Consider the following 57671-nt stretch of genomic DNA (forward strand, 5'->3'; position numbering starts at 1 on the left):
CCCCTATTCACGGCATACGGAAACGAGCCGTCGGCAGGATCAGAGAATATATGGCCATTGTTTGTCCTGCAATCCCGCGGACTTGCCCAAATAAACTGTAACGGATGGACAGACTTCACCGCCGCACAAAATGAGAAAGGTGTCAACACCGTTTATTGCTCGGAATATGCAGCAGATGGAATCGTTTGTGAGGAAGACTGGCTGAAGGATCATGAATGGCATCTTTACACAGCCGTTCTCACGTCTACCACCTGTAAAATCTACATTGACGGAGAAGTCGCCAACTCATGGACAGTATCGGGCAGCGGTGACGGCAATACCATCTCCGGAATATTCACCAACGGTGCAGACTTGAAATACATCTCATTGGGCGGAAACCAGGCATGGACATGGGCTGACCCTGATCCCGGATTTATGTTCGACGACATCGCTATCTACAACAAAGCACTGACAATCGATGAGATACAGGCTATTATGAAAAAGAAAAAGAATTAAACCTTAAAGTTTAGTATACATGAAAAATTTTATACTGATACTCTGCCTCGCCACATTCAGCCAATGGGTGTATGCGCAGAACAAGCAGATCACCGGACGGGTAGTTGATACCAAAGGCGAAGCCGCCATTGGTGCAAGCATACTTGAAAAAGGAACTACAAACGGAACCATTACCGACTTTGACGGTAATTTCAAACTGACGGTCGGACCGAAAGCCGTGTTACAAATCAGTTATATCGGTTATAAGACACAGGAAATACCAGTAGCCAACAAGACGAAACTGAATATCACTATGGAGGAAGACACGGAAGTGCTGGATGAAGTCGTAGTGGTCGGATACGGTGCGCAGAAGAAAGAAAGTGTGGTAGGTGCCATCTCGCAGGTTTCTTCCAAAGAACTGTTGAAATCTCCGGCAGCCAATATTTCACAAGCGATTGCCGGTAAGATTTCGGGTGTAATCACTTCTCAGACTTCCGGTGCGCCGGGGGCTGATGATATGAAGATTTATATCCGTGGCCGTGCTTCTTTCGCAGGAGACAACCAACCATTGATTCTGGTAGACGGCGTAGAACGTGAGTTCTCACAGATTGCTCCGGATGATATCGAATCGATCTCTACGTTGAAAGATGCTTCCGCTACTGCCGTATATGGTGTACGTGGTGCAAACGGTGTGATGCTGATTACAACGAAGCGTGGTAAAGAACAGAAACCGACCGTCAGCCTGACCGCCAACTGGCAAATACAGTCCCCTACCCGCCAGGATACTTATCTGGATTCTTACAATTCAGTTGTATTGCTGGAAGAAGCGCTGGCTAACGACGGACTGCCTTCTCAATATTCGGCATCCGACATCGAAATGTATAAAAGAGCCTCAGCAGGACAACTCAGCGGAATCGATGCCCTCCTCTACCCGAATGTAGACTGGTATGACACCGTTTTGCGAAACAGTGCACCGGCACAACGCTACAATGTCAATATACAGGGCGGTACCAAACGTATGCGTTACTTTACTTCTGCCGAATATTATAACCAACAGGGATTGTTCAAGGAATTCAGCCAGGACGAATACGGAAACAAGTCGAACTCCAGCTTCAAGCGTTTCGCTTTCCGTGCCAATCTCGACTTCCTGATGACCAAAGACCTGACTCTTTCCGTCAACTTCGGGACACGTTTCGAAGAACGCAGAGGACCGAACTCGAATGAATCGAGAGACGGAACTTACAGTCAGGCATTTTATGAAATGAATCATACACCGGGATGGTTGTTTCCGGTATCCTATACCGTAGGTGAAGGTGAAGACCAGAAGACATTGTACAGCGGCAGCTCACAATACCAGAATAATATCGTGGCACGTTTTGCCAAAGCCGGTTTCTACCGCTCCACCAATACGATCAATGAAACAAATTTCATTGTGGATTATAAGATGGACTGGCTCACCAAAGGGCTGGCAGCAAAAGGAATGGTATCTTTCGACTACGACGCTTACTATATGCGTGCTTTCAATGCCGACTTTGCCACTTATGAGCTGAATGACCGTACTAATTATAATTCAATAGACGCTTATACCCAGTTCAATACGGATACGGAACTTGCTTATCTGGGCAATAACCAGACTACTACTTATAAACTTTATATGGAATTCCAGCTGAACTGGGCACGCAAATTCGGGAAACATGATATCACCGCTATGGCACTGTACAACCAGAATGACTACCGTTATCAGGCAGACCTTGCCGAACGCTACCAAGGACTGGTAGGGCGTGCCACATACGGCTACGACGACCGTTACCTGGCAGAAGTCAACTTCGGCTATAACGGTTCGGAAAACTTCATGCGAGGCAGACGCTTCGGTTTCTTCCCTTCTTTCTCCGTAGGATGGAGAATCAGCAACGAAGCTTTCATGAAAGGAACGGAAGACTGGCTGAACAATCTGAAAATCCGTGCATCCTATGGTGAAGTAGGTAACGATGTATACAAAGTGAATGGCGTAAAACAACGTTTCCTGTATCAGGCAGTGTGGACACAGATAACCAACGACTATCACTTCGGAACAACCGGATATACCGGTATCTATGAAAGCCAGTACCCTAACTATGCAGTGACTTGGGAACGTGCTCACAAATACAACCTGGGACTGGAATTTGGTTTATGGAACGGACTGCTGAACGGTAATATCGACGTATTCTACGAAAAGAGAAACGATATCCTGACTCCTTATCTCACCCGTCCGCAATGGGTTGGCGTCAATATGGCTGCCGGCAATCTGGGAGAAACCAACAACAAGGGTTTCGAAATCGAACTGAAACATGCGAACCATATCGGAAAGGACTTTACCTATAATGCAAGTCTGACTTTCTCACACGCCCGCAATGAAATCCGGAACATGGACGAACCCGCCACAAAGACAGCTTATCGCAAACAGGAAGGTCATCCGATCAACCAATACTTCGGTCTGGTGTGCGATGGTTTTGTAACCCAAGCCGACTTGAACAATCCCGATTTTCCGGTTTCTACTTTCGGCAATGTACAGGTAGGCGACCTGAAATACCGTGATATGAACGGAGACGGATTTATCGATAGCCGTGATGAAACATTTATCGGCTATAGCGATGTTCCCGAAAACACTTACGCCTTGTCTCTGGGATGCGAATACAAAGGCATCGGATTCAGCATCATGTTTCAGGGAGTAGATCATGTTTCCAGATATTATGATGCGGAAGCAATGTACGCTTTCGTGAATGGCGGTAAGGTAAAAGAACATCATCTGAACCGCTGGAATCCCAACCAGTCGGAAGCATACAACCTTACCCATGCCAGTTATCCGCTGCTCCATTATGACAGCTACGGCGACCATAACCAGCGTAAAAACTCGTTCTTCCTAAAAAACGGTAACTTCCTTCGTCTGAAGAATATCGAACTAAGCTACTCGCTTCCGGCCCGATGGATCAGAAAAGTAGCCATGAACGAATGCCGCGTCTATGTAAATGCAAACAATCTCATCACGTGGGATAAACTGGATGGTCTTTGCGATCCGGAAAGTGAAGGTTCCAACCGTTACCCGATTATGAAGACAGTGAACTTTGGTGTAAACATTAAATTCTAACAGATATAAGACATGAAAAAGACAATCATATATACCGCCTTTTGGTTGGCAACCGCCGGAATCGCCCTGACTTCCTGTGAAGATATATTCGGTGGTTTTCTGGACAAACAGCCCAGCAACGAACTGACAGAAGAAGAGGTATTCAGCCAATGGACTACTACCCGTGAGTTCCATTTCGATACTTACAACTTCCTGCGCCACGGTGCCTGCCGCATCAACAACTCATGGATGGATGCAGCTACCGACTTAGCCGAAACCAGCTACGCCAGCGGCGGCACGCGTACAAGTTTCAACATCGGCAACTATTATGCCAGCGGTGCCGCCACTGAACTCACCGGCACATGGGAACACTATTACCGGGGTATCCGCAAATGCAATATGCTGTTAAAGAACATCGACGACGTGCCCAAAGCTACGGATGACTCGGAAGAAGCACACGCTACCTATGTGAAACAATACAAGGCGGAAGCTCATTTCCTCCGTGCTTATTTCTACTGGGAAATGTTTCTCCGCTACGGTCCCGTCCCTCTGGTTACAGATGTACTCGATCCGGACGGAGACTTGCTCAGCAACTATACCACCCGCCCTTCCTTGAAAGAATATGTAGTTGACTTCATTCTGAAAGAACTGAAAGATTGCGAAGAAGGATTGATGGATAAAGCTACTTCTGCCGAATCGGGCAACCCCGGACGTATCAGCCAGCCAATGGCACGTGCACTGTATTCACGTGTCATGCTCTACATGGCAAGCGACCGTTTCAGAAGTGAATCGGGTATCAGCTGGCAGCAAGCCGCCGATGCAGCGCAAAGCTTCATGACGGATTACGGAACACTCTACGGACTCTACACGACTGATACCGATCCGAAGACATGCTATACCAACGCCATCCTGAAGAACGCACATGACGAGAAAAATAATGAAACGATCTTCTGGCGTAATGATGTAGCTGTAGGATGGGGAGCGATCTATAACGATACGCCGGTAGGCGAAGGCGGCAACGGAGGTTTGTGCCCGTCACAGAATTTAGTGGATATGTACGATATGGCGAACGGACAGTCTCCTTTCAGCAATTATGATGAAACCGGCGCCCCTGTTTATAATGGAACAGCCACTCCAGCCATCAACAATGCCAGCGGATACAAGAGCAATGATCCTTACAGCAACCGTGACCCGCGTCTGGCGGCTACCGTACTCTACAACGGTGTGAATTGGGGTAATGGTATAATTAATGTACTCAAAGGACAACGGGATAACCCGCAAGGAAATGCAAATGCAACGCCGACCGGATACTATACCCGCAAGTATATTCCGGAAGTGATCCTGAACAATAACCATACCGGCAGCAACTACCGTAACTGGATTATCATCCGCTATGCGGAAATCTTATTGAACTATGCAGAAGCCTTGAATGAAGCCGGCGGGTCACGTGCCGACGTACTGAATGCCATCCAGCCTCTCCGCGACCGTGTAGGGATGACTGCCAAACTCACAGACCGCAGCGATCTTCAGACCATTGCCGACCGCCGTAACTTCATCCGCAAGGAACGTACCGTCGAACTCGCTTTTGAAGATCATCGCGCATGGGACGTACGTCGCTGGAATGTAGCGGAAAAAGCATTGGCACGTCCTATCTACGGAATGGAGGTTACCAAGGAAAACGGAAAGTTTGTCTATACACGTAAAGTTGCCCAGAACCGGGTATTTACGGAGAAAATGTATCTCTACCCGATACCGGAAGGAGAAGTATGGAAAACGAATATCGAAAACAACCCGGGTTGGAACAATTAACTGAATGAATATGCAACCGATGAAATTAAATAACATACAGACAGGATTCAAAAGAATCCTACTCACCGTAGCCACAGCTTTCATGCTGGGCAACGGATGGGCGCAAGATGCTAAAGTCCTGAAAGGACGAATCGTAAATGCAGAGGGTGAACCTATCGCAGGTGCGGTGGTCAACGTAGCGGAAGCAAGCCGCATCGCACTCTCGGACAAGGACGGTTTCTTCACTTTGAAGAATGTAAAACCTGCCGACGAGCTTTATGTAAGCAGCGTAGGCTATCTGCCGGCAACAGCCATTGCCGACTTTGATGAGAACTTCAAGATTGTTATGGATGCCGACCTGGATGAATATGCTCATACGACTCCGCTTCCTTTCAACCGCAAACCCAAGAAGTTTGTGACAGAGTCCACTTCCATCGTCACCGGAGAAGAACTGGAAAAACATCCGGTAACCGTTTTGCAGAATGCGTTTACCTCCACTGTCACCGGTGTAGAGACGTATGAGGCGCAATCCGAACCGGGATGGAGTGAAACGGCTATGTATATCCGTGGCATCCGTACCATGAATGCCAGCGCACGCAGTCCGCTGATCATCGTTGACAATGTGGAACGTGACCTCTCATTCCTCGATGCCTACCCTATTGAATCGATTACGATATTGAAGGATGCCGCCGCCACCGCTATCTATGGAATGCGTGGAGCCAACGGCGCAGTACTCGTAACGACCAAACGCGGAGAAACCGGTAAGACTAAAATCAACTTCACACAAGAAGTCGGCTTCCAGACTATTGCCGGAATTCCCGAAAGCCAGAATTCTTATAACTATGCGCTGAGCCGTAATCAGGCACGATACCTGGACGGATTAAGTCCCGAATATTCCGATGAAGACCTGGAATACTACCGTCGTGTCTGCAACGGTGAGCAGTTGGAAGGAATGGCCAAATACAAATACTTCAATACGAACTGGCACGACACCATGCTGCGGGATGCAGCTCCGCAATACCGTACCAACCTGTCTGTCAGCGGTGGTAATGCACGTGCACGCTACTATGTCTCCTTCTCTTATCTCCGCCAGGAAGGTTTGTTCGACACCAAATGGACGGAATGGAACGAAGGATACAGCACACAGGAAGTATTGAACCGTTACAACCTGCGTTCGAACATCGACATCGATGTAAACAAGTTTCTGAATGTATCGATGGACTTGGGCGGACGTATCGACAATATCTCCCAACCGGGCATTGACGTATGGAACCTCTTTACCTGGGGAGCCGGCGAAAATCTTCCGGTGTATCCCGTATTCTGCCCAAACGGTGAATTCTTTATGCCGACCAGCAGCGACAGTAAAAACGGTGCCGCACAAATCGCCGGACGTGGTGTGGAACAGAACCGCCGCCGTAACCTCTATACAACCGTAACGGCTACCGGAAACCTGGATGCCCTCGTTCCCGGACTGAAAGCCAAGATGACGTTCAGTTTCGACTCTTACGAAACATTCCAGAAGGTGCAGCAAGCCGATGTCAATGTCTACTACTATAACTATATGGCTGATGTCAACGACCCGTCGGAATATACATACCAACGCATGAGAACGTACAAAGCATTGCCCAATGCCACCACTTCTCCACGTGACTATTACTATAATCTCAATATGAACGGCGGACTGGCATACGAACATACATTCGGCAAACATGCCGTCAATGCCCAGGCTTTTATCCGTACTTATCAGAATGTAGTACGCGGACAGGAATCATCCAATCGCTACCTCTCTTATAATGCACAGGCTACCTATGTATATAACAACCGGTATATCCTTTCCGGTAATATCTCCCGCATGGGCAGTGATAATTATGCCGACGGCGAACGCTTCGGAACATTCCCCGGCGGTTCCGTGGGATGGGTACTTTCCGAAGAATCATGGCTGAAGAACTCGTTCGTGAATCTCCTGAAACTCCGTGCTTCTTACGGACGGGCGGGACAAGCTGTGACAGGCGTCAGCCGCTACCCGTACCAAGGTACATTCACCGAAGGAGGCGGATATAATTTCGGTACTTCCCAATCTTACACGGAAGGTGTATATGAATCGACAGCCGGCAACAAGAATATCAAATGGGAAATCTCGGATATGGCAAACTTCGGCGTTGACTTCGACTTGTGGAACAAGAAAATCTACGGTTCTGTGGACTTCTTCAAGGAATGGCGTTCCAATATTCTGGTATCCCGTTCCACCGTGCCCAGCTTATTCGGTGTAAACGCTCCGCAAGACTCTTACGGCAAGGCCGAAACGAAAGGTTTTGAGATCACTTTAGGACATAGCAACCGGATCGGTGATTTCGAATACTATATCGACGGTATGCTGACTTTCAACACCAACAAAATCACCGAAATGGATGAACTGACTCCCGATTACGCTTATCAGGCAAGAACCGGCAACCGTATCGACCAAAGCCAGCTCCTGATCTGGAAACAATGGGCCAGTAATCCCGACCTGATTCCGGAGTCGTATGAAGATGCCGTTGCCAATCCTCAGAAATATCCGTGGAACGCTACCGGTAAATACAAGCTCGGCAATGCCGTATTCCAGGATACGAACGGCGACCGTAAAATAGACAGCTACGACAAAGTACCGACCGGATACACGAATATTCCGGAATTAATCCCGACCATCCGTTTAGGTTTCAGTTGGAAAGGGTTCGATGCACGTGCCGTACTGACTGCCTATCTGAACCGTACCGTGCCCTGCCGTGAGAATATGGACTATGGTTTCGGCTGGGGAGGTACTTCCACTCACGAAATCACCAATACATGGGGATATTATACCGATGATCCGACAGACCCGCGCAATATCAACGCCAAATATCCGCGTTTGTCTACTTCCTTCAGTGACCTCGACCGGAACTATCCATACAATGAGTCTACCATCTGGGTAGTCAACGGAGACTTCCTTTCATTGCGCAATGTGGAAGTCGGCTACTCGCTTCCTGCACGATTGATTTCTAAAGTCAATATGACGAAATGCCGTCTTTACTTCAGCGGCTACAACCTGTGCAACTGGAGCCATCTGCCTAAAGGCTTTGATCCGGAAAACCCGACCAACTATATCTGGGCATATCCCAAGACACGTTCATTTACGTTCGGTGTGAATATCGGATTCTAATCATTCAATAAAACAGCAAAGAATTATGAAAAGAATATCAACTTATATAGCTACTCTGGTCCTCGCACTCGCAGGCAGTTCGTGCAGCGACTACCTCGACAAAGAGTACGATGCCTCCTTGTCTGAAAAGAAAGTGTTCAATAACCAGAACCTGACACGCGAGTTCCTCGCCAACATCTACACGAATCTGCCGGACGGACTGGCGCCACTGTCGGACGACCAGTTCACAGGTGCTTCACGTGACTGTATGACGGATAATGCAGTGACCTGCTGGGGACTTCATTATTATACAAAGATCGGCAGCGACGGATACACCGCCGGCGACCATCCCCTGCTGGGCTTCTGGAACACCGACTTATACGGGATTCGGAAATGTAATATGTTTCTGAAGAACGCCAAGGCATCCGTAGTAGGAAATACGGAGAAAGACGGCGATGACAACCGCCTTTACGACCGTTACTGTGCAGAAGCCAGACTGCTTCGCGCTATCTTCCATTTCGACTTAATCTGCTGGTTCGGCGCTGCCCCTGTCATTGCGGAAGATGAATCCGGCGAACCGATCATCTTCGACTTGTCTGATCCTTCGGCAATGAACATGTTCCGTACTCCCGCTGCCGAAGCACTTGAATGGGTAGCCGACCAATGCGACCAGATCAAAAACCAGCTCCCTTTCCGCTACAGCGATGAAGCATCCAACTGGGGACGTGTCAACGGAGCCGCCGCTTATGCTTTAAAGGCAAGAGCCCTGCTCTACCGTGCTTCCAAACTGAACAATCCGGACGGCAACACCGCATACTGGGCGAATGCAGCGCAGGCAGCAGCCGATTTCATCACTCAGAATAACAAGCAAAGTTCCCCTTACCGACTGTACAATACGGGAAATCCGGAGAATGACTATTACGAATGTTTCACGACCAATCCGGTATACAACAATGAAATTATCCTTGCACGCTCCGTATGGAATACCAATCAGGTAGAAAAAGTATTCCTGCCGGTAGGCTTTACCGGTTCCTTCTCCGGAAACGGACGTACCAACCCGACACAGAATCTGGTGGACGCTTACGAAATGAGCAACGGCAAACGGATCGATGAGAACGGCAGTACCTACGATGCCGCCAATCCGTATAAAGACCGTGACCCGCGTCTGGCACAAACCATCTTCTATCAGGGAATGATGTGGGGACGTGCCGACAAAGAAGAAAGACGCGCCATCGATGTACGCTACAACTCGGATGCGGACAAAGGAGTGGATTACACTTCAGCCATGGGAGGCACCTACACCGGATACTATCTGAAAAAGTTCGTGAATAACATATCCTGCAAAGAACCGGCCACCTATCCTCACGCATGGATGATTTTCCGTTATGGCGAAATTCTGCTGAATGCCGCCGAAGCCTATAATGAAGCGGAAGGTCCTGCCAAGGCATACAGTTACATCAATGAGGTACGCGCCCGTGCCGGTATGCCGGCCTACGCAGATATGTCGCAAAGTGAACTCCGCGAACGTATCCGCAACGAAAGACGCATCGAACTGGCTTTCGAAGATCATCGTTTCTTCGATGTACGCCGCTGGAAACTATATGACAATGTAACCTCTACGGGAGAAACCGGAAAGCCCCGTTACAACCAGTTGCTGAATCTTTATGGAGTGAAGGTCACCGGCAACGCAGATACTCCCTCCTATACCTTCGGACTGGCAGAAACGGTCAATTCACGCACGTTTGTCAATCCCAAGAGTTACTATTTCCCGATACCTGCCAACGAAGTGAAACGGGCACCCAATCTGGGACAGAATCCGGGATGGGACACCGGAAGCGCTTCTAACGAATAAACATCAAAACAATCTAAAAAAGAAAGACTGAGATATGAAATACTTAAAAACCATCTATCTTCTACTCTGTTGCACGCTCGCCCTGGCAGCGTGCAGCGACGACGATGAAAACTCCGCATCCGGAGCTTTAAGCATCACAACGCCGGCATATACGAATGTGGGGTACAACAAAGCAACCTTATCCGCCAATATCAGCGGAACGGAAGGTGTGAATATCGTCAAACGGGGATTCTGCTACGCCACGGCATCCCATCCGGACATTTATGACACGACCTCCGAAGTCAGAGGATCGGAAATCAGTACGACCCTGACCGGCCTGACTCCACAAACGACGTATTACGTAAGAGCCTTTGTCACCCTTTACAACGAAGAGCCCAGATACTCGGAGGAAACTTCTTTCACGACTCCCGCCGAGACACTGAGCGATGAACTGGCAGCGTACGAAGCACCCACGTATGTAGACGACTACACAAGTTTCTCAGCCTGGAGCAACCGTTATGACTGGAACCTTGCCAACGTACACGACCCTACGGTAATGAAAGCCGATGACGGATATTACTATATGTATCAGACAGACGCTTCTTACGGCAACGCGCACAGCGGAAACGGACACTTCCACGCACGGCGTTCCAAAGACCTCGTAAACTGGGAGTATCTGGGAGCAACCATGAGTGAAACGCCCCCGACATGGATCAAAGAAAAGCTGAATGCCTACCGTCAGGAGATGGGACTGGAACCGATTGACAATCCGTCTTACGGATACTGGGCACCTGTTGCACGAAAAGTATCGAACGGAAAATACCGTATGTATTATTCCATCGTAATCACGAACTACATCCAAACCGGAAAACCGGAAATTGAGAACAACGGCAACTTTGACGGTTCATGGACCGAACGCGCGTTTATCGGACTGATGGAAACTTCCGATCCGGCAAGTAATATATGGGAAGACAAAGGATTCGTTGTCTGCTCTGCCAGCGATAAGGGAAAGACGGATTATGGGCGCAGCAGCATCAATGACTGGGAAGGGTATTTTAAAATCAATGCGATCGACCCTACTTATATAATAACGGAAAATGGCGAACACTGGCTGATCTATGGTTCATGGCACAGCGGTATCGCTGCCCTACAGGTAAATCCGGAAGACGGCAAGCCGCTGAATACTTTGGGAAATCCCTGGGACATCACAGGAGAAGACAATTCGGGTTATGGAAAGATAATCGCCACACGTGGCACCAGCCGCTGGCAGGCATCCGAAGGTCCCGAAGTGATCTATCGTGACGGTTATTACTATCTGTTCCTGGCTTACGGTTCACTGTCGGTAGAATACAATACACGTGTCTGCCGTTCCAGAAACATTGACGGCCCTTATGTAGACATACACGGAAATTCCGCTATGGGAAGCGCGCAACTATATCCGATACTGACTGCTCCTTACCGGTTCGACAACAGCTACGGCTGGGTAGGAATTTCCCATTGCGGCATCTTCGATGACGGAGCCGGCAACTGGTTCTATACTTCACAAGGACGTTTCCCTGTGAACGTAGGCGGCAATGAATACTCCAACGCCATCATGATGGGACATGTACGCAGCATCCGCTGGGATGCCAACGGCTGGCCTCTCGTTATGCCCGAACGTTACGGAGCCGTTCCGCAAGCGCCTATCACGGAAAATGAAATAGCCGGAGACTGGGAACATCTGGCATTGACCACCAGTACGGGCACCCAACGAACGTCCGAAACGATGACTTATGATCTCGGTACGCATAAGATAACTTCCGGCAGCTGGAAAAATGCTACATGGACATTTGATGCAGCGACTCAAACCATCACGACAAGCGCCGGAGTAGTACTCTATCTGCAACGTGAAGTCGACTGGGAAGCCAGTCCGCGGACACATACGATTGTGTATGCGGCCCAGGGTAATCAAAAGACATATTGGGGGAAGAAACTCCAATAACCCTCTATAGAAAAATAAATATGTGTTTTGCTGTCACCGTCACAAAGCAGAGCATAACTCGCTTATAATGAAGAAGTAAAGCAGTGACAGCAACTAGTGACAGCACTGTGATGGCAATTTTTGCTGTCACAGTGCTCTATATCTACCGGACTTTGCCGACAGGTCATGCGTAGGTCCATTCGTTTCCATATGCCGGAACCAACAGTTCCAAGCGGATGAAACTCTAGTTTCAAGCAGAGGAAACTTTAGTTTCAAACTGAAGAAACTTTAGTTTCAAGCTGGTGAAACTCTGGTTCCAAGCCCCAGAAACTATCCAGCTCTATATAGAAAGAGAAAATGCAATATAACGATCCCGCTCCGAAGACAGGAACATGCGATAGTTTTATACGTAACAGTAAAGTTCTTATCCTTTTATGTTGCACAACATATAAGAGTGTATTTGATACACCAAACAAAAGTGTTACTTTTACACCCAAAATAAGATAAGCATCTCATTTACATTAAAAATAAAACCATGAAAAAACATTTTCTAATTGCAGGAATTGCCGCGCTGATGCTTGCCGCGTGCAATAACAAGCCGGCTTCCGAGCTGACTTTATCCGGTCTTGACCCGGCAAAATTTCAAACAGAAGTGAACAATGCCCAAACAGCTCTTTATACCTTAAAGAATAAGGCGGGTATGGAAGTATGCATCACTAACTTCGGCGGACGCATCGTGTCCATCATGGTGCCCGACAAGAACGGCAAGATGCAGGATGTAGTTTTAGGTTTTGACAGCATTGCTGATTATATTAATGTACCCAGTGATTTCGGTGCTTCTATCGGCCGTTACGCCAACCGCATCAACCAAGGGCGTTTTGTACTGGACGGAGATACCATCCAACTGCCGCAAAACAACTTCGGCCACTGCCTGCACGGAGGCCCGAAAGGATGGCAATACCAAGTATACGAAGCCAATCTTATCGATCCGACAACACTGGAACTGACTCTTATCTCTTCGGACGGTGACGCGAATTTCCCCGGAAATGTGACTGCTAAAGTAACCTATCAACTGACAGATGACAACGCCATCGACATCAAGTACAGCGCTACTACCGACAAAAAGACAATCATCAACATGACCAACCACTCTTACTTCAATCTGGCTGGTGATCCATCAAAAACATCGACAGACAACATCATGTATGTAAATGCAGATTACTATACTCCGGTAGACAGCACCTTCATGACAACCGGCGAAATCGCTCCGGTCAAAGATACTCCGATGGACTTCACTACTCCGAAAGCGGTAGGCAAAGATATCAACAACTACGACTTCGTCCAACTCAAGAACGGCAACGGATATGATCACAACTGGGTGCTCAACACCAAAGGTGACATCTCGCAGGTAGCTGCCAGACTGACGTCTCCCGAAACCGGAATCACATTGGAAGTATATACCAACGAACCGGGTATTCAGGTATACACAGGTAACTTCCTCGACGGAACCGTAAGCGGAAAGAAAGGCATCGTTTACAACCAACGTGCTTCTGTCTGCCTCGAAACACAACACTACCCCGACAGCCCCAACAAAGCCGACTGGCCGTCCGTTGTGCTGGAACCGGGACAAACGTACAACAGCGAATGTATCTTTAAATTCTCGACAGAGAAATAATATTAACTTATAAATCAAATTTATTGTGGAAGCATTAGATTGGCTAGTAATTGGAGTCTTCTTTTTGGCTCTGATAGGTATTATTGTTTGGGTAGTCAGACAAAAACAAAATGACTCGGCAGATTATTTCTTAGGCGGACGTGACGCAACATGGCTTGCGATCGGTGCCTCTATCTTCGCATCAAACATCGGTTCGGAACACTTGATCGGACTGGCGGGAGCAGGAGCTTCAAGCGGTATGGCGATGGCTCACTGGGAAATTCAGGGATGGATGATCCTGATTCTGGGATGGGTATTCGTACCTTTCTATTCACGAAGCATGGTATACACGATGCCGGAATTTCTGGAACGCCGTTACAATCCTCAGTCACGTACCATCTTATCGGTCATCTCACTGGTAAGTTATGTATTGACCAAGGTAGCAGTGACAGTATATGCCGGCGGACTGGTATTCCAGCAAGTATTCGGCATCAAGGAACTCTGGGGAATCGACTTCTTCTGGATTGCCGCCATCGGACTGGTTGTTCTCACTGCACTATATACGATCTTCGGTGGTATGAAATCGGTACTTTATACTTCTGTACTTCAGACTCCGATTCTTCTGTTAGGCTCGTTGATTATCCTTGTGCTCGGTTTCAAAGAACTGGGAGGCTGGGACGAAATGATGAGAGTGTGCGGTGCTGTGACGGTAAACGATTATGGTGACACCATGACCAATCTGATCCGCAGCAACGATGATGCGAACTTCCCTTGGCTGGGTGCACTTATCGGTTCTGCCATTATCGGTTTCTGGTACTGGTGTACTGACCAGTTCATCGTACAACGTGTACTTTCCGGAAAGAATGAAAAAGAGGCTCGTCGCGGTACTATCTTCGGCGCTTACCTGAAGCTGTTGCCTGTATTCCTGTTCCTGATTCCGGGTATGATTGCTTTCGCATTACATCAGAAATATATCGGTGCCGGTGGCGAAGGTTTCCTCCCAATGCTTGCCAATGGTACTGCCAACGCTGACGCCGCCTTCCCTACTCTGGTAGCTAAATTGCTTCCTGCCGGTGTGAAAGGTCTGGTAGTATGCGGTATCCTCGCTGCCTTGATGAGTTCGCTGGCTTCACTGTTCAACTCATCTGCCATGTTGTTTACAATCGATTTCTACAAACGCTTCCGTCCGGAGACTCCGGAAAAGAAACTGGTGGGTATTGGTCAGATAGCAACTGTAGTGATCGTAATCCTCGGTATTCTCTGGATTCCTATCATGCGTAGCGTAGGTGATGTACTTTATACTTATTTGCAGGACGTTCAGTCTGTATTGGCTCCGGGTATTGCCGCTGCCTTCCTGCTGGGTATCTGCTGGAAACGTACTTCCGCACAAGGTGGTATGTGGGGATTGATCGCCGGTATGATCATCGGTCTGACTCGTCTGGGTGCCAAAGTATATTACAGCAACGCAGGTGAAGTGGCAGATTCTACCTTCAAATATTTGTTCTACGATATGAACTGGCTGTTCTTCTGCGGATGGATGTTCCTGTTCTGTATCATCGTAGTCATCGTAGTCAGCCTTGCCACGGAAGCTCCGACAGCTGAAAAGATTCAGGGACTGGTATTCGGTACGGCAACGAAAGAACAAAAAGCGGCTACCCGCGCAAGCTGGGATCACTGGGATATCATTCATACAGTAATCATCCTTGCTATCACAGGTGCCTTCTACTGGTATTTCTGGTAATTAAATAAATTCATTCAAACGATGAAAAACTATTATAGTTCGAATCCTACCTTCTATCTCGGTATCGACTGCATCATCTTCGGTTTTAATGAAGGCGAAATAAGCCTGCTGCTGCTGAAGAGAAACTTCGAACCGGCAATGGGCGAATGGTCACTGATGGGAGGATTCGTGCAAAAAGACGAAAGCGTGGACGACGCTGCCAAACGTGTACTGGCTGAACTTACAGGTTTGGAAAACGTATACATGGAACAGGTGGGAGCCTTCGGCGCCATCGACCGCGATCCGGGCGAAAGGGTAGTTTCGATTGCCTACTATGCGCTGATCAACATCAATGAGTACGACCGCGAACTGGTTCAGAAGCACAATGCTTACTGGGTAAACATCAACGAACTCCCCGCACTGATTTTCGACCATCCGGAGATGGTCGATAAAGCACGGGAGATGATGAAACAGAAAGCATCTGTCGAGCCTATCGGATTCAATCTGTTGCCGAAACTGTTCACACTGTCCCAACTGCAAAGTCTCTACGAAGCTATTTACGGCGAACCGATGGACAAACGGAATTTCCGCAAGCGTGTCGCAGAAATGGACTTTATCGAAAAGACGGATAAAATCGATAAACTGGGTTCCAAACGGGGTGCAGCCTTGTATAAATTCAACGGCAAAGCCTACCGCAAGGACCCGAAATTTAAATTATAATCAATATGCTGGAAGAACTGAAAGAAAAAGTATTTCATGCCAATCTCGAATTGGTAAAGCATGGATTAGTCATCTTTACATGGGGAAATGTTTCTGCCATCGACCGTGAAACGGAACTGGTAGTCATCAAACCCAGTGGAGTCAGTTATGATGATATGAAAGCGGAAGATATGGTAGTAGTGGACCTGGATGGCAAAGTCGTCGAAGGACGGCTGAAGCCATCCTCAGATACTCCTACTCACGTGGTACTCTACAAAGCATTCCCCGAAATCGGCGGAGTGGTGCATACCCACTCTACTTATGCTACCGCATGGGCGCAGGCCGGTTGTGATATTCCCAATATCGGGACAACTCACGCTGACTATTTCCATGATGCAATCCCCTGCACAGCGGATATGACGGAAGCTGAAGTAAAAGGTGCCTATGAACTGGAAACCGGAAACGTGATCGTAAAACGTTTCGAAGGCCTGAACCCTGTACATACACCGGGAGTATTGGTCAAGAATCATGGTCCTTTCTCTTGGGGAAAAGACGCACACGATGCCGTACACAATGCAGTAGTGATGGAACAAGTTGCCAAAATGGCAAGCATTGCTTATGCCGTGAATCCCAATTTAACAATGAACCCGCTGCTGGTAGAGAAACACTTCAGCCGCAAGCATGGTCCGAACGCTTACTACGGACAATAAAATAATTGACAATTGACAGTTGACAATTGACAATTAATGCGAGAGGACATGAAGGATAATGTAGTAAAAGATAAAAGTTTGGAGTTCGCTGTTCGGATTGTGAATTTATATAAGTTTTTAGTAAATGAACAAAAGGAGTTTGTGATGAGTAAGCAAATATTGCGATCCGGGACCAGTATTGGTGCCAATATTCGTGAGGCTGAGCAAGCACAAAGTCGGGCTGATTTTATTAATAAGCTGAATATAGCACTTAAGGAAGCGAACGAAACAGAGTATTGGCTGGAATTATTGATTAGAACAGAGTATATCACTCGGGAACAATATGAGAGCATCAATAATGACAGCACAGAAATAAACAAATTATTAATATCTATAATTAAAACAACAAAAAACAATTAATAATAACCCGCAATTGCCATTTGACTTTCGACATTCTCTCATTGTCAATTGTCAATTGTCAATTGTCAATTCAATAAATTATGAATAACGTATTTGATCAGTATGAAGTATGGTTCGTAACAGGAGCACAGCTCTTGTACGGAGGTGATGCAGTAATCGCAGTAGACGCACACTCTAACGAAATGGTTAACGGTCTGAATGAATCGGGCAAACTTCCTGTTAAAGTAGTATACAAAGGAACGGCCAACTCTTCTAAAGAGGTGGAAGCTGTATTCAAAGCAGCCAACAACGATGACAAATGTGTAGGCGTCATCACTTGGATGCATACTTTCTCTCCTGCTAAAATGTGGATTCATGGTCTGCAACAATTAAAGAAACCATTGCTGCACCTGCATACTCAATTCAACAAGGAAATTCCTTGGGATACAATGGATATGGACTTTATGAATCTGAACCAGTCAGCTCACGGCGACCGCGAGTTCGGACATATCTGTACCCGTATGCGCATCCGTCGCAAAGTAGTGGTAGGCTACTGGAAAGAAGAAGAAACATTGCATAAGATTGCTGTCTGGATGCGTGTTTGCGCAGGTTGGGCTGACTCTCAGGATATGCTGATCATCCGTTTCGGCGATCAGATGAATAATGTAGCCGTAACCGATGGTGACAAGGTAGAAGCAGAACAACGCATGGGCTATCATGTAGATTATTGCCCGGCAAGCGAGCTGATGGAATATCACAAAGATATCAAAAATGCTGATGTAGATGCTTTGGTAGCTACTTACTTCAATGATTACGATCACGACGCTTCTCTGGAAGACAAATCAACCGAAGCTTATCAGAAAGTATGGAATGCTGCCAAAGCCGAGCTTGCTCTCCGTGCTATCCTCAAAGCGAAAGGCGCCAAAGGATTCACTACCAACTTTGACGATCTGGGTCAGACTGACGGTAGCTATTTCGATCAGATTCCGGGACTGGCTTCTCAACGCCTGATGGCAGAAGGCTACGGATTCGGTGCTGAAGGTGACTGGAAATCGGCTGCTCTTTATCGTACTGTATGGGTAATGAATCAAGGACTTCCGAAAGGCTGTTCATTCCTCGAAGACTATACACTGAACTTTGATGGTGCCAACAGTTCTATCCTACAGTCACATATGTTGGAGATCTGTCCGCTTATCGCAGCTAACAAGCCTCGTCTGGAAGTACACTTCCTCGGCATAGGTATCCGTAAGAGCCAGACTGCCCGTCTTGTGTTCACTTCAAAGACAGGAACAGGCTGCACCGCAACTGTAGTGGATATGGGTAACCGTTTCCGTCTGATCGTAAACGATGTAGAATGTATCGAACCGAAACCACTTCCGAAATTGCCGGTTGCTTCCGCACTCTGGATTCCGATGCCTAACCTCGAAGTAGGCGCAGGCGCATGGATTCTGGCCGGTGGAACTCACCACTCTTGCTTCTCATACGACTTGACAGCAGAATACTGGGAAGATTATGCAGAAATCGCAGGCATCGAAATGGTACATATCAATAAAGATACGACTATCAGCTGCTTCAAGAAAGAACTGCGCATGAATGAAGTATATTATATGCTGAACAAAGCGCTTTGCTAAAAACCAATCACTGAGTCCACTTAAAAAAATCGGTACCATCTCCATTGGTACCGACTTTTTAGTCACACACAATATGGATACTGGCGACTTTTAATTCAACCCGAATTAAAGACACTTCCGCCTTTTGAAAGCAGACTCAGTTTTTGTTCTCCACACTTATTGTTATACCTTAAAATATCGGTTTCCAACATGAAATTAGATGCAAAATCAACCATCGAGACAGGTAAAGCTATCCTTGGCATAGAACTCGGTTCTACACGAATAAAAGCTGTTCTGATTGACCAGGAAAACAAACCTATCGCTCAAGGCAGCCACACATGGGAAAATCAACTGGTCAACGGACTTTGGACTTACAGCATTGATGCCATCTGGTCCGGACTGCAAGATTGCTACGCCGACCTCCGCTCCAACGTGAAGAAATTATACGACACAGAGCTCGAAACACTGGCAGCCATCGGTGTCAGCGCCATGATGCATGGTTACATGCCTTTCAATGAAAAAGAAGAAATCCTCGTGCCTTTCCGCACTTGGAGAAATACCAATACAGGCCGTGCTGCGGCAGAATTATCCGAATTATTTGTCTATAACATCCCTTTGAGATGGAGCATTTCTCATTTGTACCAGGCTATTCTGGACAACGAAGCGCACGTCAAAGACATCAAGTTCCTGACAACTCTTGCAGGTTATGTACATTGGCAGATAACAGGCGAAAAGGTGTTGGGCATTGGTGACGCATCGGGTATGCTCCCCATAGATCCGACTACCAACAACTATTCCGCCGAAATGGTGGCCAAATTCAACAATCTGATTGCTTCGAAAGAATACAGTTGGAAACTGGAAGACATTCTGCCCAAAGTATTGTCGGCTGGTGAAAATGCCGGTGTCCTCACACCGGAAGGCTGTAAAAAACTCGATGCATCCGGTCATCTGAAGGCAGGAATACCGGTCTGCCCACCGGAAGGAGACGCAGGCACCGGCATGGTAGCAACCAACGCCGTCAAACAACGCACCGGCAACGTATCGGCAGGTACTTCTTCTTTCTCTATGATCGTATTGGAAAAAGAGTTGTCAAAGCCATACGAAATGATCGACATGGTCACCACTCCCGACGGAAGCCTCGTAGCCATGGTACATTGCAACAACTGTACTTCGGATCTTAACGCATGGGTCAACCTGTTCAAAGAATACCAGGAACTTCTGGGTATACCTGTAGATATGGATGAACTCTATGGCAAACTTTATAACATTGCCCTTACCGGTGATGCCGATTGCGGTGGCCTCCTCTCCTACAACTACATATCAGGCGAACCCGTTACGGGACTTGCCGAGGGAAGACCTTTGTTCGTACGTTCGGCCAATGACAAGTTCAACCTTGCAAACTTTATGCGGGCTCATTTGTACGCTTCAGTCGGAGTTCTCAAGATTGGCAACGACATCCTGTTCAACGAAGAAAAGATCAAAGTCGACAGAATCACAGGTCACGGAGGATTGTTCAGAACCAAAGGAGTCGGTCAAAGAGTACTTGCAGCAGCCATCAACTCGCCCATATCTGTTATGGAAACAGCCGGTGAAGGCGGTGCATGGGGAATTGCCCTGCTGGGTTCTTACCTGGTAAACAATAAAAAGAGACAATCTCTTGCCGATTTCCTGGATGAAAGTGTATTTGTAAGCGATGCTGGTGTCGAGGTATCACCCACACCCGAAGATGTAGCCGGCTTCAACACATACATCGAAAACTACAAGGCAGGTTTGCCTATAGAAGAAGCTGCTGTCAAACTTAAATAATTGACAAATGACAGTTGACAATTGACAATTGGCTGCGCTATTATAACCTGCACAGTAATTGTCATTTGTCAATTGTCAATTGTCAATTCTATTTTATCCTATTATCATGAAAACCACCTCGTTCATACTTGCCCTTATTATATCCATCTCCATCGGAAAAGCCCAGACGAACCATCAGGTCTCTTACTTTTCCCTTCAAGATGTGAAGTTATTAAGCAGTCCTTTTCTGCAAGCTCAACAGACTGATTTACATTATATCTTAGCTCTCGACCCGGACAGATTATCAGCTCCTTTCCTTCGCGAAGCCGGACTGACACCCAAAGCCCCAAGCTATACCAACTGGGAGAATACAGGACTGGACGGTCACATCGGCGGACATTACCTTTCCGCACTTTCCATGATGTATGCCGCCACCGGAGATACGGCGATATACCACCGTCTCAACTATATGCTCAACGAACTACACCGTGCACAGCAAGCTGTCGGCACAGGATTTATCGGAGGAACACCCGGTAGCCTCCAACTTTGGAAAGAAATCAAAGCAGGTGACATTCGTGCCGGAGGCTTCAGCTTAAACGGCAAATGGGTACCCCTCTATAATATACACAAAACGTATGCCGGACTGCGGGACGCTTACCTGTATGTCCACAGCGATCTGGCACGTCAGATGCTGATTGATCTCACCGACTGGATGATTGATATTACTTCCGGTCTTAGCGACAACCAAATGCAGGATATGCTCCGCAGTGAACACGGCGGCTTAAATGAAACGTTTGCGGATGTAGCGGAAATAACAGGCGATAAGAAATACCTGAAACTGGCACGCCGTTTCTCTCATAAAGTCATTCTCGACCCGCTTATCAAAAACGAAGACAGGTTAAACGGAATGCATGCCAACACACAAATTCCTAAAGTAATCGGATACAAACGGGTAGCCGAAGTTTCAAAGAATGACAAAGACTGGAATCATGCAGCAGAATGGGATCATGCAGCCCGTTTTTTCTGGAATACCGTAGTCAATCACCGTTCCGTGTGTATCGGCGGGAACAGCGTACGCGAACATTTTCATCCATCGGACAACTTTACGTCTATGCTGAATGACGTTCAGGGACCGGAGACTTGCAATACTTACAACATGCTCCGGCTGACCAAAATGCTTTATCAGAACTCCGGAGACGTTGACAACTCCAACAAACCGGACCCACGTTATGTAGATTATTATGAACGTGCACTCTACAATCATATCCTGTCATCACAAGAACCGGATAAAGGCGGATTCGTCTACTTTACTCCGATGCGTCCCGGACATTATCGGGTATACTCGCAACCGGAAACATCGATGTGGTGCTGTGTCGGTTCAGGCTTGGAAAATCATACCAAGTATGGTGAATTTATTTATGCGCATCAACAAGATACGCTTTACGTCAATCTTTTTATTCCTTCACAACTGAACTGGAAAGAACAAGGCGTTACATTAACGCAGGAAACTCTCTTCCCCGATGATGAAAAAGTTACCTTACGAATAGACAAAGCCGCTAAGAAGAACCTGACATTAATGATTCGTATACCGGAATGGGCAGGAAACTCAGAAGGGTATGAAATCACCATCAACGGCAAGAAGCACCTTTCTGACATACAGGCGGGAACCAGTACATACCTTCCCCTCCGGCGTAAATGGAAGAAAGGAGATGTTATCACCTTCCATCTGCCTATGAAGGTCAGCCTGGAGCAGATTCCCGACAAGAAAGATTACTATGCTTTCTTATACGGTCCCATCGTTCTTGCAACTTCTACAGGAACAGAAAACCTTGACGGAATCTATGCAGACGACAGCCGCGGCGGTCACATTGCCCACGGCCGGCAAACACCTTTGCAGGAGGTCCCGATGCTGATCGGGAATCCCGATTCTATCCGCCATTCTCTTCACAAACTGAGCGGAAGCAAACTAGCTTTTAGTTATGATGGAAACGTTTATCCGGCACAAAAGAGTAAATCACTGGAGCTTATTCCGTTTTTCCGCCTGCATAATTCCCGTTATGCCGTTTACTTCCGCCAAGCCAGTGAAGAACAGTTCAAAACGATTCAGGAAGAAATGGCTACAGCCGAACGGAAAGCGACCGAACTGGCGAACCGGACAGTTGACCTGATCTTCCCCGGTGAACAGCAACCGGAATCTGATCATAGCATTCAATATGAAGCTTCCGAAACCGGAACCCACAAAGACCGTCATTTCCGCCGGGCTAAAGGTTGGTTCAGCTATAACCTGAAAATAAAAGAAGAAGCAAGCCAGCTTATGATCACCGTACGGCAAGAAGACCGTAACAAAGCAGTGATCCTGCTGAATAACGAAAAACTGACCGTTCATCCCACTGTGAGCAAAGCCGACAAAGACGGTTTTATCAGACTCTGTTATCTCCTGCCCCGTAAATTAAAAGTAGGAAGCTGCGAGATTCTTTTTAAGCCGGACGGAACAGAATGGACCTCTGCCGTTTATGAAGTACGCTTACTGAAGTAACCGTAAGAACAAGAGAATGATCATCGTAAAAATCAAACTTCTATATAATCATTTAAACAAATTCCATTTATGAAAGCAAAACTATTAGTCAGCACGGCCTTTCTGGCAGCCTCGGTATCTCTTTCTGCACAAAAGAGTGCTACCATCACTGTACATGCCGACCAAGGCAAAGAAATTATCCCGAAGGAAATCTACGGTCAATTTGCCGAACACCTGGGTTCATGTATCTACGGTGGTCTTTGGGTAGGCGAAAATTCGGATATTCCTAATATCAAAGGATACCGCACGGACGTATTTAATGCATTAAAAGACTTGTCTGTTCCTGTTCTCCGCTGGCCGGGCGGCTGCTTTGCAGACGAATATCACTGGATGGACGGTATCGGTCCCAAAGAAAACCGCCCGAAGATGGTGAACAACAACTGGGGAGGAACGATTGAAGACAACAGTTTCGGAACACACGAATTTCTGAACCTTTGCGAAATGCTGGGCTGCGAACCATATATAAGTGGAAACGTAGGCAGCGGCACGGTAGAAGAACTCGCCAAATGGGTGGAGTACATGACTTCCGACGGTGATTCTCCAATGGCAAATCTGCGTCGCAAGAATGGCCGAGACAAGGCATGGAAAGTAAAATATCTCGGTGTAGGAAATGAAAGCTGGGGATGCGGCGGCAGCATGCGTCCTGAATATTATGCCGATCTGTATCGCCGTTATTCTACTTATTGCCGTAACTATGACGGTAATCATCTGTTTAAGATAGCCAGTGGTGCCAGTGATTACGACTATAACTGGACGGATGTACTGATGAATCGTGTCGGTCACCGGATGCAAGGTCTATCCTTACACTACTATACAGTTACAGGATGGAGCGGCAGCAAAGGTGCGGCAACCAAATTCAACAAAGATGATTTTTACTGGACGATGGGCAAATGTCTTGAAGTGGAAGATGTCATCAAAAAACATTGCGCCATCATGGACAAATATGATAAAGACAAGAAGATTGCCCTTTTGCTTGACGAATGGGGCACTTGGTGGGACGAAGAACCAGGAACGGTCAGAGGTCATCTGTATCAGCAAAACACATTGCGTGATGCCTTCGTTGCTTCTTTAAGCCTCGATGTATTCCACAAATATACCGACCGTCTGAAAATGGCGAACATTGCTCAGATAGTCAACGTTCTGCAATCTATGATCCTGACTAAAGACAAAGATATGGTACTTACTCCTACTTATTATATATTTAAGATGTACAAAGTGCATCAGGATGCAACCTATCTTCCACTCGACCTGACTTGCGAGAAAATGAACGTACGCGATAACCGTACAGTTCCCATGGTCAGCGCAACAGCTTCTAAGAACAAGAACGGAGTGATCCATATTTCTCTCTCCAACGTAGATGCAAACAACGCACAGGAAATCACAGTCAATCTTCCGGACGTAAATGCCAAAAAGGCGATTGGAGAAATCCTGACTTCTGCTAATCTGACTGATTACAACTCTTTCGAAAAACCTAATATTGTAAAACCGGCTTCCTTCAAAGAGGTAAAAATCAATAAAGGAATTATGAAGGTAAAACTACCGGCTAAGTCAATTGTTACTTTAGAGTTACAGTAATCTAATAGTAAATACTTACTGTATTATAAACAAGAAGGCTGTTAAAAAGCCTACAAAAAAGATAGCTCTTTTGGATGGTTAATTACACATAAAGAGCTATCTTTGCCAACATTATGAGAAATATGCCAAGTAATTGGCACATTGACAGACTAGCAAATCTATTAATTATTAAAGATATGAACGATAATAAACTTATGAATCGTGCAGCGGATAACATCCGTATTCTTGCTGCTTCAATGGTTGAGAAAGCCAATTCCGGTCACCCGGGTGGCGCCATGGGTGGTGCTGACTTTGTAAATGTACTCTTCTCTGAGTTTCTAGTATACGATCCTGAAAATCCGCGTTGGGAAGGTCGTGACCGTTTCTTCCTTGATCCGGGTCATATGTCTCCGATGCTCTATTCTACATTGGCATTGACAGGTAAGTTCACTTTGGACGAACTAAAAGAATTTCGCCAATGGGGAAGCCCTACTCCGGGACATCCGGAAGTAGACATCATGCGTGGTATCGAAAATACTTCCGGTCCGCTGGGACAGGGACATACTTTCGCTGTAGGTGCCGCTATCGCAGCTAAATTCCTGAAAGCACGCTTCAATGAAGTAATGAATCAGACTATTTACGCATACATTTCCGATGGTGGTATTCAGGAAGAAATCTCTCAGGGTGCCGGACGCATTGCCGGTGCATTGGGACTGGACAACCTGATCATGTTCTACGACTCCAACGATATTCAGCTTTCTACAGAAACGAAAGATGTAACCGTTGAAGACACTGCCATGAAATATGAAGCATGGGGATGGAACGTACTCAGCATCAATGGTAATGATCCTGACGAAATCCGTGCAGCTATCAAAGAAGCTCAGACAGAAAAAGAGCGCCCGACTCTGATTATCGGTAAAACCGTTATGGGTAAAGGCGCACGCAAAGCAGACGGTAGCAGCTACGAAGCCAACTGTGCTACACACGGCGCTCCACTCGGTGGCGACGCCTATGTAAATACAATCAAGAATTTGGGTGGCGATCCTGTCAATCCGTTCGTGATTTTCCCGGAAGTAGCCGAACTGTATGCAAAGAGAGCAGCAGAATTAAAGAAAATCGTAGCTGAAAGATATGCAAAGAAGGCCAAATGGACCAAAGCCAATCCGGAACTGGCAGCTAAACTGGAAGCATTCTTCTCCGGCAAAGCTCCTAAAGTAGACTGGGCTGCCATCGAACAAAAAGCAGGTACTGCCACTCGTGCCGCTTCTGCAACTGTTCTGGGTGCTCTTGCAATGCAGGTAGAAAATATGATCGTTGCTTCTGCCGACCTTTCTAACTCTGACAAGACTGACGGTTTCCTGAAGAAAACTCATTCTTTCAAGAAGGGCGATTTCAGCGGTGCATTCTTCCAGGCCGGTGTATCTGAATTATCAATGGCTTGTATCTGTATCGGTATGTCACTTCACGGTGGTGTGATCGCTGCTTGCGGTACCTTCTTCGTATTCTCCGACTATATGAAACCTGCCGTACGTATGGCTGCTCTGATGGAACAGCCTGTGAAGTTCATCTGGACTCATGATGCATTCCGCGTAGGTGAAGACGGTCCTACTCATGAACCGGTAGAACAGGAAGCTCAAATCCGCCTGATGGAGAAACTGAAAAACCACAAGGGACACAACTCTATGTTGGTACTTCGTCCGGCTGATGCGGAAGAAACGACTATCGCATGGAAACTTGCCATGGAAAATATGTCTACTCCGACAGGTCTGATCTTCTCCCGTCAGAATATCGCTAACCTGCCTGCCGGAACTGATTACGAACAAGCAGCCAAGGGTGCTTATATCGTAGCCGGTTCAGACGAAAATCCGGATGTAATCCTGGTAGCTTCAGGTTCCGAAGTGTCTACTTTGGTAGCCGGTACAGAGTTGCTTCGCAAGGATGGCGTAAAAGTTCGTATCGTATCTGCACCATCAGAAGGTCTGTTCCGCAGCCAGTCTAAGGAATATCAGGAATCAGTTCTTCCGGCTGATGCCAAGATATTCGGTCTTACTGCCGGTTTGCCTGTCACTCTTCAAGGTCTGGTAGGTTGCCACGGCAAAGTATGGGGATTGGAATCTTTCGGTTTCTCTGCTCCTTACACAGTATTGGATGAAAAACTTGGATTTACTGCCGAGAACGTATATAATCAGGTAAAAGCAATGATTTAATGAAAACAATTGGATTAGCATGCGACCACGCCGGTTTTGAACTAAAAGAATATGTTCGCGGCTGGCTGGAAGTAAAAGGCTGGGCTTACAAAGATTTCGGAACCAACTCTGCCGCAAGCGTAGATTATCCGGACTATGCCCATCCGCTGGCCCTAGCAGTAGAATCGGGTGAATGTTATCCCGGTATTGCGATCTGCGGCAGCGGAAACGGAATCAACATGACTCTGAACAAGCATCAGGGAATACGTGCTGCTCTTTGCTGGAATGCAGAGATCGCACATCTGGCCCGTCAACATAATGACGCTAATATTCTCGTGATGCCGGGACGCTTCATCAGCACTGAGGAGGCGGACATGATATTGACAGAGTTCTTCTCAACACAGTTTGAGGGGGGACGCCATCAAAATCGTATTGATAAGATTCCGGTAAAATAATGCCTGAAAATCTATAAAAATAAGGTGGAATATTTAATAAATATCCCACCTTATTTTTAAAACATGAGGCTCAAGGAATATATAACCATAGTCTTTGTCTTCATTTTCCTTCTATATCTTTCTCAAGTTAAAGCCATCTACTATAACACATCTGTTGAAGAAGATTGCTATATACACTTATGACTAAGTTTACCATTGAACAATGTAATAAGACAATCCTATTTCCAAAGAGGGAACAATTAAATGAAATTTTTCACGAGGGCGTATAGACAATTCACCTATACTGGTATTTTTGTGAAGTCCTTTAATTTTAGCATACAAACAATTCACACCCAACCTAATTCCCAAGCGGGAGTCAAAAGCATATTCATAAGCAATCCCCATATTGCCTCCCACTGTCGAACATGTTGTATTATAATTCTCCAACTGCGATATTGTTCCCTTACTTCTATAATTAACATATCCAATACCAGCACTCACATACATAATCCCATCCAAAAATCCAGCCTGCCGTTTAATAAAAGAAATCTGCGGAGCTACATAATAGAACGATTTTTTTTCATTGATTCCCGATGATAGCACTCCATCATGTTTCTTTGTACCATTACTATAGTCATAATAAAACAATCCACATCCTATATTACTGTAAGGGGTATAAGTCATCAATTGTATTGAAGAAACAAAAGGAACATCATTTTTATTATTTCCTATATACCAAGAGCTGCTTCCATTTTTTTGTATACCAGTAAAACCAATCCCTAACCCGACATCCAAGATATATACTCGTTTATATGACTCGTTATTAGTTGAAACATTCAGTGAATCTTTCTGAGCATACAAAGAGTTGATACTGAACATCAAAGATATTAATCCCACTAGCAGGCATTTGTTTTGTTTCATAATAAGTGTGTTTAATAAAAAGAGAAAAAACGAAAGCTCCCTTAATCAATCATCATTTTGTTTCAACCCACAAAAATTTGCTATTTTCAGCAATAGCTATCATAGTTTTTAATCGAGAAACAGCTGATACATCTAAAGATGAAGCATCAATTTGGGCATATACTTGTTTAGTATAATCACGAACAGTTGATTTATCATCCATATTCACTAAACCATTAATATAACTCTCTACAAGCTGAAATTCAGATACTCGCTGAGGAAATTCTTGCTTCATTAAATTCATCAGTTGATCAACAGAAGTACTTTTCTTAACCAGATCCATTATTTCCAGCAATCTTGTCTGAAGCAACAGGGGCATTTCTTCTGTATATCCATAACTTTTCAATTTTTTGTTAGTAGAATTATATAAATAATAATTAGAAAAAGTACCATTAGCTATTACGGGATCTTCCCTCATCATATTATATATTGTCTTATTATGATCATTTCCAATTATTTCATAAGGTCTTAACGGAGCATCGTATACCTTCCAATTTGAACTCAAATGCCACCAATTTCTAGGAAGATCATCATCTGAAGCCGCACAAATAAGTGAGAATACAACAGCCGTAATCAAGCCACCTCTAGGTGTTAAACCTTTATTTACTCCCCAACCATAACCCCAAGCATCTCCTACAAGAAAACGCTTTATTCGATTCCAAAAGGGACCACGAGTCTGTATTTTATTAGCATTCAAGGTTTCTATAAAGTCTATTAACTCTTGAATTTCAACATCTTGTGTTTTTTCTTGATTTTGTTGTGTATTTATAACAACATCATTTGAGTTTGAACAAGAATAAAAACAATTCATTACAAGTAGTAATGAGACACAAAATACAATTTGCTTAATCGTCTTCATAATTTCAATTTTTAAAGTAGGTACTATTAAAGAATTACATTGCATCATTTTTCTATTTGCCATTATACCAAAAGAGAACTATATGATACTAATTTAACACCAAATATATTCGTTATTTTTGTAACGTCCAACTTATTATCGCATAAAGTGTAATAATTTCATCCTCTCCAGTACATTATCCGCCGAGATATTTTATATAATATGCCATTAAGATCAATGAAATGTTCAGTCTAAAATCCTTCACTTACGTTGATTCTAGTGCGTAAAATATCATAGATACAATTATGACACATAGTTTTTTATAATAATCATCTATTTTTTATGCAAACTTCAAGATTACAAAAGAACAATAATATCGTCTTACTATATGACGAAGTTAAAAAACAGAAGTTATGGGTAAACTGAATATGAAAGACTGGATCGGTCAGACGATCCTAAATAAAAAGGTCATTTCCATTCCTATCATGACACATCCGGGCATCGAGCTTATCGGAAAGACGGTTCATGATGCAGTAACGAACGGACAGGTGCATTATGAAGCAATCAAAGCGCTCTGCGACAAATATCCTGCTGCTGCCGCAACGGTTATCATGGATTTAACGGTAGAGGCGGAAGCATTCGGAGCCGAAATTATATTTCCGGAGAATGAAGTACCAAGCGTATCCGGTCGTTTGCTTGCAGACGAAGCTGCCATTGATGCCTTGGAAATACCAGCACTGAATAAAGGAAGGATCGCGCAATATCTCAAAGCGAATATGCTGACTGCAAAGAATATCACAGACCGTCCGGTGCTGGCTGGTTGTATCGGTCCTTATTCATTAGCGGGACGCTTGTATGATATGTCCGAAATCATGATGCTGATTTATATCAATCCCGAAGCAGCCAACACTTTGCTCCACAAATGTACCGATTTCATTATTCGATACTGCATGGCCCTGAAAGCGACCGGAGTGAATGGAGTGGTAATGGCGGAACCTGCTGCCGGATTATTATCCAATGAAGATTGCCTGCAGTATTCTTCTGTATTCGTAAAAGAAATAGTTGAGAAGGTTCAGGATGATCATTTCACCGTTGTACTTCATAATTGCGGGAATACAGGAAATTGCACCCAGGCTATGGTATATACGGGTGCGGCAGCCTATCATTTCGGAAATAAAATCAACATGGAAGAAGCATTGAAAGAAGTTCCTGCCGATGCTCTTGCGATGGGTAATCTTGATCCGGTCAGTCTTTTCAAGATGTCGAGTCCGGAGGAAATGAAAAAAGCGACTCTACAGTTATTGGAAGCCACTGCCGCATATCCGAACTTCGTTCTGTCGAGCGGTTGCGATATACCGCCATATACGCCATTAGCTAATATAAATGCTTTTTATACAGCATTGGAAGAGTTCAATGAAACTCGAAATTAGGCTGTCATTCAGATAATGTCAATTAATAATGATTGAGCAAGAACTCACTTATCAAGACTTACGAATCCCATCGTCCGAAATTTATGAAGCAATGGGATACAAAGATTCTATACCGGATCAGATGGTAATAGATGAGACTAATACGTTGCTAAAACGGGTTATTCCCCTGCTTCGCCCTCGGTTCGCATTCTTCTTTATGGAAGGTACACTTGATATCGAAAAAGAGACTCTTAGCGTACAAAGCATCCATCCACCCACTGTCAATCCTATACAAGACACCATTCCCACACGGAGCCCTGAGCAAAACACTTTTTCTACACAAAGTAAAAGTACCGTTTTCTCTGTTGGTAAAACCATCGCCCGTCAATTAAGAGGATCGGAAGCGTTTGCCTTTTTTGCAGCTACTGCCGGAACTGAGTTTGAGGTATTTCAGCATACGTTGCAACAAGAAGGAGATATGGTCAAAATATACATAGCAGACTCGTTAGGGAGTATTATTGCAGAAAAGACGGCTGATTGCATGGAAGTCGCTTTGGCTGAATATATACGGGAGAAGAACTGGAAACATACCAACCGATACAGTCCAGGATACTGTGGATGGCACGTTTCGGAACAACAAAAACTGTTCCCATTGTTCCCCATAGCTGCTCCCGGTGGCATCCGGTTGACAGATTCCAGCCTCATGGTCCCCATCAAATCAGTTAGTGGTGTTATCGGAACAGGCACTAATGTCCGCAAGCTTGAATACACTTGCGGACTGTGCACCTATGAAAACTGTTATCGCAAAAGAAAACACAGATAAATTTGCGATTGGGGGCTGACTAAAAGTCGGTAGTACCACCATTCTCCTCCTTCGGGAAGGAGGAGACTTAAGATACTATCGACTTTTTAGTCAGCTTTATATCTTCTTTAATGGCCATTAAAGAAGATATAAAGCCCTATCATAGTTACGATAAGCAACCCCCATAAGATAAGTACAATGCGGGCAGGCTTTTCTTCGATCTTCTCCATATTCAATATTGCCGTCTGAGGAGTCTTATCCAATAGACCGACAACTACCATCCCTATCCCGATAATAACGAACAGATAGAAGGATAATAACATAAAATGAGGCCATGCAGAATATTGATCCGCAGGAAATACCCATAGATACAATACACCTACTCCTATACTGAATACCGTCCCCACTGTCAGGGCAGCGTTAGCAGCCAACGTAGTCGTACGCTTCCAGAAAACGCCAAAAAGGAAAACTGCCGCCATAGGAGGTGCAATGAATCCCAATACAGACTGGAAAACATTGAATAAATTCAGTCCGTGAATGCTGTCAATGGCAATCGTTATGATTACCGATATCAGAGCACCGGCTACCGTCACCACTTGTCCGACCCGGATGATCTCCTTCTGCTTCGCCTGCGGGCGAATCTTCTTCACATAAATATCCATTGTAAACACGGTACTCAAAGCATTCAATGCCGATCCGATAGTACTGACAAGCGCGGCAGTCAACACAGCCAACACCAGCCCCACCATCCCGACAGGAAACAAATGGGTTACCATCGTCATATACGCCTCATCGGGATTCTCCAACTGCGGAAACAAGGCCAGACAGATGATACCCGGAAGAATATAAAGAGGAACATCCAGTATTTTGAGCCATCCGGTAAAGTTCGTTCCCAACTGTCCTTCTTTCAGACTTTTGGCTGCCAACACAGGCTGTACCATCGACTGATCCGTACACCAGAACCATACTCCCATCACAGGATATCCCAAAATAATCGGCAACCAAGGGAAAGCGGTATCATCATTCGGTCTGAACAGATTCCAGAAGTCTGCCGGAACGGCATCTGTCAGAGCCGATATACCACCAACTTTATAGATTCCTACAATAGCCAACGCAGCCGAAACAAGAATCAACAGGATCATCTGATAAACATTCGTGTAGGCAACCGCTTTCAATCCTCCGAGCATCGTAAAGAATGCGGATATGATCAGCAATATCAAAGCGGACTGCCACATCGGTATATCGAATACCTGACGAATCAGAACGCCACCCGCAAACAATGTCAATGCTAGCCAGGAAATCAAGATTGTAACAATCGTATACCATGCCAAGATATTACGGGTAGACTGTCCGAACCGCTTTCCCATAAACTCCGGCAAGGTGGAAACACGAGAACCCAAGTAACGGGGAGCGAAAACAAAAGCAAGCAGGCATATAAAAACGAAGGCATACCAGGCATAATTGCCCGAAACGATGCCGGTAGTAAATCCGGCGCTGGCAGAAGCTATCAACATAGACGGCCCCACATTAGTCCCCCACATGGAGAATCCGATGTGGTGCCATCTCAAAGAATGTTCCGCCAAAAAGAGACTGCTCCCCTTCTTTCGTTTGGAACTTGCCCATATACCAATGGCGATAAGAATCAGAAAATAGGCAATCAGAATGCCCCAATCCAGTGTGTCTAAGAATTTCGCGTGCATAATTCAAGTATTAACAATTAAAATATTCTTAATCTCTTTTCCCCATCAGCACTTTGGCGACCGCCACGGCAGTATTAGCATTATCACTATACCCGTCAGCACCGATTTCATCGGCAAATCCCTGACTCACGGGTGCTCCTCCGATCATCACTTTCACCTGATCGCGGATCCCCGCCTCTTCCAATGCCCGGATCACATCCTGCATATAAGTCATAGTGGTAGTCAGCAAGGCACTCATACATAAAATGTCCGCTTTGTTTTCCTTCACCGCTTCAACAAACTTGTCGCAAGTAACATCAATACCGATATTAATCACTTCGAAGCCACAACCTTCCAGCATGGAAGCCACGAGGTTCTTTCCAATGTCATGCAAATCTCCTTTTACAGTACCGATCACAATTTTCCCGATAGTAGCAGATGCATTCCCCGCCAGTAAAGGTTTCAAAAGTTCCAAAGCTCCTTTCATTGCACGCCCCGCCATGAGGAGCTGGGGGACAAAGGCCTTGCCGTCCTGAAAGCGCTGGCCGACTTCGCCCATAGCCGTAATCATATAGCCGTTGATAATATCCTGCGGAAGCACTCCGGCAGCAATGGCATCCTTTGTAACTTCAACAGCCGGTTCCAGTTTTCCGGCTACAATGGCATCATACAAAGGTTTCATCCGATCCTCTTCCTGAGACTTTTCTTCTCTGATCCGAATACTTTCCTGTGCATTATCCTGTTCTCCAACGGGTTGATTCGTGTGAACATCTGCAGACACAGACGAAGAAGAGCCGGTATATTCCTCAATGATTCTCATTGCCTGCTCCACTTCCCTCTCATTGTGGAAATCCATTTCCAGATGCACTCCGTCTGCCCCGATATGGTCCAACAAAGGTTTCAGTTCCTCCAGAGTCACCCAGCAAGCCATTACGCTCTTGCCTCCTGCCAATATCTTCTTATATAAATCGTACCACTTCGGAGAACCTCCCTGCGGCTCGCCGACACCGGGCGTCCATTGGATGGCATTCAGTTCTTCAATCTCCAGCAAGGCGGGAAGATGATGCATCGCTCCCACTCCATCAAGATGATAGAGCGTATAATCGATTTTCTGACATTGCTCACGAATAAACGGCTGCACAAAACGACGATAATCATCCTGACTGATCATGGTAGAAATATCGCTCTGCAACTTACTCATCTTGCCCGGAGCCCATGAAGAGAAATAGCAGAATGCCATTTCATCCCCTTCACGGATAATGTCGTAGAGTTCATCAAAGACTTTAAAATAGATGTCATTGATCTGCTGCATCTGTTGCTCCAGCACTTCGGGTTGCATCACCGTATCCAGCAATACCATATCCGTACCTTTCAAAGCTGCCAATACATCCAGTCCTTCCATCAGGTCGGGCATACCAACAAAGTAGTTTCCGTTGGCTTTAGCCTTACAGGCTTTCAGAAGTTCTTTATGCAAGAGCCAGTTCGGATGTTCGGGATTGAATACGATCTCATCATTAAAGTTCGGATCGGGATGTATCCAGATCGTATCTTCGCCTCCTTCAAATACTCCGCCCAGAATAGCAGCCAGCGAGCCGGGACCCAACTGAGTATTTGCAACAGGCAGCATATCCGCCATCAGACTACTGTGAGCGACATACCAATCCAGATATTCCGCCCGCCATTGAGGGTCGAACCACTTCTGCGACAAATCCCTTGCCGGAGCAGGTGGAGCAATGTCGGCGTGCGGTTTCACGCCTTCCTGAAAGTGTTCCCACATAGAAAGAATAATTCCTTTATGATTCCACCAATTTATATAACGCTGTTTCGTTTCTTCTAAGTTTGTTTTCCAAGTTTTCATCGCTATTCTTTATTTAGTCCAAAATCCTTTGTAATTATGATCTATGCGCAAGGCAATACTTTTGCTTAAATCCATCTCGTCCGTACAATTCACTTCCTCCGGATAAATCGGGATAACGGCATTCTCACGCACATAAACAGGCATCTCTTCCAAGGGCACATACACCTCTTTCAGCCAGCGTCCGCCTTGCAACCGTTCGCCGGTAAAGAAATTCACCCACTGTCCTTCGGGGAGATAAATGTCGCGACGGTTTTCGCTATTCATCACCGGAGCTACCAGGAAATCATTGCCGAAGTAATATTCGTCATCGATATGCCAGCAGAGTTTATCTTCCGGATGATGCAGGATGAGTGCCTGTAACAATGGCCAGCCACTTTCTACTGCCAGTTTACTTTGCTCTATGATGTAGGGAATCAACGAGTAACGCAGTTTCCACCACTTCTTCACCAGCGGGGCGATAGCCGGATAATGCCAGGGTTCCCGCTTATTGGTTCCATGATAACGGATATGTGAGGTGAACACTCCAAACTGGGTCCAGCGCATATAGACGTCATCCGCTACGATTGAGTTCATAAAATTGGGCAAGGTATGGAATCCGGGGACATCATGGCTCCAGAAGGCAAAGCCCGATAAACCGAAGTGCAGGCCTCCTTTGAGTGAACCGGCCATGCCATCCCATGAACTGCAGGAGTCACCTCCCCAGTGCAACGGATAACGCTGGCAACCCGCCCAAGCGGCACGTGCCCAGACAATGCCGTCCCCTGTTACCTCCTTTGTTATTTCGTAAGCTGCTTTCTGATAGAGCAAGGCATACAGGTTATTCAACAGTTCCGGTTTCATGCCCTTGTAGACAGCATCCATGTGGATATTTTCTCCGAAATCGGTTTTAATACAGGTGACTCCCATATCCAGAAGTTGCTTTAATAGCCCCTTGTACCATTCGGTTGCCTTCGGATAAGTAAAGTCGATAGTACCCGCATAATCCAGAGCCGAGAAGTTGGAACCGTCCGTGTCCTGCTGCTTCGTCAGAGGAGCTATATACTCATTCGCCTTTGCCTCTTCGATCTGTTCCGCATCTTCAGCAACATAAGGTAACTGCCATAAGGACACACGATAACCGTTCTTCTTCAATCTCTGAATGAATCCTTTCGGGTCGGGAAAACGTTCCTCGTTAAACTTCCATTCACACAGCCAGTCGGTTCTGAACCATCCGGTATCCAGATGGATGACATCGCAGGGATAATGTTCGGCACGCATACGGTCGCAGATCTCATTTACTTCGTCGGCACTGAAATAAGTCATCCGGCTCATCCACACTCCGAAACTCCAGAGAGGAGGCATCGAAGGATATCCGGTCAGGTCACGGTAGCCGCGAAGTATCTCTTCCATCGTATCGCCGGCAATGACAAATGCATCCAGCATAGCCTGATCGCTCAGGAACTGTACGGAGCGGGTGGAATGTCCCGCCAGCGAAAGTTTGCTGTGGGCGCAGGTATGGTAAAAAGTCCCGTACATCCGGCTGGAGAGATAGAAAGGTATATTCTTATAGGTACGCCGGTTGTTTACTCCCTGCCCGTCCTGGTTCTTGAGGAAAAGCGTCTGTCCGCTCAAGTCCATTTTGAAGAAACGCTCTCCGGTTCCTGCAAAGCATTCATCCGGCCGGCTCTCGAAAGAAAGGGTGGCACGTTCCTTTTTGCCCGTCCGTTTGCAGAAGGCAATGGGCAGTCCGTCATAGCGGGGAGGCGAGAAATGATCGTATGCTGCCAGGCGGATTTCCCGTTTGCCGTCAGGATACAGAGTGATGTCCAGTGTTTCCTGAGGATCGGGCAGTAACTCGCTCCATCGGTCCAAAGCCGGCTCTTCTACATTGATAGCGGCACGCTTCGTCCCGTCTTGGGTGAAAAGAATCCATTTGCCTCCCTGCTTCTCTACAGACAAAGGTACTCTGCGAATCCGTTCGCTGAATTGCAGCATTTCCGACTGATCTGTCAGTTCATATTCACCAAATCCAAGAAACAGACGGGTAATGCCGATATTATACTGGCGTATGATCAACGTATATTCTTCTCGGGGGACAGCCGTATCCGCAACCATATCATTAGCTAACAGCTGTTTTTGAAAGGGGACCGTGACACAGATATCCCCATCCTTTTCGTAAACGGCTGTCGGTTTACAGGCTTTCCAAAGTGACTCATCCCTTAATAACTCTGTATCGAAATCAAGGAAATCGAACAAATGGTAATTAGTAGGTTTCATTTATGATCTATTATTATTAGTTTTATCTTTATTTATCTATACTCATGCAGACTTCACAAGTCTCTATGGCCCCACTTTTTGCACAGCCCGACACTGCGATAGGCTCAGTGTCGGACTGTACTTACTCCGGTTTTATCCTTCCGGCCTTATTCTTAATGCTTTCTGTCACTTGTGGTCCGTTATTTTTCCATACATTCCGATTGCCGGGACGATTCGAGTCGAAACGTTCAGTCGGACACCAGTTGTTTTCAATCGTATATCCGTCCGTAGCTTCATCCAAATAAATATAAAAGGCCCTGTCATTGGTGGCGTAAGGTGCTTCTTCGAGATGTTCGATCCGATTATTCCGCATCACGGAGCCCGGTTGGTTGGAAAGCGTATAAAGTCCTCCGGCATCATACAGACGACGGGCAAAGTGATGTACGTAGTTGGCTTCTATCCGGTTGTTTTTCATTCCGCTTTCCAGCGATGTCCACCCCCAGCCGACACAAATACCCGAATAATTCAAGTGACAGACTTCATTATGGGAAATGTCGATACCGCTGACGTATCCCGCACCGATCCCCACGCACCCCCAGTCTTCATTGGTCACATCGGTGATCAGATTATTTTTAATGGTAATGTCCGTGCATAGGTTACGTTCTTCCGGAGGGATGAAAGGCACATGCGTCTCAAAACCTCCGTCGGGGAATGCACCAATCAGTATGCCTGTACCGCCGATATCCGAAAAGACACAATTCTCTATGCCGGAAGATGAAACAGCCCATTCATAATCCAGTCCGGTAGATGCCAGATGCCGGAACCTGCAGCGACTGAACGTAAGATGCTCAGTACCCCGTACACGTATTGCCGTTTCGGGGCGTGCAATCCACGCCTGGTTCTCCAGTTCCGCTTTCTCCGGAAGTCCCGGTTCATGCAGTTTATAAGCATCCAGCAGAGGAAAACCTCCTTGCAAAGTGACATGTCCCTGATAGGAAGGACGCATCCATGAAGTATGGGCAAAGGTGATTCCTTCCACTCGAATATGCCGCACCGGGCGTTCCAATGTGCCGTCTACAATCATCAATGTTTCCAGAGCAGGAACGATCACTTCGGCAGTCTCCATATCTTCTTCCGAGCGGGGATAATAGTAGATTGTCCCCGACGGATATTCCTGAAACCACTCTCCGGGTTGGTCCAGCAGTTCCAGAGCATTCGTCAGGCAAAAGGAAGAGTTGCCTTTCTCTCCCCCGATGACGGGCTGAGGCCACGGATGGGCAAACTCCAGATGACTCTCCGGTTCGTGAAAGCGAATGACGGCCTGTTCTCCCCTAACGTCTATACTCTTCACACGCAGAATGGCAATCGCCCAACGTTGATGAACTATCATTTCCAGTCGACGGGCATTGAGGAGGTTTCCGATCTGAGAAGCAGGGATTATTATCGTCTGTTCTTCCGGATTGAAATCAATCATCCGTTCCATCACTCCATCAGGAAACTGTGCCGCTCGCTGGGCCTTGTTGCCGTCTACCCACATCTGGCGGGTTTCTACGATTCTATTTCCAAAGGATGGCGCCTTTGCCACCCATATTTTTGATCTTAATTCCTTTGTAATCCGAGGATCATCACATCCCTTCTTCCATCCGGTCACTGCCACTCCGCCACTGATGACAGGATGCGCATTCTCCACCGCACGGATGAGTGTCGGAGAATCGGGCGTGCCGCTATCCTCCGGTCGGATAAACAAAGGAGCGGACTGTGCATAAACCCCGTCTTCCAAACAGATACAAATTCCTCCGGCCGCCTCGGGACGATTCAGCCTTCTCCATTCACGAGCCTGCTTGATGGCGCGATTCAAGGTAAGATAAGGAGCTTCTTTGGTACCTGCATTCCTGTCACTCCCATGCGGAGAAACATAAACCTCGCCTGCGACGAGAACTGAAAATAAACCTAAAGAAGCCATAAAAAGAAGAACAGTAAAAGTCTTTTTCATGGTACAATCTCAATGTGCTATTGTAGTTAGGACGGGTACACATCAATTTAGTACTCTATCTGGCTTACAAAAAATAAGTTAGTACAAGAATTATCCATCGCTTTCTGCATAAATAAAGTTACTAACGGCTAAAATTTTGTTCAAACCTGTTTAAAAATGAATCAAACAGTAGTATCTCCATTGGGGATGACCCAAAAGTCGGTAGTATCTCCATTCTCCTCCTTCGGGAAGGAGGAGTAGTCGAAGACCGAGGTGGTAGGAGAAATAATGTTTGTTCCTTTTTTATTGAAAATGATAGAGTAATGTATTCACCTACCACCTCCCCCTATGGGTACTCCTCCTTCCCGAAGGAGGAGATTTAAGATACTATTGACTTTTTAGTCAGCCCCATTCAAGATACTATTGACTATCATTTAATTCAAAACATACATAGAAATGAAGTAAATGATAATCTACGTCATCACTATTGGTATCTTATGCCATGATTTACCGCTACTTTACGCGTAGACTATTAATAAGAAAGTTTCTCTTCATTATAGATAAACTTGCATTCAGTTAACAATAAAGTTATTTTCGGCCTATTTCAATCTACAAATGAAAGCTTCGTTTTTATAAATGCAACTTTTGTTTTTATAAATACAAGTTCTATTTTTATAAACAAAACTTGCATTTATAGATTATAATTGACAGAAGATAAGTTTATCTACTGAATAACAGAAGTTTACCATTAATAAACCAACTTCTATCTATTAATAGCTAATCGGTTGAAAACGATGAAATCCGGGTGAAAGATGAAAGATCAGGTGAAAGATGATTTTATGATCTATCACCCTCTGAAACACCGATGGATAAAAAGATTGGGAGATGCTGGTGATAGGTGAAAGATGATTTTGCGTTTTTCTTTATATAGTTGTAATCACAACAGCTAAACAACTTCTAATAAAGTATAGAACACCGATGATCTGAAAATAATCACCGAATAAACCCCATTATGAACTGGTAGCAGAAATAACCGCAAACGACAAACTTCAGCAAAGTGCCCAACATAAAGCCGACTAATGAACCGACTCCCGACTTCAGAGCCTGGGAAAATTCTTTATTTCCGATCAGTTCGCCGATCACTGCCCCTAGAAAAGGACCGAAAATAACTCCCCAAGGCAAGAAAAGAAGTCCGACGAGAGTTCCAATAATGCAACCCCAGTTTCCCCATTTACTGCCACCACTATATTTACTGCCAAGCATCGGAGTAAAATAATCTAAGATCTGTATGACAATAACAATCAGTAGCCAAACGATCAACTGCGTGGTAGAATATTGTGCCTTATCTGTAAAATGAAGAAGAACCAATCCCAAATAAGCAACGGGAGGACCGGGTAGAAATGGAAGGACACATCCCATCAATCCGGTAATGAGGCACAACACACCTAGTATAATCAAAATAATATCCAACATAGTTTATTCAAATTAAAAATAATAAGTACCCTTGCTTTATTAGTTCATACTACTTTTATCCAATAAATAACAAAGATACCTATTCCGGTGGCAATTTAAGCAAATAAACCGAATCCTCCAAAAAACAATCAGTAACGTCGGGAAGGAGTATAATCAATTCTATAAATACGGTCGAAGAAAGGACTCCATTCATTCTCCGCAATCCCAAGTTGCAGACCGTAGAAATGCGTATCCACTTTTCTATATTCCAGCATCTTGTCAGTCAGTTCCGGCACGGATAAAGGTATCTTAAAATCACTGATCCATAACACATCCGCATTCATATACTCCTTTTTTGATTGAAGCAACCGGAAGATAGCTTGCAGCATTCGGGTAGCATCCGTATCTCCACAAGAGGTGGTGGAGAAAAATTCAAGCAGCCGCGCCCTCTCTCTCCGCACATCAATCGGATTGATGGATACAGAAAAGGCAATCAGGAAACAGTCCCGACGTTGCCTGTCAGCTATTTCCAATATTTTAATCAGCAGCGAATATGCAATCTTTTCCGGTTTCCCGACCATGCTTCCGGAAGTGTCCAGACAGACTATCATCGGTCCTTTCTGCGTAGCAGGCTTTATTTCCAGTCGCCGTGCCGGTTGCATGATCTCGGATTTATAGCGGAAGGTCTGAAGTTTTCGGGTAACATATTTATAGACAAACAAGTCTTCCAGCTCATCATCGGCACAATGCGCCAGTTCTGTAGGAAGCAATGCGTTCAGGTCATTCCCTACTGTGATACCCAAAATGTCACTTTTAGAAGAATGCTCCATCTTATATACATTCCCCTGCGCGACATGTAGCTGCTCCTGTCCTTCATCGTCAGCCATACGCCCCATCTTATTGGCAACCTTGACCACTTCCGGATATTCTTTCTGAATGCGGACAATTTTGCGTATCCGCTCAAAATCCACCGTATTCCACATACCGCTCATCAAGCCCCAAGCCTGATAGAACTCGTCTTTCTCTATGTTATTTTGCCGGATATATCCGGGGATATTCCTGAGATTGGCATGAAGTCTGCGTTCGAAATCATCTTTGCGCTGTTCTATCTCCTTTTCCTTTTGCTCCTGCAAATCCCGTTGGAAAGCCTCTTTCCAGTCGTCCACCATCCTCTCCCAGACTTCCTCATCCGCATATTTCCCTTCATTGCCGAACTGCCCCTGATAAAATGCCTTGTCGAAACCATTACCCTCATGTTTGTCGGCAACCTCCTGTAGTAAAGCCTGCCACCCGTCTTTCCGCTTGGTCTCGGACCATTCCAGCACAAGTTCCATTCCTTGCTGTTCCGACTGGCTTTTCTGCATATTGTACTTTTGCTTTTCCAGATTCAGACGGATAAACTGGCTCATTGCATCGTAAAAGATTCGGGCACAAAGTTCATCACTCAGGACTTGTATCTTTATCATCGGATCGTTCATGACGGAAAGCAGGTAAGCGTACAGCGGTTCGTTATCCGCCTCCGCACACTCTCCGGTCGCTACATACTTATCCAGCACCTGCACATAAAATGCAGCATCATATCTAAGACTCATCGCCGTATCTCAGTTTACGGACATCCACACGTGCCCATGCAATCTCTTTACGAAGGGTCGCCACATATTGTGCCACCCCTTTTTTATCTTCTTCGGAAATAAAAATATTCTCAGACAAGTCTTTTACTAATTTCTCAATCCGGTCATGGGCTGTCTCCAACTCCGTCTCATAATCCCGGTCGGTGAGAGTCATATTGCCCAGCCACAACTGCTGTTGCTCTCCCCTCTTCAGCCGACGCATCGGAAAGCGGACACCATTGATATAAAGATTCTTCTCATCCCTGTAAAGTGTCACCCTTTCGGCACCTTGTTCCTTCATTTTGGTGGCATCCGAAAAAGTACGTATAATCGTTCGCTTCGGATTCAGCGGATCGGCATACATGACTCCTGTTGCAGGAACATCCTTCGGACTGTATTCTTTCAGATTCTTATAATCCACAATAAATATGTAGGTATTTCCCGTACCATGATTCTCTATCTGATAGTAGAAATGATCGATGATCATCAAATCATCGTCCCTGCGGTCACCTTTCTGACGGGCTTTCTCCAATGCTTCACGCACGCGGCTCACTTTCAGGTCCGACTTTAATGATAAGTTGATAGCGGCTATCTCCTTCACATAAGGAACAAACAGCGCACGGACAACGATCTGCCGGATATCCGCACACTCTTCCGGTTCATTCCACAAGCAGTGGTAAACAGGTAATAAATCTGTCAGGCAGACTTCCTTCCGACCATGAATGAAAGCAGAAGCTTTCAGCAGCTTCACGATATTCTTCCAGCGACGGTCGCTCACATAGACATTCCGATGTACTTCCGAGCCTTGAATCTCGACTTTCTCCAGGTTCTTACGGATTTCTGTGATGCAGGACAGGACTTCGGCAGATACCTTGATCTGCCGTATCTCTTTCTGCCATCCGGCATATTCCTCATCCGAAATCTGCCACCGACATGCTTCCTGTTCTTCTTCGTCACCATCGTCCAGCAACATTTGATAGAACGCTTCCTCCTGTTTCACGCAAGTGCTGATAATGCGAATCAAGAAACGGTCCCACAAGGCTTCCAGTCCTTCGCCCTGCGTAGGCAGTTCATTACTGGCAGCCACCAGCAGCTTCAACGGAAGTTTCAGTTCCGTATCTCCATTCCGAAACAGCTTTTCATTGATGACCGTCAGCAACGTATTCTGAATAGCCGGACCGGCTTTCCATATTTCATCCAGAAACACGACATCCGCTGTAGGCAGATACCCGTCCACAGCACGCTCGTATTTATCCGATTCCTTCAGACGGCTGATGCTCACCGGACCAAAGATCTCATCAGGTGTGGAGAAACGAGACATCAGGTATTCAAATGCCCTTGCATCTACAAAAGCTCTCTTCAACCGACGGGCCACCATCGACTTTGCCACCCCAGGAGGTCCCAGCAACAAAATACTTTCGCCAGCCAAAGCAGCCAGCAAAGACAAACCGATTTCAGCCTCTTTCTCATATACCCCCCTGTTCATTTCGGACAGCAGCAACTGTATACGTTCTTTTATTTCCATATTATTCTTTGATTCAGCACATAAATAAAGATGTTATTCACCTTACCGCCTATGCATTGTTTGCAGATAAACGGCTTGCAAATATACGGTTTTACCTGTCATTAACATAAATACATCTTCTCTAATTCTGTCTTTTATACTCAAGAATTATCTTAAGGCATATTTAATATTGATTATTTATTCACCCAATATGCAATAAAAACAAAAGGAGGTAAATTTCCTTTCTCATTTTCCCCCATTTACATAAATAAAAACTATCTTTGCGATTCAGAATCCCGAAAGACGAAAGAAAATGGAGCAAATAGACAACCTAAAAGAGCTTATCAATCAAGGGGATGTGGACATAGCAATCAAGCAACTGGACCAACTTCTCCAAGACGATTTTGTCGAGAAAGATAAAGATATGCTCTACTATTTACGGGGAAATGCCTACCGAAAAAAAGGAGATTGGAAGCAGGCGCTGGATAACTACCAGTATGCTATCGATCTTAATCCCGACAGCCCCGCTGTTCAAGCCAGAACAATGGCGATAGATATCCTGAATTTCTACCACAAAGATATGTATAATCAATAACCGAATTCAAAGATAACGTAATAAAATAGAGATTATGGCAAAAATTAAAGGAGCAATCGTAGTCGACACGGAGCGTTGCAAAGGATGCAACCTATGTGTAGTAGCGTGTCCACTCGATGTAATCGCCCTCAACAAAGAGGTGAATATGAAAGGCTATAACTATGCCTGGCAAGTAAAAGAAGATACCTGCAACGGATGCAGTTCGTGTGCAATGGTTTGTCCCGACGGATGTATCTCAGTGTATAAAGTAAAAGTAGAATAAAAGAAAAAGAATATGGCAGAAGAAGTTGTATTAATGAAAGGAAACGAAGCCATCGCCCACGCAGCTATCCGTTGCGGTGCGGACGGATACTTCGGATATCCTATTACTCCCCAATCGGAAGTACTGGAAACGCTTGCCGAACTGAAACCGTGGGAAACAACCGGCATGGTAGTTCTCCAGGCAGAAAGTGAAGTGGCAGCTATCAATATGGTATATGGAGGCGCAGGTAGTGGAAAGATGGTATTGACCTCTTCCTCAAGTCCCGGCGTGAGTCTGAAACAAGAAGGTATCTCCTACATCGCAGGTGCCGAACTTCCTTGTCTGATTGTAAATGTAATGCGCGGCGGCCCCGGATTGGGAACCATCCAGCCGAGTCAGGCGGACTACTTCCAGACAGTGAAAGGAGGCGGTCACGGTGACTACAGACTGATTGCCCTTGCTCCGGCATCCGTACAGGAAATGGCGGATTTCGTTGCACTCGGATTCGAACTTGCTTTCAAATACCGTAATCCGGCTATTATCCTTGCCGACGGTGTAATCGGACAGATGATGGAAAAAGTAGTTCTTCCTGCACAGAAGCCACGCCGCACCGATGCAGAAGTTATCGAACAATGTCCGTGGGCTGCTACCGGAAAAGCGAAAGGTCGTAAACCGAATATTATTACTTCACTCGAACTGAAGCCGGAAGCAATGGAAATCAACAACATCCGTTTCCAGGCTAAATACAAACAGATTGAGAAAAACGAAGTACGCTTCGAAGAAATCAACTGCGAAGATGCAGAATATCTGATCATAGCTTTCGGTTCCATGGCACGTATCGGTCAGAAAGCAATGGAACTCGCCCGCGAAAAAGGAATCAAAGTAGGTATTCTTCGCCCCATCACTTTGTGGCCGTTCCCGACCAAAGCCATTGCCGCTTACGCTGACAAAGTGAAAGGTATGCTCGTTACAGAATTGAATGCCGGACAGATGATTGAAGATGTCCGCCTGGCTGTCAATGGTAAAGTAAAAGTAGAACATTTCGGACGTCTCGGCGGTATTGTTCCCGATCCGGATGAAATTGTAACTGCTCTGGAAGAAAAAATAATCAAATAACGAAACGACGATGAATCCCGATAAAATAAGAAACGTATTGAACATCCTTTTCATGATATTGGCACTTGCCGCTATCATTGTCTACTTTGTAGTAGGAAAGGAAGATTTTAAAATGTTTATCTACGTATGCGGCGCGGCAATCTTTGTCAAGCTGATGGAGTTTTTTATACGGTTCACCAACAGATAAGGAGAAGAAGTTATGACTAAAGAAGAAATAATCAAACCTGAGAATCTGGTTTATAAAAAACCGACTCTGATGAATGATAATGCCATGCACTACTGCCCGGGTTGCAGTCACGGCGTGGTACACAAGCTCGTTGCCGAAGTCATTGAGGAAATGGGCATGGAAGAAAAAACGGTGGGAGTCTCTCCGGTAGGATGTGCAGTTTTCGCCTACAACTATCTGGATATAGACTGGCAGGAAGCCGCTCACGGACGTGCACCTGCAGTAGCTACGGCTATCAAACGCTTATGGCCCGACCGTCTCGTTTTCACTTATCAGGGTGACGGTGACTTGGCCTGTATCGGTACCGCTGAAACAATCCACGCACTGAACCGTGGCGAAAACATTACCATTATCTTTATCAATAACGCTATCTACGGTATGACCGGTGGACAAATGGCTCCGACGACTCTGGTAGGCATGAAGAGTTCTACTTGTCCTTACGGACGTGATGTCGAACTACACGGCTATCCATTGAAGATTACCGAGATTGCCGCCCAACTGGAAGGAACTGCTTATGTTACGCGTCAGTCGGTACAATCAGTGCCCGCCATCCGCAAAGCCAAGAAAGCAATACGCAAGGCATTCGAAAATTCGATGAACGGCAAAGGTTCCAATCTGGTAGAAATCGTATCAACTTGTAGCTCCGGCTGGAAGATGACTCCGGAAAAATCAAATAAATGGATGGAGGAACATATGTTCCCATTCTATCCGCTGGGTGATTTAAAAGATAAAGAATAACGCAAAAGTCAACAGAACAATGAAAGAAGAAATAATTATTGCTGGATTCGGCGGACAAGGCGTATTGTCCATGGGTAAGATTCTGGCTTATTCCGGACTGATGGAAGGAAAAGAAGTGAGCTGGATGCCGGCATACGGTCCTGAACAACGAGGCGGAACAGCCAATGTGACAGTGATTGTCAGCGATGACAAAATCTCTTCACCGATCCTGAGTAAATATGATACGGCGATCATACTGAACCAGCCTTCACTGGAAAAGTTTGAAAGCAGAGTAAAGCCGGGCGGTATCCTGATCTATGACGGATATGGGATTATCAACCCTCCTACCCGCAAGGATATCAAAGTATATCGCATCGACGCAATGGATGCTGCCAACGAAATGAATAATGCGAAAGCCTTCAATATGATCGTACTTGGCGGTTTACTGCAACTCCGTCCTATCGTAACTCTGGAAAACGTCATCAAAGGATTGAAGAAAACTCTTCCGGAACGCCATCACCACTTGATTCCTATGAACGAGGAAGCGATCAAAAAAGGAATGGAATTAATCCACGAAGTTTAATAAATTAAGAGTTTAAAATTGAGAATTGAGAATTATTTGCTAGATAATAGCGCGATGCAACATAATTTTCAATTCTCAATTCTCAATTCTCAATTTAAGTAAGTATCTTTGCCTCCAATTATGAGACGAATCTTACTATTATATATATTATTCTCCGTTATAGGACTGAGTGCTATCCATGCACAGCTCAACCCTGCCCGCCAACAAATCGACGAGAACGGACGCGACCAATATGGTAATCAGGTAGACCCTGCCATGATTCCGGACAAACTGGATAGTGCCAATGTTGAAGTACAGGGATTGCCACCTACACTCTACATGTGGCGCATTAAAAATCAATTGGGCGACCGGACAATGATTCCGGCAGATACAACTTATCATCACTTTCAGAATACGAATCTTACAGAAGGAATCACCGGACATTATAATTATCTGGCCAACCTAGGTTCACCGCGTCTGTCGCGTATCTTCTTTGAGCGTCGTTATCCGGAGCCAACCATCTTTATGGAGCCTTTCTCCAGCTTTTTCATTCGCCCGACGGAATTTAACTTTACGAATAGTAATGTTCCTTATACTAACCTGACCTATCACAAGGCCGGAAATAAGCAAAATGGAGAAGAACGTTTCAAATCTTATTTTTCAGTCAATGTAAACAAGAAGTTGGCTTTCGGCTTTAATATTGATTATCTGTATGGCCGAGGCTACTATAATAATCAAAACACTTCTTATTTTAATGCCGCGCTTTTCGGTAGTTACATTGGCGACCGCTATCAGGTGCAGGGAATCTATAGCAACAACTATCTGAAAACGAATGAGAACGGTGGTATCACTGACGACCGCTACATTACCGCACCGGAAGAAATGGCAGAAGGAAGAAAAGAATATGAATCTGTCAATATCCCTACCGTACTCAATGCCAGTGCCAACCGTAACCATGACTTCTATGTCTTTCTGACACAACGCTATAATCTGGGATTCCACCGGGATATTCCACAGGCAGAAAATGATACGATGCCTGCCAAACAGGAATTTGTTCCGGTCACCAGCTTTATACATACCATTCAGGTAGAACGTTCGCGCCATAATTTCCGTTCGGATGATAATGTAGAAAACTATTATAAGCAAACTCTCCTTGATAAAGAGAATACATTCGTCAGAGACAGTACTGTCTATATCGGAGTCAAGAATACCATAGGTATTGCTTTGCTCGAAGGCTTCAACAAATATGCAAAAGCCGGATTGACAGCCTTTGCCTCACATAAGCTGAGCAAATATTCATTAATGAGCCTAGACCCGCTAAAGCAGGATAAATACAATGAGACAGAAATCTATATCGGTGGCGAACTGACTAAAAAACAGGGAAACTTTCTTCATTATCATGCAATCGGTGAAGTGGGAATGGCAGGAAAGGCTATCGGACAGTTTGATGTCAAAGGAGATATCGACTTAAATATCCCTTTATGGAAAGATACCGTCAGTGTGATTGCACGCGGAGAAATCAGTAATAAACTTGCTCCATTCTACATGCGTCATTACCACTCCAAACATTTTTGGTGGGATGATGATATGGATAAGGAATTCCGCACCCGTATCGAAGGCGAGCTGAGCATAGCTAATTGGGGGACCCGCTTAAGAGCCGGTGTTGAAAATATAAAGAACTATACTTATTTCAACCAGCAGGCATTACCGGAACAAAAAGGTGGTAGTTTGCAAGTAGTATCAGCTTGCTTCAATCAGGATTTCAAAGTGGGAATCTTCCATCTGGACAATGAAGCGATCTGGCAGAAATCCAGTGATCAGGCTGTACTTCCATTGCCGGAACTTTCGCTGTATCATAACTTCTATATGCAGTTCAAACTGGCGAAAAAAGTATTGAGTGTACAATTAGGTGCTGATGTACGTTACTTCACTAAATATGATGCTCCGGCCTATATGCCTGCTACACAGCAGTTCTACCTGCAACCGGAAGAAGGTAAAGTAGAGATAGGCGGTTATCCGATAGTGAATGTTTATGCTAACTTACACTTGAAACGTACCCGTTTCTATGTGATGATGTATCACGTCAATCAGGGAATGAGCAAACCTAATTACTTCCTAGCACCTCATTACCCCATTAACCCACGTGTGCTGAAATTCGGACTTTCATGGAACTTCTATGATTAACAAAACCTCTATGGCTTATGAAAACGCGCCCGAAATTGAGACTATTCAGATATCTGTTGCCGGTAGTCATTGTATTGGCACTTATCTTCTCTGTCCGCTATTGCGGTAAACAAGAAAAACCTCTGGGGCATCCGCGTGATTACGCAGCCATCGCCAAAGAAGGCATCCTGCATGTAGCCACCGAATATAATTCAATCAGTTTTTATGTAGACAGTGACACTGTCTCCGGATTCCATTATGAACTGATAGAAGCGTTCGCACGTGACAAGGGGCTGAAAACTGAAATCACTCCTGTCATGAGCTTCGACGAACGGCTGAGAGGATTAAGCGACGGACGCTACGATGTCATAGCATACGGAATACTGGCAACCAGCGAACTGAAAGATTCTCTGCTTCTCACCTCCCCCATCATACTCAACAAGCAGGTGCTGGTGCAACGAAAAGCGAACGGGGAGAATGATTCACTTTATATCCGAAACCAATTGGACCTTGCCCAAAAGACACTTCATGTGGTAAAAGGCTCGCCTTCTATTCTACGTATTCAGAATCTGGGAAATGAAATCGGAGATACTATTTATATAAAGGAAATAGAGAAATACGGTTCAGAGCAGTTGATTTCGTTAGTTGCTCATGGAGATATCGATTATGCCGTCTGTGATGAAAGCATTGCCCGTGCAGTGGCAGATTCATTGCCTCAGGTAGATATCAATACCGCAATCAGTTTTACTCAATTCTACTCATGGGCAGTCAGCAAGCAATCACCCGCATTGCTCGATAGTTTGAATACATGGCTGGATAAATTCCAAAAAGAAAAAGAGTATCAAAAGATTTACCGGAAATACTATGGTGATAAATAGATAAAAAATAATACGCCGAAGACTTGACTTTCGCATTTGAATGTCGTATCTTTGTCAACGTAATCATAAAGTAGTTTCAGTTAAACTACACGTAAAGGAGGGAATCACAGTTCCCTCCTTTCTTTTTGTTACAATGAATGAAAATCAGCCTTTTTCCCAGCTTTTTGCTCATTTTACCCCCGAGCTTAGTCCGTTTTACCTCGTTTGTTACCATACTTAACATAGTATCTTATGACTAATTAGATGCTTTGTTATGATTAATCAGATGCTTTGTTATCCATAAACCGATGCTTTGTTATCCCAAAACAGAAGCTCTGTTTCCGGACAGCTCCCAAGAGTTAACAATCAATAAAGTTGCTCTTGACAAAAATTTGCTCTACTTTTGAAAAAAATTCCCTTTTCGATGTCACGTTTTTAATCCGCCACCGTCTTATCAGTGTAAATGGAACTGAAACAATTTAAAATAACCGTTGTACCCCTTCGAGACAAGCTGCTGAACTACGCCCGAAGGATGACAGATGATCCTTCGGATGCGGAAGATGCCGTACAGGAAGTCATGCTGAAGCTGTGGAATCTGCGCCAGAAGCTAGACGAGTACAGAAGTATCGAAGCCGTAGCCATGACCATGACGCATCATCTCTGCATGGATATGTGGCGTGCCAAACGACCGGACACTCTATCACTCGACCGTGTACAGGCTCCCACCCCTTCGGCTACTCCGGAGCGACTGCTGGAAGAGAAAGATGAGTTCAGATTGATGCGGGAAATTATCGACTCCCTGCCTACGCTGCAACGAACGATTATCCGCATGAAAGACATCGAAGAGTACGAGACGGAAGAGATTGCCGAAATCACCGGCTGCAACGCAGAAGCTATCCGCAGTAATCTGTCGAGGGCCCGCAAGAAAGTAAGGGAAGTCTATTTGCAAACGATACAAGAACGAAAAAGGAGGAACAAAGCATGAAAGATATAGAAACCTTGCTAAACAAATATTTCGAAGGAGAAACCACTTGCGAAGAAGAACGCAGACTACGACGTTTCTTTGCCGAAGGGCTCGTACCGGAACATCTGGAGGTATATCGCCCGATGTTCGCTTTCTTCGAAGCGGAACAGAAGGAACTTGCGGAAATCTCCGGTAAAGGTAATGCCGCCGAGATGCCGGAACTCGCCCCATTCGAGAAAAAGACAAAAACGGTCAGACAGTATCTGACTTACAGTCTCAGTGCTGCCGCTGCCGCCATCCTGCTACTGGTGGGCATCTCCGGTATCTACCGTCATCTATCCCCTGCACCGGCCAACTATGTGATCATTGACGGTAAGGAATATACGGACGTTCATTTAATCCGTGAACAGGCGATGGTCGCCTTTCGTGACGTCAGCCTCAGCGAGGAGGAAGTATTCGCTACTTTATTTGATGAATAATATAAAAACAGCATATAATTATGATGAATAAAATCATTCGTACCACACTAATCACCCTGTTACTTACATTCGCCGCCCATGCGGCCGCCCAACAGGGACTACAGATTGCCACCGTCTTCCAGAAGTACGGAAAGCAAAAAGGGGTAACTATGGTAGAGCTATCCAATGAAATGCTGGAAACTTACCAGATGACTCTTTATAAAAGTCTTGTTTTCAAGGATGCCAGCGATGCACTACCTACGATTCTCCGTTGCCTGGAAGCCGACAAGAAGAAAGCAAAGAAGGTGAAAGAAGTGGTTTCCAACGGGCAAATCAAGTCCGGCTATTACCAACTTCCCCAGCTTAAGGAAGATGTGAACCGCTTTATCCTCTTCAAAACCGGAAAGAAAGATTCGGCTACCCTTATCTATATTGAAGGAGAACTGGATGCCGACGACCTGATCACCATGTTATTCATGAAGAAAGAATAAAAAAACAGATAAAGAAATACGAATATGAAAAAACTATTATTACTATGGCTCATGATAGCTCCAATGAGCGGCATGGCACAAAATGAAAGTACACCGCAGGATACAACACTTTACGTCAACGGACGGAAGATCGTAATCAAGGAACAAGGCGACAAGATTAAAGTGAAACTCTACGAAAGCGCATCCGGCGGAGATACGATAACAAACGCGCAAATCTTCGAAGGAGTCTACCTGAACGGGCAGAGTACGGAAAGCCGTACCGTGCTGAGCGCTCTCCCCTTCTCGAAAAAAAACAACAAGAGAAACAGGTTCGAGCCACATGCCGGCGGATTCTACATCGGCTACACCCGACTGTCCAATGACTTCCTCTCATTCAATCCGTCGAACGGTGCCGACCTCAACACCAGTCATTCATGGGAGATAGGCGGCAATCTGTTTACCGGTTCGCACGCCTTTGCACCTACCTATAACTGGGGGATCACCATCGGACTAGGATGGGGATACCGCAGTATGCGCCTGGACGGCAATTATGCTTTTCGTGAAATAGACGGAGTGACTGAAATTTACTCCGGCATGGAGGCAGAAGAACCTACAGAGTACAGCAAAAGCCGTCTGCGCTATTTCTACTTCCGCATTCCGCTCTCTATCGAATGGCAAACACGGCTCAACGGCAAAGGTCCTTTGTTTTTTGCTGTAGGTCCCGAAGCCGAAATACGTCACGGATTCAGATCCAAAGCCAAAGTCAATGGATCGAAGAAGACGATTGACAAGGGACTGAACGGGCGCCCGCTAGGTATCAACTTACTTGCACAAGCCGGTTATGCAGATTTAGGAGTGTATATGCGTTACTCCACCTACGGCCTCTTTGAGAAGAACAAAGGTCCCGAACTTTATCCGTTCTCTTTCGGTGTATGCTGGTACTGGTAAAGTAAATACTCAGACCCTTGCCTATTTCTGACAGTTAACAATCAATAAAGTTGTTCTTAATAAAAAATAGCTTTATCTTTGGGAGTTGTTAAAACAAGCACAATAGGTATATTATGAGTGAAAAGATGATTAAATGGGGCTTCATCGGCTGCGGAGAAGTAACCAAAACCAAAAGTGGCCCCGCCTTTCAAAAGGTAGAACATTCTGAAGTAGTAGCTGTAATGAGCCGCGACGGCGCCAAAGCAAAGGCTTATGCAAAAGAAAGAGGAATCAGAAAATGGTATGATGACGCTCAGGAACTGATAGACGATCCGGAAGTAAATGCCATTTATATCGCCACTCCTCCTTCTTCACACGCTACATACGCCATTATGGCTATGAAAGCAGGCAAGCCTGCCTATATTGAAAAACCAATGGCTGTCACTTATGAGGAGTGTACACGTATCAACCGTATTTCTAAGGAAACGGGTGTTCCCTGTTTCGTCGCATATTACCGCCGCTATCTCCCCTACTTTCAGAAAGTGAAAGAAATGGTAGAGAACGGTTCTATCGGTAATGTCATCAACGTACAAGTCCGCTTTGCACAGCCGCCACGTGATTTGGATTACAACCGTGAAAATCTTCCTTGGCGTGTACAGGCTGATATTGCCGGTGGCGGTTACTTCTATGACCTCGCCCCGCATCAGATCGACTTGCTGCAAGATATGTTCGGCTGCATCCTCGAAGCCAGCGGATATAAGAGCAATCGTGGAGGGCTTTATCCTGCCGAAGATACGCTGAGCGCCTGCTTCCAGTTCGACAACGGATTGGTCGGCAGTGGTTCATGGTGCTTTGTTGCCCATGATTCCGCCCGCGAAGACCGCATCGAAATTATCGGAGATAAAGGTATGATCTGCTTCTCTGTCTTTACGTACGAGCCGATTGGTCTGCACACCGAACGCGGCCGGGAGGAAATCTGTATCGGTAATCCTGAGCATGTTCAACAACCTCTTATTCAGGCAGTAGTAGATCATCTGCTCGGTAAGTCAGTCTGCTCATGCGACGGAGAAAGTGCTACCTTGACTAACTGGGTAATGGACAAAATATTAGGGAAGCTCTAAGATAATCCTCCCTCGTTTGTTTCTTAAAATAATTTAATCACTTTATTCTATCGTTAGTTTTCTTTATATTTGCGAAAGGTAGCAATAAAAGCAAAACTAACGATATTTATTTTTTATAACTATGACCAAAGAAGAACTAATGAGGAAAGCAATAGAGCTTTCGAAGGAAAATGTTGCTAATGGTGGAGGCCCGTTCGGAGCTGTCATTGCAACAAAAGAAGGAGAAATTATAGCTACAGGAGTCAACAGAGTAACCTCTTCATGTGATCCCACTGCTCATGCCGAAGTTAGTGCCATACGTGCCGCAGCCGCGAAACTGGGAACATTCAACCTCAGCGGATACGAAATCTATACTTCATGCGAACCTTGCCCGATGTGTCTGGGTGCCATCTATTGGGCACGACTGGACAAAATGTATTATGGGAACAATAAGACGGATGCCAAAAACATCGGTTTCGACGATTCCTTTATTTATGATGAGCTGGCTTTAAAACCTGCCGACAGAAAACTTCCCTCGGAAGTATTATTGCACAACGAAGCCATTACAGCCTTCGAAGCCTGGATGTCCAAAGAAGATAAAGTAGAATATTAGCATCTAATCTCACTTAACCCCGTTAATACTTAGTAAAATGAAAAGAAAAAGCTTTTTAATTCTCCTCGCAGCAGGATGTTTGTTCAGTTGCCAGCAACAGGATGAACTGCAAGAAACAAGTAAAGAAGCAACCAACTTCTCAATCTCTATCGATGACGCTCTTTCTGACCCGCTTACCCGTACCAGCAATGATCTGTTCCCTGCCAGAAACAGTATCACTACAGGAGAAGTTATCTCCATGGCTGCTTCCGGTCAGGACTATACTCCGTTCATTGTTGGCAAAGACAGCCGCGCATGGAACGAAATAGGAACTGCCACAGGCACAGTAACCTTCTACGCCCATTATCCTGCACTGACAGATGGAGCCGCCACCAGATCAAGCGGTAACAAACGCTATTTAAAAGGAGGTCAGGAGCACTTGTTCGGAACAGCGGAAGCAGCTCCGGGCAGCCAGAATGTATCGCTGAAATTCAAACGAATGACCGTGCCGGTTATTATACTTGATGAGAACGATCGTCCGTATGAAGGCGAAGCTAAAGTTGAGCTCAGCCTGAAAAATGAAGGTACGCAGGATTTATTGAACGGTACCATCGAAATCAACGAAAATGCGCTGTCAGAGAATATCGAAGTAAAGAAAGTATCCGAAGGCATTACTACCAATGTTCTCCCGCAAAAGATCAGTGCCGGAGAGGAAATAGGAACGATCACTGTCGGAGGAGTCACTCAGAAGATCAGTGCAGTAGAAGATCTTGATTTAAAAGCCGGAAGCACACTTTCTGTCAGATTGTCAAAAAGATTCGGAGGTATTATTGATGGCAATGTTCCATTGTACAGATAAGAAGATTGCACTTAAAGACAATCTTGCAGATTATATAAATAAAAGAACGGGACTCATGATGAATCCCGTTTTTTATTTATACCTAAAAACTATATAAGGCCGGTCAGCTCCTAGGAACCGACCGACTTATTTATAGCGTATTATTTTTTATCCCACCATACACGTGATGTCATCTTATCACCGTCGCTGAGTCTCTTTACTGCATCGTTGTAATTAACAGGATTAGCCGTTATCTCGCTTGCCGGATAAATGAAACGACGAGGAATCTCTCCATTTGTCACATTGTTAGGATAGCTGGCTGCATTTCGAGACGGGGTTAATTTAGGATATCCGGTACGACGCCAATTTGCAAAAGCTTCATACTCATTACAGAACGTATGAATATAATATTCCGTATTAATCTGTTCCAGCGCTTTTTCCGTATCAGCATCCAATGGATTAGCATTCAGATAGGCAGTTATCGCATCATCTGTAATCGTAGCTGAGGCTTTTTCATAATAGGAGAATTGTTTCATGGCAGCAGTTACTCCATCTCTATAAAATTTTTCTGCATCTCCTGTATAGAGTCCACGTTTCACTGCATCAGCCAATAATAACAAGTTACCGGCATGAGTGACAAGCATAGAGGGTGAATCCGGGCGTGCATAAACTGTACGGTTAGGAACAGAATATGCTTTTCTCCAATTTTCTCCCGGATATCCCGGAGCTTTACTCAAATCCCAGTCTCCTCCTGACACATCATAACCAACCGGCATACCTTTCTGCTTAGCAGCCGTGTTGTCACCTAAATCAAAATCGGCATCTCCCCATCCCGGTTTAGGATCTCTGGTACAAACTGTAGCAATCAGAGGAAGACGAGGATCGTCCTGAAGGATGTTTATAAATGTTTCGCTGATATAGAACGCCTGAGTATCCAGACTGGAAAATACTTTTCCGTAAGGTTCGGCAGAGTCATCGCTTGGTGAACCATTGGTATGTCTGACGATCGCATTATCATCGTTGCTTACGAACAAGCCATTCGAAACCGCTTTAGCTACCCATGTTTTCGCTTTATCAGGAGCTACTTTGGTCAGGCGCATGGCTACCCGGAGCATCAGTGAGTTTGCAAATTTCTTCCATTTCCCAGCATCACCGTTATAGATAACGTCGGCAGCCCCTATCGTATTACCGGCAGAAGTGCTTAATGCAGCTTGTGCTTCATCGAGTTCTTTCAGCAGGTCATTATAGATTGCTTCTTGTGTATCATATTTAGGATACGGAATCGGATTGGTAGAATACCCCTGCCCTGCTTCAGAATAAGGAACGTCTCCATAAAGGTCAGTCATATTCTGGAACATATATGCTTTCAGAATGCGGCACATCTGATATTCATTCGCATAAGCGGGATTTCCTTCCCAATTATTCATCACATCTATAATATTACGAATAGCTGCACGCCCACCAGAATAGAATCCTCCCCAATAAGCACCACTATACTGATCGTTCCATGTATAGAAAACTCCATACGCCCAATCTACACTAGCCGTATGCTGTATCATGTTGGCTGTGTAGATACAGCCATTACGCCACACGTCCCAGTCGGAGCCACATATCTGTGCTTCAACCTGAGTAAATTCCATTTTATAATCCACCACTCCGGGATTCAGGTTCATAGGGTCGTTATTCACATCCCCAAAGTCATTACAGCTTGTCGCTAATCCCATCAGACCGAAAGCCGTCAATATATATAAAGTAAACTTTTTCATTGTTACAGTATTTAAGATGTTAGAACTTAACATTTACATTGAATCCCACATTTCTCGTGGCAGGATATCCGTTCAATTCCAGACCTTGAGCATTACCGTTATTATAAGCAGATTCCGGATCAATATTATCCGTATGCTTCAATAT

The 57671-nt window shown here is 45.4% G+C and carries 45 protein-coding genes (2 of these 45 cut by a window edge); 34 read left to right on the forward strand and 11 right to left on the reverse strand.

Translation table 11 applies throughout. The features are described 5' to 3' along the window. The 17 genes from DW640_RS02940 to rpiB all read left to right on the forward strand — a co-directional run. Positions 1-495, forward strand: partial view of a LamG domain-containing protein gene (locus DW640_RS02940; RefSeq protein ID WP_233525423.1) — the final stretch only. The gene continues 1815 nt to the left of window position 1, outside the view; the window shows 495 of its 2310 coding nt (coding positions 1816-2310); its start codon lies off the left edge, out of view; its stop codon occupies positions 493-495. Between the two features lie 19 nt (positions 496-514). Further along, on the forward strand, positions 515-3598 hold the full coding sequence (locus tag DW640_RS02945) for a TonB-dependent receptor (RefSeq protein ID WP_117577289.1): 3084 nt from the start codon (positions 515-517) through the stop codon (positions 3596-3598). Between the two features lie 12 nt (positions 3599-3610). Beyond that, positions 3611-5386: a RagB/SusD family nutrient uptake outer membrane protein gene (locus DW640_RS02950; protein ID WP_113748568.1), complete on the forward strand. Its 1776-nt coding sequence runs from the start codon at positions 3611-3613 to the stop codon at positions 5384-5386. Positions 5387-5390: 4 nt separating this feature from the next. Continuing rightward, complete coding sequence (locus DW640_RS02955; protein WP_117577291.1) at positions 5391-8540, forward strand: TonB-dependent receptor; 3150 nt, start codon at positions 5391-5393, stop codon at positions 8538-8540. A 25-nt stretch (positions 8541-8565) separates the two neighbouring features. Beyond that, positions 8566-10371: a RagB/SusD family nutrient uptake outer membrane protein gene (locus DW640_RS02960; RefSeq protein ID WP_117577293.1), complete on the forward strand. Its 1806-nt coding sequence runs from the start codon at positions 8566-8568 to the stop codon at positions 10369-10371. Between the two features lie 34 nt (positions 10372-10405). Beyond that, a complete protein-coding gene (locus tag DW640_RS02965) occupies positions 10406-12331 on the forward strand; it encodes an arabinan endo-1,5-alpha-L-arabinosidase (RefSeq protein WP_117577295.1) in 1926 nt (641 codons plus the stop codon). Between the two features lie 514 nt (positions 12332-12845). Continuing rightward, a complete protein-coding gene (locus tag DW640_RS02970) occupies positions 12846-13985 on the forward strand; it encodes an aldose epimerase family protein (protein ID WP_117577297.1) in 1140 nt (379 codons plus the stop codon). Between the two features lie 25 nt (positions 13986-14010). After that, entirely contained in the window at positions 14011-15705 is a 1695-nt protein-coding gene (locus DW640_RS02975; protein WP_008766122.1) for a sodium:solute symporter, read from the forward strand. 21 nt (positions 15706-15726) lie between these two features. Further along, positions 15727-16404 (forward strand): NUDIX domain-containing protein, encoded by a 678-nt coding sequence (locus DW640_RS02980; protein ID WP_008760645.1) that lies wholly within the window; start codon positions 15727-15729, stop codon positions 16402-16404. A gap of 5 nt (positions 16405-16409) precedes the next feature. Then, on the forward strand, positions 16410-17093 hold the full coding sequence (locus tag DW640_RS02985; protein ID WP_008766123.1) for an L-ribulose-5-phosphate 4-epimerase: 684 nt from the start codon (positions 16410-16412) through the stop codon (positions 17091-17093). Between the two features lie 48 nt (positions 17094-17141). Further along, positions 17142-17492: a four helix bundle protein gene (locus DW640_RS02990; RefSeq protein WP_016267883.1), complete on the forward strand. Its 351-nt coding sequence runs from the start codon at positions 17142-17144 to the stop codon at positions 17490-17492. Positions 17493-17572: 80 nt separating this feature from the next. Then, entirely contained in the window at positions 17573-19102 is a 1530-nt protein-coding gene (gene araA, locus DW640_RS02995; RefSeq protein ID WP_008760642.1) for an L-arabinose isomerase, read from the forward strand. Positions 19103-19291: 189 nt separating this feature from the next. After that, entirely contained in the window at positions 19292-20887 is a 1596-nt protein-coding gene (locus tag DW640_RS03000; protein WP_117577299.1) for a xylulokinase, read from the forward strand. A gap of 106 nt (positions 20888-20993) precedes the next feature. Beyond that, positions 20994-23402, forward strand: a complete 2409-nt coding sequence (locus DW640_RS03005) for a glycoside hydrolase family 127 protein (RefSeq protein WP_117577402.1) — start codon at positions 20994-20996, stop codon at positions 23400-23402. A 69-nt stretch (positions 23403-23471) separates the two neighbouring features. After that, complete coding sequence (locus tag DW640_RS03010; RefSeq protein ID WP_117577301.1) at positions 23472-25016, forward strand: alpha-N-arabinofuranosidase; 1545 nt, start codon at positions 23472-23474, stop codon at positions 25014-25016. 176 nt (positions 25017-25192) lie between these two features. After that, a complete protein-coding gene (locus DW640_RS03015) occupies positions 25193-27202 on the forward strand; it encodes a transketolase (protein WP_008766126.1) in 2010 nt (669 codons plus the stop codon). Next, positions 27202-27636: a ribose 5-phosphate isomerase B gene (rpiB, locus tag DW640_RS03020; protein ID WP_008766127.1), complete on the forward strand. Its 435-nt coding sequence runs from the start codon at positions 27202-27204 to the stop codon at positions 27634-27636. The genes DW640_RS03015 and rpiB overlap by 1 nt, the downstream gene beginning before the upstream one ends. Before the next feature lie 189 nt (positions 27637-27825). Here the strand turns inward: rpiB and DW640_RS03025 are convergent, their stop codons facing one another. Together DW640_RS03025 and DW640_RS03030 are read right to left on the reverse strand one after the other, a co-directional pair. Then, positions 27826-28536: a hypothetical protein gene (locus DW640_RS03025; RefSeq protein WP_008766128.1), complete on the reverse strand. Its 711-nt coding sequence runs from the start codon at positions 28534-28536 to the stop codon at positions 27826-27828. A 52-nt stretch (positions 28537-28588) separates the two neighbouring features. Next, complete coding sequence (locus tag DW640_RS03030) at positions 28589-29434, reverse strand: hypothetical protein (RefSeq protein WP_008766129.1); 846 nt, start codon at positions 29432-29434, stop codon at positions 28589-28591. A 392-nt stretch (positions 29435-29826) separates the two neighbouring features. On the opposite strand from DW640_RS03030, the gene DW640_RS03035 reads away from it, so the two are divergent. Together DW640_RS03035 and DW640_RS03040 are read left to right on the forward strand one after the other, a co-directional pair. Further along, a complete protein-coding gene (locus DW640_RS03035) occupies positions 29827-30843 on the forward strand; it encodes a uroporphyrinogen decarboxylase family protein (RefSeq protein WP_074858555.1) in 1017 nt (338 codons plus the stop codon). Between the two features lie 28 nt (positions 30844-30871). Next, a complete protein-coding gene (locus DW640_RS03040; RefSeq protein ID WP_117577303.1) occupies positions 30872-31645 on the forward strand; it encodes a vitamin B12 dependent-methionine synthase activation domain-containing protein in 774 nt (257 codons plus the stop codon). 107 nt (positions 31646-31752) lie between these two features. On the opposite strand, the gene DW640_RS03045 is transcribed toward DW640_RS03040, so the two are convergent. The 7 genes from DW640_RS03045 to DW640_RS03075 form a co-directional block, all read right to left on the reverse strand. After that, entirely contained in the window at positions 31753-33324 is a 1572-nt protein-coding gene (locus tag DW640_RS03045; protein ID WP_008766132.1) for a sodium:solute symporter, read from the reverse strand. Between the two features lie 28 nt (positions 33325-33352). Further along, positions 33353-35161 (reverse strand): corrinoid protein, encoded by a 1809-nt coding sequence (locus DW640_RS03050; RefSeq protein WP_008760633.1) that lies wholly within the window; start codon positions 35159-35161, stop codon positions 33353-33355. Between the two features lie 9 nt (positions 35162-35170). Continuing rightward, the gene (locus DW640_RS03055; protein ID WP_117577304.1) at positions 35171-37417 is read right to left on the reverse strand and encodes an alpha-xylosidase; all 2247 of its coding nucleotides are present in this window, start codon (positions 37415-37417) and stop codon (positions 35171-35173) included. 121 nt (positions 37418-37538) lie between these two features. Further along, the gene (locus DW640_RS03060; RefSeq protein WP_117577306.1) at positions 37539-39389 is read right to left on the reverse strand and encodes a right-handed parallel beta-helix repeat-containing protein; all 1851 of its coding nucleotides are present in this window, start codon (positions 39387-39389) and stop codon (positions 37539-37541) included. Between the two features lie 972 nt (positions 39390-40361). Further along, positions 40362-40841: a DUF456 domain-containing protein gene (locus DW640_RS03065; protein WP_055229360.1), complete on the reverse strand. Its 480-nt coding sequence runs from the start codon at positions 40839-40841 to the stop codon at positions 40362-40364. Positions 40842-40969: 128 nt separating this feature from the next. Next, positions 40970-42412 (reverse strand): hypothetical protein, encoded by a 1443-nt coding sequence (locus DW640_RS03070; protein ID WP_008766136.1) that lies wholly within the window; start codon positions 42410-42412, stop codon positions 40970-40972. Next, complete coding sequence (locus DW640_RS03075; protein ID WP_048692272.1) at positions 42402-43955, reverse strand: AAA family ATPase; 1554 nt, start codon at positions 43953-43955, stop codon at positions 42402-42404. Before DW640_RS03075 ends, DW640_RS03070 begins: the two co-directional genes overlap by 11 nt. Before the next feature lie 292 nt (positions 43956-44247). On the opposite strand from DW640_RS03075, the gene DW640_RS03080 reads away from it, so the two are divergent. The 15 genes from DW640_RS03080 (at position 44248) to DW640_RS03150 (ending at position 55781) form a co-directional block, all read left to right on the forward strand. Beyond that, positions 44248-44529, forward strand: coding sequence for a tetratricopeptide repeat protein (locus DW640_RS03080; protein ID WP_117577308.1), 282 nt, complete (start codon positions 44248-44250; stop codon positions 44527-44529). 34 nt (positions 44530-44563) lie between these two features. After that, positions 44564-44791 carry a ferredoxin family protein gene (locus DW640_RS03085; RefSeq protein ID WP_008760626.1) on the forward strand — a complete coding sequence of 76 codons (228 nt, stop codon included), beginning with the start codon at positions 44564-44566 and terminating at the stop codon, positions 44789-44791. Between the two features lie 12 nt (positions 44792-44803). After that, positions 44804-45886, forward strand: coding sequence for a 3-methyl-2-oxobutanoate dehydrogenase subunit VorB (locus DW640_RS03090; RefSeq protein ID WP_117577310.1), 1083 nt, complete (start codon positions 44804-44806; stop codon positions 45884-45886). A 10-nt stretch (positions 45887-45896) separates the two neighbouring features. Then, the gene (locus DW640_RS03095; RefSeq protein ID WP_008760624.1) at positions 45897-46073 is read left to right on the forward strand and encodes a hypothetical protein; all 177 of its coding nucleotides are present in this window, start codon (positions 45897-45899) and stop codon (positions 46071-46073) included. Positions 46074-46085: 12 nt separating this feature from the next. Continuing rightward, the gene (locus tag DW640_RS03100; protein ID WP_008760623.1) at positions 46086-46850 is read left to right on the forward strand and encodes a thiamine pyrophosphate-dependent enzyme; all 765 of its coding nucleotides are present in this window, start codon (positions 46086-46088) and stop codon (positions 46848-46850) included. Between the two features lie 19 nt (positions 46851-46869). Beyond that, complete coding sequence (locus DW640_RS03105; protein ID WP_008760622.1) at positions 46870-47412, forward strand: 2-oxoacid:acceptor oxidoreductase family protein; 543 nt, start codon at positions 46870-46872, stop codon at positions 47410-47412. Between the two features lie 120 nt (positions 47413-47532). Continuing rightward, positions 47533-49575 (forward strand): putative porin, encoded by a 2043-nt coding sequence (locus DW640_RS03110; protein ID WP_117577312.1) that lies wholly within the window; start codon positions 47533-47535, stop codon positions 49573-49575. A 17-nt stretch (positions 49576-49592) separates the two neighbouring features. Continuing rightward, a complete protein-coding gene (locus DW640_RS03115; protein ID WP_008766141.1) occupies positions 49593-50432 on the forward strand; it encodes a transporter substrate-binding domain-containing protein in 840 nt (279 codons plus the stop codon). A gap of 442 nt (positions 50433-50874) precedes the next feature. Next, a complete protein-coding gene (locus DW640_RS03120; RefSeq protein WP_008760619.1) occupies positions 50875-51396 on the forward strand; it encodes an RNA polymerase sigma factor in 522 nt (173 codons plus the stop codon). After that, complete coding sequence (locus DW640_RS03125; protein ID WP_008760618.1) at positions 51393-51854, forward strand: hypothetical protein; 462 nt, start codon at positions 51393-51395, stop codon at positions 51852-51854. Before DW640_RS03120 ends, DW640_RS03125 begins: the two co-directional genes overlap by 4 nt. Positions 51855-51877: 23 nt before the next feature. Next, positions 51878-52324 (forward strand): DUF6108 family protein, encoded by a 447-nt coding sequence (locus tag DW640_RS03130; protein WP_032813845.1) that lies wholly within the window; start codon positions 51878-51880, stop codon positions 52322-52324. Between the two features lie 24 nt (positions 52325-52348). Further along, complete coding sequence (locus DW640_RS03135; protein WP_008766144.1) at positions 52349-53251, forward strand: hypothetical protein; 903 nt, start codon at positions 52349-52351, stop codon at positions 53249-53251. A gap of 113 nt (positions 53252-53364) precedes the next feature. Beyond that, a complete protein-coding gene (locus tag DW640_RS03140) occupies positions 53365-54351 on the forward strand; it encodes a Gfo/Idh/MocA family protein (protein WP_008760615.1) in 987 nt (328 codons plus the stop codon). Positions 54352-54472: 121 nt separating this feature from the next. Further along, positions 54473-54943 (forward strand): nucleoside deaminase, encoded by a 471-nt coding sequence (locus DW640_RS03145; protein WP_008760614.1) that lies wholly within the window; start codon positions 54473-54475, stop codon positions 54941-54943. Positions 54944-54980: 37 nt separating this feature from the next. Next, positions 54981-55781 carry a fimbrillin family protein gene (locus tag DW640_RS03150; protein WP_117577314.1) on the forward strand — a complete coding sequence of 267 codons (801 nt, stop codon included), beginning with the start codon at positions 54981-54983 and terminating at the stop codon, positions 55779-55781. 140 nt (positions 55782-55921) lie between these two features. Here DW640_RS03150 and DW640_RS03155 read toward each other — a convergent pair whose 3' ends face one another. Continuing rightward, the gene (locus DW640_RS03155) at positions 55922-57526 is read right to left on the reverse strand and encodes a SusD/RagB family nutrient-binding outer membrane lipoprotein (RefSeq protein WP_117577404.1); all 1605 of its coding nucleotides are present in this window, start codon (positions 57524-57526) and stop codon (positions 55922-55924) included. Positions 57527-57545: 19 nt separating this feature from the next. Next, a protein-coding gene (locus DW640_RS03160; RefSeq protein WP_117577316.1) for a TonB-dependent receptor crosses the window boundary here: on the reverse strand, positions 57546-57671 show its 3' end. It continues 3063 nt past the right edge of the window; 126 of the gene's 3189 nt are visible here — the last part of the coding sequence; its start codon lies off the right edge, out of view; it ends in the stop codon at positions 57546-57548.

The organism is Bacteroides sp. AM23-12 (assembly GCF_003434395.1).
Classification (GTDB): Bacteria; Bacteroidota; Bacteroidia; order Bacteroidales; family Bacteroidaceae; genus Bacteroides; species Bacteroides thetaiotaomicron.

What these genes read in the sequence shown, in the direction of transcription:
- DW640_RS03075 (WP_048692272.1), bottom strand. Translation starts at nt 43,955, where the DNA reads ATGGAAATAAAAGAACGTATACAGTTGCTGCTGTCCGAAATGAACAGG.
- araA (WP_008760642.1), top strand. Translation starts at nt 17,573, where the DNA reads ATGAATAACGTATTTGATCAGTATGAAGTATGGTTCGTAACAGGAGCA.
- DW640_RS03130 (WP_032813845.1), top strand. Translation starts at nt 51,878, where the DNA reads ATGAATAAAATCATTCGTACCACACTAATCACCCTGTTACTTACATTC.
- DW640_RS03045 (WP_008766132.1), bottom strand. Translation starts at nt 33,324, where the DNA reads ATGCACGCGAAATTCTTAGACACACTGGATTGGGGCATTCTGATTGCC.
- DW640_RS03150 (WP_117577314.1), top strand. Translation starts at nt 54,981, where the DNA reads ATGAAAAGAAAAAGCTTTTTAATTCTCCTCGCAGCAGGATGTTTGTTC.
- DW640_RS03015 (WP_008766126.1), top strand. Translation starts at nt 25,193, where the DNA reads ATGAACGATAATAAACTTATGAATCGTGCAGCGGATAACATCCGTATT.
- DW640_RS02955 (WP_117577291.1), top strand. Translation starts at nt 5,391, where the DNA reads ATGAATATGCAACCGATGAAATTAAATAACATACAGACAGGATTCAAA.
- DW640_RS03135 (WP_008766144.1), top strand. Translation starts at nt 52,349, where the DNA reads ATGAAAAAACTATTATTACTATGGCTCATGATAGCTCCAATGAGCGGC.
- DW640_RS03105 (WP_008760622.1), top strand. Translation starts at nt 46,870, where the DNA reads ATGAAAGAAGAAATAATTATTGCTGGATTCGGCGGACAAGGCGTATTG.
- DW640_RS03050 (WP_008760633.1), bottom strand. Translation starts at nt 35,161, where the DNA reads ATGAAAACTTGGAAAACAAACTTAGAAGAAACGAAACAGCGTTATATA.
- DW640_RS03120 (WP_008760619.1), top strand. Translation starts at nt 50,875, where the DNA reads ATGGAACTGAAACAATTTAAAATAACCGTTGTACCCCTTCGAGACAAG.
- DW640_RS03080 (WP_117577308.1), top strand. Translation starts at nt 44,248, where the DNA reads ATGGAGCAAATAGACAACCTAAAAGAGCTTATCAATCAAGGGGATGTG.
- DW640_RS02970 (WP_117577297.1), top strand. Translation starts at nt 12,846, where the DNA reads ATGAAAAAACATTTTCTAATTGCAGGAATTGCCGCGCTGATGCTTGCC.
- DW640_RS03030 (WP_008766129.1), bottom strand. Translation starts at nt 29,434, where the DNA reads ATGAAGACGATTAAGCAAATTGTATTTTGTGTCTCATTACTACTTGTA.
- DW640_RS03025 (WP_008766128.1), bottom strand. Translation starts at nt 28,536, where the DNA reads ATGAAACAAAACAAATGCCTGCTAGTGGGATTAATATCTTTGATGTTC.
- DW640_RS03110 (WP_117577312.1), top strand. Translation starts at nt 47,533, where the DNA reads ATGAGACGAATCTTACTATTATATATATTATTCTCCGTTATAGGACTG.
- DW640_RS03125 (WP_008760618.1), top strand. Translation starts at nt 51,393, where the DNA reads ATGAAAGATATAGAAACCTTGCTAAACAAATATTTCGAAGGAGAAACC.
- DW640_RS03010 (WP_117577301.1), top strand. Translation starts at nt 23,472, where the DNA reads ATGAAAGCAAAACTATTAGTCAGCACGGCCTTTCTGGCAGCCTCGGTA.
- DW640_RS03005 (WP_117577402.1), top strand. Translation starts at nt 20,994, where the DNA reads ATGAAAACCACCTCGTTCATACTTGCCCTTATTATATCCATCTCCATC.
- DW640_RS03065 (WP_055229360.1), bottom strand. Translation starts at nt 40,841, where the DNA reads ATGTTGGATATTATTTTGATTATACTAGGTGTGTTGTGCCTCATTACC.
- DW640_RS03055 (WP_117577304.1), bottom strand. Translation starts at nt 37,417, where the DNA reads ATGAAACCTACTAATTACCATTTGTTCGATTTCCTTGATTTCGATACA.
- DW640_RS03085 (WP_008760626.1), top strand. Translation starts at nt 44,564, where the DNA reads ATGGCAAAAATTAAAGGAGCAATCGTAGTCGACACGGAGCGTTGCAAA.
- rpiB (WP_008766127.1), top strand. Translation starts at nt 27,202, where the DNA reads ATGAAAACAATTGGATTAGCATGCGACCACGCCGGTTTTGAACTAAAA.
- DW640_RS02950 (WP_113748568.1), top strand. Translation starts at nt 3,611, where the DNA reads ATGAAAAAGACAATCATATATACCGCCTTTTGGTTGGCAACCGCCGGA.
- DW640_RS03115 (WP_008766141.1), top strand. Translation starts at nt 49,593, where the DNA reads ATGAAAACGCGCCCGAAATTGAGACTATTCAGATATCTGTTGCCGGTA.
- DW640_RS03060 (WP_117577306.1), bottom strand. Translation starts at nt 39,389, where the DNA reads ATGAAAAAGACTTTTACTGTTCTTCTTTTTATGGCTTCTTTAGGTTTA.
- DW640_RS03000 (WP_117577299.1), top strand. Translation starts at nt 19,292, where the DNA reads ATGAAATTAGATGCAAAATCAACCATCGAGACAGGTAAAGCTATCCTT.
- DW640_RS03090 (WP_117577310.1), top strand. Translation starts at nt 44,804, where the DNA reads ATGGCAGAAGAAGTTGTATTAATGAAAGGAAACGAAGCCATCGCCCAC.
- DW640_RS03100 (WP_008760623.1), top strand. Translation starts at nt 46,086, where the DNA reads ATGACTAAAGAAGAAATAATCAAACCTGAGAATCTGGTTTATAAAAAA.
- DW640_RS03145 (WP_008760614.1), top strand. Translation starts at nt 54,473, where the DNA reads ATGACCAAAGAAGAACTAATGAGGAAAGCAATAGAGCTTTCGAAGGAA.
- DW640_RS03070 (WP_008766136.1), bottom strand. Translation starts at nt 42,412, where the DNA reads ATGAGTCTTAGATATGATGCTGCATTTTATGTGCAGGTGCTGGATAAG.
- DW640_RS02965 (WP_117577295.1), top strand. Translation starts at nt 10,406, where the DNA reads ATGAAATACTTAAAAACCATCTATCTTCTACTCTGTTGCACGCTCGCC.
- DW640_RS02960 (WP_117577293.1), top strand. Translation starts at nt 8,566, where the DNA reads ATGAAAAGAATATCAACTTATATAGCTACTCTGGTCCTCGCACTCGCA.
- DW640_RS03155 (WP_117577404.1), bottom strand. Translation starts at nt 57,526, where the DNA reads ATGAAAAAGTTTACTTTATATATATTGACGGCTTTCGGTCTGATGGGA.
- DW640_RS03140 (WP_008760615.1), top strand. Translation starts at nt 53,365, where the DNA reads ATGAGTGAAAAGATGATTAAATGGGGCTTCATCGGCTGCGGAGAAGTA.
- DW640_RS02990 (WP_016267883.1), top strand. Translation starts at nt 17,142, where the DNA reads ATGAAGGATAATGTAGTAAAAGATAAAAGTTTGGAGTTCGCTGTTCGG.
- DW640_RS03095 (WP_008760624.1), top strand. Translation starts at nt 45,897, where the DNA reads ATGAATCCCGATAAAATAAGAAACGTATTGAACATCCTTTTCATGATA.
- DW640_RS02945 (WP_117577289.1), top strand. Translation starts at nt 515, where the DNA reads ATGAAAAATTTTATACTGATACTCTGCCTCGCCACATTCAGCCAATGG.
- DW640_RS02985 (WP_008766123.1), top strand. Translation starts at nt 16,410, where the DNA reads ATGCTGGAAGAACTGAAAGAAAAAGTATTTCATGCCAATCTCGAATTG.
- DW640_RS02980 (WP_008760645.1), top strand. Translation starts at nt 15,727, where the DNA reads ATGAAAAACTATTATAGTTCGAATCCTACCTTCTATCTCGGTATCGAC.
- DW640_RS03035 (WP_074858555.1), top strand. Translation starts at nt 29,827, where the DNA reads ATGGGTAAACTGAATATGAAAGACTGGATCGGTCAGACGATCCTAAAT.
- DW640_RS03040 (WP_117577303.1), top strand. Translation starts at nt 30,872, where the DNA reads ATGATTGAGCAAGAACTCACTTATCAAGACTTACGAATCCCATCGTCC.